Raw genomic sequence first — 57,215 nt, 5'->3', positions numbered from 1 at the left:
ACACATTCAACTGTATTGAATTTTGATGTAAAAGGCATCGCTTACACTTTTACTGGCGCTCCTCAGGATAATTCAATTTTCGTTACAGCTTCTACAAATCTGAATTTTGATATTTCAGAAACTGCTCCTTCAGGAACAAACTATGAAATGAAATATGCTTTTACAGAAGGTAACGGCCAGATCAAAAACGGTGCGAATACTGTATTGGCTAACCAATGGGAAAGTGTAAGCACTGGTTCATTCAATAGAACTTTTGTCGGAACTGCTGTTGGAACAATAAAAGTATTGTTTACTGTTAGAAACAAAACAACTTTGGTTGAGAAAACTCAGGCTGTTACGGTTGTAGTTACTGCTTCTGACTTTACATTCAATGCTACTGGAACTGCAAACAACCAGATCACTAAAACTCCAGTTAACGTTAATTTCAATGTTAACCAGATTGGCGGTGGAGCTGATACTTACGGAATGACATACACAACTTCAGGAACTGGTACTTTCGTTTACAACGGAACTACTTATACTGCGGGAGAAGTTATTCCTGTAACAAAAGGTTCTTCGAACGGCCAGTACATCGGAACAACCGGCGGTGCGCATGATATCGTGTTCACAGTTACAAACCAGGATGCTAAAACAAAATCAGCTACTGTAAAACTGACTTACATCAACAATGATTTCACATTGTCTAGTTCAGGGGACGGTTCTCTAAATGTAAATGCTTCTAAAGCTTTCAATCTGTTCTTGTCTCAGCAGACTGCAGACAATACTATTTCTTACGAAGTGAAATATACCATTGGTGCAGGTTCTGTAGGAAATGGAACTATAACAAAATCAGGAACACCAATAACCTTAGGTACATTCCAACCGATTACTAAAGGAACAAGTGAATTTGTATTTAACGGTACTGCAGAGGGAGCTGTTATAATCAATGCTGAAGTAAAGGACAGCAATGGAATTTCTCATACTACTGTATTAAACTTTAATGTAAAAGGAATTTCTTATACATTTTCAGGTGCATCACAGGATAATAGTATGTTTGTAACTGGTTCAACTAATATAAACTTTGATATTTCAGAAACTGCTCCATCAGGAACAAACTATGAAATGAAATATGAATTTACAGAAGGTAACGGCCAGATTAAAAATGGTGCTAATCTTTCATTAGCTAATCAATGGGAAAGTGTAAGCACTGGTTCATTCAACAGATCATTTGTGGGTACTGCAGTTGGTACGGTTAAAGTATTGTTTACGGTACGTAACAAAACATCATTAGTGGAAAAAACTCAATTAATTACAATTGTAGTAAATCCATCTGATTATACGTTCACTGCTACTGGAACTAATAATAACCAAATCACAAGAACACCAGTAAATATTAACTTTAATGTAAATCAGACTGGTGGTGGAAATGATACTTATAACATGACATTTACAACTTCAGGAACTGGTACTTTCGTTTACAACGGAACTACTTATACACCAGGAGAAGTTATTCCTGTGACAAAAGGATCATTTAATGGTCAATATATTGGAACAACCGGCGGTGCGCATGATATTATTTTCACAGTTACAAATCAAGATGCAAAATCTAAGAATTCAACGGTTAAGTTAAATTATACGATAAATGATTTTACATTATCAAGTTCAGGGGATGGAACTTTAAATATAAACGCTGCCAAGACGTTTAATTTATTCTTATCTCAACAAACTACAGATAATTCGATTTCTTACGAGGTTAAGTATACTATCGGTTCAGGTTCTGTTGGAAATGGAACAATTACGAAAGGTGGGATTGCAGTACCTTACGGAACATTCCAAACAATTTCAAAAGGAACAAGTGAATTTGTATTTAACGGTACAGCAGAGGGTAATGTAATTATAATCGCTGAAGTAAAAGACAGCAATGGTATTACACATTCTACGAATCTTAACTTTAATGTAAGAGCCATTTCTTATAATTTTACTGGAGCTTCACAAGCAAATACTATTAATTTAGGAGCTAATACTCCATTAACTTTTGATATTACAGAAACAGCTACATCTGGTACTGATTATGAAATTAAGTATGAATTACAGCAAGGTAATGCTGAAATTAGAAATGGTGCAAGACCAATGACTGTAAACCAGTGGGAAGGAGTAAATGTTGGTTCATTCAACAGAACTTTTGTAGGTACTACTGCAGGAACAATAAAAGTATTATTCACTGTTAGAAACAAGGTTACTTTAGTTGAGAAAACGCAAGTAATACAAGTTGTTGTATCTCCTTCTGATTATACATTTACAGCTACAGGAACAAGTAACAATGAAATTACTAAAACACCTGTTAACGTTAATTTTAATGTAAACCAAATTGGAGGTGGAGCTGATAGTTATACTATGACATTCACAACTTCAGGAACAGGAACTTTTGAATATGATAATGTTACATATACTGCTGGTCAGGTAATTCCATTCCATGTTGGTTCTTCTAATGGTAAATATGTTGGAACAACCGGCGGTGCGCATGATATCATGTTCACGGTTGTAAATCAAGATGCAAAAACTAAAAATGCAACTGTTAAATTAACTTATGTAAACAATGATTTTGCTTTATCTACATCAGGCGACGGGTCATTAAATATCAGTGAGAGTAAAGATTTTAATGTTTTCTTATCTCAAAATTCTCCTGATAATTCAATCGGATATCAAGTTAAATACACTATTGCATCAGGTTCTGTAGGTAATGGTACTATTTCTCAAGGAGGTACAGCAGTACCATTTGGTACATACCAGGCTATTTCAAAAGGTACTAGTAATTTAGTGTTTAATGGTACTGCAGCAGGAAAAGTAAATGTTGTAGTTGAAGTAAAAGACAGTAACGGAATAGTTCATACTTCTCAATTAACATTTGAGGTTAAAGCAATTTCTTATACTTTCTCTGGAGCAACACAGTACAGTTCAATCTATGTGAATGGTTCAAATCCAATTACATTTGATATTACAGAAACTGCTCCTTCAGGTACTGATTATGAAATAAAATATGCTTTAGCTCAAGGAGATGCTGAGATTAAAAATGGTGCTTTAACCATGACTGCAAATCAGTGGCAAAGTGTTAACGTTGGATCATTCAATAGAACTTTTGTGGGAACTACAGTAGGTACAGTTAAAGTTTTATTTACGGTTAGAAATAAAACAACTTTAGTTGAGAAAACTGAAACAATTACTGTCGTGGTAAATCCATCAGAATTTACATTTAATGCTAATAGAGCAAACAATGATCAGGTGGTTAATACATCAGTTAATGTAAATTTCAACCTTACACAGACTGGAGGTTCAAGCGATACATATAACATGACTTTCACTACCAGTAGTACGGGTACATTTACATACAATGGAGTAGAATATACTGCTGGCCAAGTAATTCCTTTTGTTGAAGGTGCATCAACTGGTTCTTATAAAGGAACAAAAGCAGGAAAACATGATTTAGAATTTACAGTTACAAATCAAATTAATTCTAGTAAAAAGTCAGTTGTTTCGGTTACATTCATTAATAATGATTTCACATTATCTACAACTGGAGATGGTTCGTTATTTGTAAATCAAACAAAAGATCTTTCTGTATTCTTAAGTCAGTTAATTCCTGACAATTCTATTTCTTATGAAGTAAAATATTCATTCGATTCAGGAACTGTTGGAAATGGTACAATTACAAATGGTGGTAATCCAGTTTCTTTAGGCTCTTATCAGCCTATCGGTCTAAATTCAACACCAATTGTATTTAAGGCTACAACTTTTGGTAGAGTTTATTTATTAGTAGAAGTAAAAAACAGTAATGGTTTAATGAAATCAAGTACAATTATGCTTGATGTAAAAAATGCAGATTTCCTATTTAGTGGAGGTGCACAAAGTAACATTACAACAGTTGGTACAGCTCTTCCTTTATCTTTAGAATTATCTGAAGTTGTTCCTTCAGGAACAGATTACGAGATTATGTATAATTTCGTTCAAGGAACTGGAACACTAAGAAGTGGTGGTACTAATTTAACAGCACTTACTTACTATCCTGTTGCAGTTGGTAATTTTTCAAGAGATTTAGTACCAACATCTCAAGGAAATATAGTAGTTGTTCTTACTGTCCGTAATAAAGTAACGTTACAGACTAAAACTTTAACAATTAATATTGAATCATACCAAAAACCTGTCCTTACTAATATTAGAACGGCAATGAGAACTGGTGGTGCTTACAATTGTGGTGGTGGTTCTTGCGATCGTGATTATGACTATATGTTGTCATTCTCTTCACAATTAAATTCAGGAGCAACAATTGCAGATATTAAACTTACCGTAGCTGATAGTAATCACAGTAATACATTAAGAACTTATGTTATTACTAATTTCGTTCACAACTTCTCAGGTTATATACAAATAAAACACCAGGGTTGGGAATTGTCAGAATACTGGGAGCATAATAATAAACCATATACTTTAGTTGTAACAGACAGTAATGGTTATAGTAATACTTACACAGGAAATTGGACAAATAGTGAATCAGATTTCCAATAATAATTTAATTTTAACAAATAAAAAAGAGGTGTTTAATACACCTCTTTTTTTATACTTAAAAATTAGAAAACAATTAGATCAATAAAGATTTTAAAAAGCTAAAGATTTATCATTACGAATTAGGCATTATATAAGAAAAAAAAAGATACCTTTTTAGGGGTATCTCTTTCTCATTAATAATCGTGGAACAAATTATTTAGTTGCAGTCATGCCGTATACTACATTTTGTTTTAAATCAGCATCATAAGATTGATATTGATAAGTTTTAGTACCATTGAAATCAAAAAATTCAATATTAGTAAGTTCTCCTGCATTTTGTCCATCAAGCAGCAATGTTATTGTTTTTTTGTCTTTGTCAAGTTTGTATGTAAAAACAATTGGAGTTTCTGAACTTGAACATTGAGTCCCTTGTAAAACAAAAGAATAGTTTTTTTCCGTGATCTCTATTAAATTATCCAGTGTACAAATTTTATAACCTTCTTTTTTAAGGTCATTGTTTTTTACTCCATCGCCATTTAAATCAACAGCTTCCTGTACACTTACAGAAGTGTATGCATAAGTGCCTTTTAAATTAGATTCAGTTACTCCAGTATCAGGGTTGTTATCATCATCTTTTGAGCAAGAAGCTAAAACTATTAAAGAAAGTGTTACACCAAGTATTCTTACAATTTTTTTCATTTTGTTTAATTTTATTTATTAATATTATTTATTTGGGGTTAAGTTTATATATTCGCGGAATTTTGCGCAAATATAAGTTTTTTTTTATTTTTTCGACAGTTAATATTTTTAACACATTTCAAAAGTAATTAAAATTTTTAATATATTTGTCAAAATTTAATATAAATATTTAACCTATGAAAAATTTAAAATTACTTATTTGTTTTGTCCTAGTTATCAGCTTTGTTTCTTGTAAAAAAGAAGTTTCTGAAAAAGACAATCTTAAAACAATTAAATCAGCAGTTGCAAAAAAGAACATTGAAAAAGAAAATTTCGAAAAAGAAGTTCTTCCATTGGTTCAAGAGCTTTATGAAAAAGACAGTGTAAAATACAGCATGATTAATCATATAGCTAAAAAAGCACAAAAAGAGAAAAACAAAGACATTTTCAGAATGAACGTTGCTAACTTAAAAGATGAACTTGCCTACTATAAAAAGGAAATGGAAGCAGAAAAAAAATAATCTCTAAATTAAACCTCTCAATTCGGGAGGTTTTTTTAATTAAAATAAAGATAATTGTACTGGTCTTCTTCCTAAAATAGTTTCAATAAATTCTAAAGCTAAATAGATAACTTTATCACTTCCATTCCAACTTTTATCTTCATGAAACTTAATTATTCTATGGCAAGCTCCAACTATAGCTAATTCTTTAGTATCATGGATTTCTCCCCAAACACTAATTCCGTCAACATTTCCTCCAGTATTTGATTGAGCCCAAATTCCATTAGTCCATTTTCCGTTTTTTCCTTTTGCTACTTCAATAAAGTTTTTTTCTTTCCAACCATTTTTGTGTACATAGATTAAAATTTCTTCCTTTTCAAAAAATACTGGTCGTTCCATCCATCCACTTTCATTATAAGTTTTTGTTTCAAATCCAAACAATAAATTTTGATTAAAACATCTGTAATTACTAATTATTTTACGAAGATCATCTCCAAAAGATTCAAAGTAATTAATAGTTTTAGTATCATCATTTTCTAAAGCAGAAATATATTTTGAATATGCTTCCTGCTCAGCTCTAGCAATAAATGTTTCTTTAATTTCTTTTAATTTTTCATCTTTTGAAAGATTTTTATATTCTCTTTTTGCCATTTCCTTTGCTTTTTTGTTCTATTCAAAGATACGGCTAAATCACTTAATTATCGATTATTATACTCCGTTAAGATTAAAAAAACAGAACGGTTTTTATTCCCTTTGGTTAATTTATAGGTGCTACATAAATGACAGATAAAATTTAATCCATTCGATTTTTTATAGTTTTTTTCTATAAAAAATCTTTTTTAAAAACATAAGAAAGCAAAAAAATAACCTGGATAAATTATGATTCGGGAATTACTAAAATCTTGTTTTTGTAGTCTTTTTTGAGAGTCTTTACAATATCATTTATAAAATATGTTCTTGAATAAAGTTTATCCTCTTTAATTCTAAAACAAATATAATTTTCAACCCATTCGCAAACTAAATAAGGTGCTAAAATAGAGGTTTTCAATCCGCTCTTTATGGAAATTTTTTTGCCCGCTCCTTTGTTGGTTCTTATGCTAATTTTATTATCTCTTTCAGGAATATTAGGATTTTTAAATTTCAGAAGCTCAATGCCTTCAAAAATAGCATCACTAAAACGGTATTTTAACTGGCCCTTAACAACATTAGTATAAACGACTTGATCAATATATTTTTTATTATCGTCAGAAATGCTAAAAGTAAATTTAACAGCTGGGTAAATTATTTCATCTTGTTCTTCTTCCATAATCCAGTAAAATATTATCTTTCAAAGATACAAAAAAACAACCATTTAACGATTATTATACTCTGTTAATCTAAGCTTTTTGACTAATTAATTTTGAAATTTTTTTCGTTAAAATAATACTCTCATTATGTAAATTCATCCATTGATCAAACTCAGCTTTAGATAAATATTTTAGCTGCGTACTTTTTAAATTATTTCTTTTAAAAATTAATCTCATTTCTTCCTGAAGGGAAGCAGCTTTTCTAAATAATATTTCAAGATCATTCTCCAATGTGCAGAAATTTTTTTGGATTAATATATTTACCATTTTTTAAAATTTCATAATGCAAATGATAACCAGTTGAACCTCCAGTATTTCCTAAATAACCTATTATCTGACCTTTTAAAACAGTTTCTCCAGTTTTAACAATAAATAGGTTCAAATGAAAATAACGTGTCTTAAATCCATACTTATGACTTAATTCCACAGAATGTCCGGCTTTACCATTAAAGAATTTACTTTTAATAACTTTTCCGTTGGCAGAAGCATAGACAGGTGTATTTTCTTTTGCAACAATATCAACACCATTATGAGCTTTTAAATCTCCTTCTAAAGGATGAAGACGTTTAGAACTAAAGCCAGATGAAAGTCCAGGTTTAACTTTTGGATTAATGGGATTTATATTTGGATAATATTTAAATATCTCTGGAAAATCGTTCTCAAAAATTTCAATTTTTTTCAGATCTGAAGGAGTTGATGATAAATTTATATATTGTTCAATTTTCTCAGAAGCGGAAACTTCTTTTTTTTGGGAAATACAATCATTTGAAAAACCAAATAATACCAGAAATGGCAGTACTTTATTCAAATTTCCCGAAATAAATACTTTTTTTAAAAAATGCATATTTATTAATTTTTTAAAATTGAAAACCTAAGGGAAGTACAAAAATTCTTATTTCCCTTTGGTTCATTTTAGAATCCAATTTTGCGAAGCAAATAAAAGGTCTTAAAAAAATCATTTTTCTTGATTTTTTTATATCCTTATTAATATTTTTAATTTATTTTTTAGTTTTTATATAGTTTTTAGCCGACGACATAAAAAGAGAACATGAAAAACTTAATGCCTTATAAAATAAGGCTTTACGGCTTATATTTTCCCGAAAAAAATACTTTTTTTACACTTTCATTTCCCCTATTAGGTACTTTTTCTTCCCCTACTAGGTACTTCTCTTCCCCTACTAGGTACTTTTTCTTCCCCTAATAGGTACTTTTCACTGAAATCAGCAGTATTTTTGCTACTACACGTCGATTTAAGTTTCAATTTTTTTGAAGATTTTTGGTAATTTTCTTATTTTGCTAGGCTTAAGCTCACTAAATTTCCCAAAAAAAATACTACTTTCTTCCCCTAATAGGTACTTTTTTTCCCGAAAAAAATACTTTTTGTGTATTTATTTCTAAAATGCTTCCCGAAAAAAATACTTTTCAAGTCGAAACACATTCTAGTAGCGCTATTTGTTCGATTAAAAAATAATAAAAATTTATAATTACCAACTAAAAGCATTGTTTATCAAAAGATTAAAAAATTATTCTTCCCAAAATAAATACTTCTTTCTTCCCGAAATAAATACTTTTTTTTAGGCTGTTGTTGCCAATTGTTTTTTATGCTTATGTTCAATGTATCCATATAAAATTTCTTGTAATTTCTTTAGATATGTGTCACTCTTTAAGTTTTGTAATTCTTTCTTTCGAGAAATAGCTGCGGTTACTGTATCATAGCTATACTTTTTATAAATCCCTGTCAATTGACCAACTTGAATATCATTTAAAGAATGCTTTGACTTTTTATATCTTACGGCTTTATCAATGCGATAATCGATGTCAGATTTAAGCTCAGGAGCAATTTTTGCAGTTTCGTAAGCAACAATTGTAATCTTGTTCCCTTCAACCGGCCAGCTGTAATTGAAAGAGAGTTCAGAATTAGCATCCAATGAAGTTTTTACAGGGTCTAAAATCTTTTCTTTAATTTTCGACCAGTACTTATAATTTGTATTGAATCTTTCATTTATGGTATCCATACGCATTTCACAGCTCCCTGCATCCTGTTTAGATCTCCTAAGAGTAGTAAGAAAAAGATAAAACAAATAAGCGTGTAAGGAAGAAATATTAAAAATAGAATTTGTGGCTATACGATTATATCCTTTACTAATATCAATAAAAATCCTATACCAATATTGATGCATATAGAATTTAGCTCCTTTATCTCCATCATTAAAAACAAGATTACTTATAACAGAACTATGAAGTTCAACTTCTTTTCCTTTAATGATAAGTTTTTCTTCAGTTACAAATTTTAGAAGAAATTTTAATCCTTCTTTTGCGTAGTCATAATTTTTGGAACCTTGCGGTATTAAATCTTTTAGCTTTAAGAAAAACTGAACCTGATCATGAGAAGCTTTATCAGTTGCATACCAATCTTCATCGAATAGATCAAGCTGTTGAGTAGAAAACACCTGGTCTTTTTTAACTATCGAAATTAAAACTAAAATAACTCTTAGGGCGTGAATTGTTAATGGATTATTATCATCGTTCCTCGCCTTTTCAAGAAATGAATATAATCTTTGGGGGAATTGAGCCGAATCGGGTAAATTAGTAGCCAGTTCAGTAGTGTACTGAACCTTTGGCAATAAACTGCTTTTTATATTTTCCATTCTTTATTTTTTGATTTTAGAATTAATCTGAGTAATAGTTTTACTAAGGTTTTCTTCAGCATCTTTTATTGGTGCAACAATATATCTTTTACCATTCTTTCCATTTACAATTAATATCTCATTCTCTGCAACTTCGAGATAATCTTTAAGTTTATCACGGAAAGTTGTAACATTAACATTTACTGGTTCTGATTTAACTGTTTTTGTAGACATTGTATTTATTTTTAATTGATTAGCTTTACAAATATACAAAAAAACGTACGTAAAACGTACGTAATAAATAAAACCCTTACTAATTATCATAATAAGGGTTTACTACCAAAAAATAAAAAAAAACGAAAAAAACCAACTATTTATTACTTAACATTCATCATGAATGCAAACATTAGTTTAACTACAATGATGAAAAATTTAAAACCAAATTTTAAAATCCCTAATATTATTTTTAATGCTACATTCATGATGTTTAATTTTTAATTATACAATGACTTTTTGCTTAATGTTTAATTTGAATTCTTTTGAATCAAATATTTCGTTGTTGAGAAACTTTCTCAATTTTTCTTTTTCAAAAGGTTTAAATGAAATCTGATTTTTAACCACTCTGGCTGATAACTTCTTTCGGTATTTATCTTCTAACTCAATCTTATTTTCGTTTAAGATTTCGTACATACCATTTATAATTACTTTTGCTTTTTTGGCTGCTATAAAAAAACAGCCTAAGAACAATAAAACCGCAAAAAACTTAAGAACCTCGAATATTACTACTTGTTTTTCCATTAAAATAATTTTTTTCAAATATATTAAAATTTTTAACTATGATGCAAATTATATTAATATTTTTAATTATTTATTATAAAGTTCTTTGTAGTTTTTAATCTCAGAGTTTTCAATGAAAGTTTTCAGGAAACATGCGTAAATTCTAGCTTTTTCATTATAAAATACAAATGCTTCAACAAAAATTCCATGCTTTTTTAGAAGAATTAAGAAACTAGGTAAAGGTTTAATTTTCGAAAAAAAATATCCGTCCCTGTCTAATACGAGAATCAATAATTTTTCTTCAATTGTCATTTCATTAAATTGATCGTCCTCAAATAATGATTCAAATCCCTTTAACATACTTGAAGGTGTGATATTTACAATTGATACTTCTTCTTGATAATTAGGAAAGTTTAAATTTTTCATAGTTTTATACTTTTATTTTCTTATATAAAGATAAGGTTAATGTTTATATTTAACGATTATTATACTCCGTTATTGAGTAAAAAAAACTTCAGTTTTTATTCCCTTTGGTTCAGGAATTTTTTTAATTCAGATTCTTTCTTTTTAGAGAATATCCATCCTGCTTGTTTAACATCATTATAGGTAAGATAGGTGTTGAACTTTCCTCCTAGTTCTTTTAGTTTTTCTTTAATCTCTTTAGTATTGCCAAATACTGCAATGGCTTTATCACTATAATCAACCAAGTAAACATCAGGAGTAAATTCTACATCTTTATCAAAAACAAATTCAAATGAATCTGTAAAGCTTCCAGAATAATTATTCTTCATTTGTATAGAAATACCATTTATATCAAATGGGAAAGACGTATTTCTAAAAGTTCTATAAAATATGTCTCCCGTTTCACTTTTATAATTGTTGCTATTCGTTCCAATTAATTCACTTAACTTTTCTTTACATTTAGCAACAGTCTCACTTGCTTTTCTTGAATAAAAGACATATTTGAAATCTCCAAATATTTTGTTGAAATTTGAAGGGTTGTAATCTCGATAGTCTCCTGTTTGATCTGTTTCATAACCTTCAAATTTTTCAGCAATTTCCTCTACTTTGGTTTCAGAAGGTCCATCAATCCAAGAAATATTGTAGGTGCTATAATTTGTTTTTTTAATTGAAAATTTAACCTTAGGGAAGTTCTTTTTTAATTCAGCAATCAAATTGTTCTTAGTGATTTTATGATCTCCCTGAGGATTAATAATTAAATATGGATATAATCCTGGCAAACTATCTAATTCCAGTTTGTCTGAGGTTGCTTTTTCACTTTCTAAGTGATTTTGAATGTTTACAGAAATTTCAGCTTTCATAATATATTCTTCCAATACCGAATCATCGAAGATTTCAAAATTATCATCAAAATAATTTCCAATTCCAAATTTTTTAGAATGAGGTCTAGAATATTCATCTACTGTAAAGAAGCCACTATTAAAATCTGAAATATAAACACATTTGTACTGACCAAACTCATTTTTTGGAGAAATGACTGCACCAATACTTTCACTCATTGCATAGCCATAACAATAAATCTTACAACCGATTGGCAATTCAGGAACTTCCTGAACTTCTTCAATGTTAGCTGATTTTCCAAATAATCTAAATACTTTTGTATTATTAGTAATAATATTTTTCATGTTAGTTCTTATAAATATTGTTAGTTAAATAATGATAATTGCTGAGATTCTAATATTTGAACCGGCTTAATAGTGAATGCTTCTCCACTTATAACCATTTTCCCTTTTTTGGTTATTATTTCAATACCTGTATATCCTCTTTCAATAGTTCCCTCGATAATTGCTTTGACATGTTCATCGTAGGTATAAACACTATCTTTATATATATCCTTTGGAACAACTTTATAAGCTGTAACCCATTTAACACCATCAGCACCAGAAGAACAGCTTGCAATAATTACAATTTTATAATTTTGGAAATCCATAATTTTACAAGCTCTATTTTCAGGAATTAAACTGCATGAATTATTATTTCTAAATTTTTCTAATAGTGTTGCTGAAGCAAATTGTAAATTATTCATCCTTTTGATTTTTCTACTATTCAAAGATACAGCTTATTTACAAAAACAACGATTATTATACTCCGTTAATGCTAAAAAAAAACATTCGTTTTTATTCCCTTTGGTTTATTCTAACACTCGTACGTAATTCATATTTAAAATTAAAATTTACCTCTTGAAGAGGAAAGAAATTCTCCGAAGTCGAATTTTTGAACCAAAGGGAAAAAAAACTAAAACTTAACTTTCATATCATTTCTATACTCCCACGGAGCTTTACAATTTTTATCCGACCACAAGCCAATTTTTTTTGATCTGGCAGAAAGCTCTAACTTTCTTAAATCATCAGATTTAGAAAACTTTTTATAGTGCCAACCAAAACCATTTTTAATAATTTCAGCAGAAAGATATTTATTGTCATAATAAACCTTGGCAATACTTCTTCCATAACGGTCAGTTCCTGTTACTTTATAATTTACTATTTTTAATGCAACCTGTTCTGCAGTAAATGATTTTGCTTTCTTTCCGAAATCCTGACTTGATTCAGGACAGTCAACTTCTGCTAACCTAAGAGTTATTTGATTTTTATTGGTATCAAGAACTACGATGGTATCTCCATCTTTAATTTTAATCACTTTTCCAGATTGGGCAAAAAGGGTAAATGAAATAAGAAAGAACGAAACAAATGAAACTAATTTTTTTTTCATAAAAATTGATTTAATATTAAAGTGTAAATATATAAATATTTTTAACTATTTTATATTAGTGTTAATATTTTTAACTATAAAGTTTAATTTTAGACTATACTCTATTTTTGGATTATATAAATTATCTTTGAATAACGATTTTTAAAGCTTTAGTATATATCAAAAACACCTATCCTAAAAATGAACTATTAAAATTATGAAAGCACGTTACATTAGGGTTTCAACATTATCGCAAAATATAGAACGGCAATTGGCCAAACAATATAATAATGAATTACTTTACATAGATAAAATAAGCGGTGCGGTTCCATTTTCTTTGCGCCCTGAAGGACTAAAACTTTTAGCAGATATACCAGGGAAAAATATCACATACATTAGTATCTCGAGCATAGACCGATTAGGTCGAAATACCTTAGATATTTTAGAAACCATAAATAAACTTCATACATTTAATATTTGTCTTAAAGTAGACAATTTAGGTTTGGAAAGCCTATTGGGTGGCAAAGAATCTCCAACATTTAAACTAATTGTTAGTGTACTGGCTAATGTCAGCGAGATGGAAAGGGAAACAATGTTAGAAAGACAGAAAGAAGGGATAGCTATAGCAAAAGCAAAAGGGATATATAAAGGAAGAGAGAAAAATACAAATGAAACTCCTGAAAAATTTCTTGCAAAATATCCAGGAGTAATAAATTACATTAATAAAAAAACTAATCATACAATAGAGGATATTGCCAAACTATCAGATTGTTCGAAAAATACAGTTTTAAAAATAAAGAAAACTCTAGAAAGCTTGCAAAAAAAATAACATGAATTTATTGGCTAATTTAAAATTAAACAAGCATATTGTTAAAATCTCTTATAAAAAAAGAATGCGCAAACCATCAAAAATAAGTTATAAAACCTACTTCAACGAAAAGCTGAAACAAGTTCCATTAGGCAACATCATGACACATCCTTTGTATGTACAGCTAACTTTTGAAAGAAAAACTCTTTTTTTTAAAAGCAACTTTTTTGATTTGTTTTCAAAACCAAAATATATAAAAACTGTTCCGGGACTTATAGAAAATCCTTCTCTTGAAAAGATTATTACCTTAGAAATGGAAATAATTGAGTTTATAGAAAAGAAGCATCCCTATAATTTTTCACTAGAACTATTCAAACAAGAATATGCATTTTACAGCCAGGACATCTGTGATATTATGGAAGAGGAATTTCGTAATTATCTTTATACCTTTTTTCAAGGTAAATGTATGTATGTACTTGCAGTAGCAATTCGCGAAGGAAGTAGGCATCATATCAATTATTACATTATTAGAGAAATGAAAAAAGCTTTTACAAAATCTTTCTATGATGAACTCATTGATAATTCATTATACTCCGGATTACCCTATTTTGCAATATATGATTTTATGCAACATACTAAAAAGTGGCCAATGTTTTATCTTAGTGTTTTTGAATGGGAAACTGGTAATACTAAGGCGGAATTCTTTGAGTATTTGAAAAAAAACTATCCAAAACATGATGTGGGAATGATAAAAGCTGGAGTAGAAAAATGGCTCAGCCAATATTCTTAATATTGATAATATTATTACCTTTTTAACTATCAACTCGAAGCTTTTTAAAGCTTCATTTTTGTATAACTTTCTCCCATATCAATAACATTGATTAAGCCAGAGCGTTGATTCAAGAGTACAAAACTCATTCCAGTTGAATTACAAATTTTTAGATATTTTGATAAAAAATACCCACTAAAATCTTCAAGAAAAACAACATCCTGTTTGCCTTTATCTAAAAAACTAGATGTCGCACAAATCCAAACTTTGTCTTTATATTTTTCAAATGTTGCTTCATGACAAGAATGCATTATAACTTTGTCGCCTTTTTTAAAAGTTTCTGTTTTATTATCGTTGATATATTTATCTGTTGTCATAATTATTTATACGGTTTTTGTTCAATTTTCCCACGAACTTTTTTATCTCCTGCCACTACAACTTTTTGAATTGATAGGCTTTCAGAAATTACATTAGCAACCCTCTCTAAATCTTTTTGTGTCGGTTTAAATAATGTCGGTCTTTTCATCTTTTAATTATTTAGTCTATTATAAAATTTAATAAAGCTTGTACTATTTTTTAAAAAAAATTACATCAGGAAACCAATGTTTTAAAATCGTCTGATTAGGTTCTCCTTGATTAAATAATCCTTGCAACTGTTCATTTGTTATGGTATAAACTTCCTTTATTTCTTCCTCTTCAAAAGTGGTAATCTCGCTCTTATATTGTGTTTGTCCAATTCTAATTAAAAATTTTTTTAATTCTATTTCTACATCTTCTTTGTTTAGAAATTTTTGTGCTGCGGTTTCTAAATAAAAAGCTTCTAAACCTTTACACATTATATTTTGAAACATAGAATTTTCTCTTGTTAAAGCAATTTTAAATCTAACCACTGGAAATTTTGACAATTCTAAAAAATTACCATCTTTATTTTTTCCAACAATTACAAAATAATCATTACCAATATTGTCTGAAAATTTTGCCGTTTTAAATTTAAGTGTTTTAAAATACTTCCATCTTTTATTTGATAAATAACTTATAAGAATTACAGATAAAATTAGTCCGATTATAAATAAAGAAAGAAATATTACTAATAGATTGGTATTCATATTTTATTATTTTTTATAGTTTTCACGTTATTTTGCATTTCTGCAGCTTGTTCCTGGTTCTCGTTTTCACGTTATTTTGTATTCCTGAAGAAAAGATCCGGAATAGCTTTTCACGTTATTAATTATTTATTAGTAAGCTGTAAAAAGCCACTTTCGCCTAATACTCTTTTAGGTGTTGTTAGTGTCAGTGTATGTAACATGATAAATAAATTATTGGTTTTCTAGAAAAGTTTCATTTGAGTAAATTTATATTCTACATTTTATTTACTTAATGGAATATTATTTTTAGTACAAAAATCTACTAAAAAATTAAAGCTTGTTTGTCCTAAATTTTTAAATTTTCTCAATTCAGATTTTCTATAGTCCCGAAGTTCTTCAAGTGAATTTATGTCATTATTTTTTAAAACATTAAATATTCTAGTAGGTAGCTCAAAAATTAATTTTTCATCTAAAGGTTCTGCTACTGTGATTATTGTATCATTTAAATAAATAGGCTCTAAAAAAAGATCAACAAACGGTTCATTTAATAAATCTCCATTCATATTATGAACCCTTATAATCTTATCAATTACTTTAAATAATCTTGTTTGGTAATCATTAGCAAGTTCTGTTTGCCAATCTTCTTGTGTACTATCAAACAAAACCTTTTCATTCAAATTGATTTGAATATTTGTTTTAAAAGATATAGAGCTAGCATACCACGATGTGTCTAATTCTTTATTTTGGGATTTTATGTTTAAATAATAATGTATCATACTTTTAGTTTTTATCATCTAACAAAATGTCTTTTCACATAATGGAGATTTAGTCAAATTTGTATGTTCCTAAGAACCTTTCTCTCATTTTTCTTTTATTACAAGTCTCCCCCATTAATAACTCAAATTCTAGAGTATTTTGATCTACCCAAATCCTTTCATAAACAATAAAAATCATCTCCGTTTTTTTTAGTACATCAATAAAGGAATTTCCTATGTCACTATTTGAATAAAACAAATTAGGTGTAATAAAGTCAAATAACTTGATGTCTTTTCCAAATTCAAATTGCAAATAAATTTCATTTCTAAATAAATCAGCAATAGGTGTTTTATTTAGAACACCTTGTTCATTGTAAGTATCGCAATTATAGTTTTCACTATCAAAGTCAGGTTCTGGTGGGGTATTTAAGACAGACAAAAGAGATGTTTCTAATCCTGAGCCTTCATTCAAAATAAATCCACTTGAATAAACACGAATATTAATTTTTTTAAATAGAATATCATTCTTAAAGTTCTCAATGTTTTTTTCCATAACTCCATCGTTCAATAAAATATATTTAACTATACCGGTTTGATATTTAATCTCGAAAAATTGAAATAACTTTTTCCATTATTTTCAAAATTTTTAAGTTTCTCTACATTAGAAATTTCAAACAAAAATGTTCCATACTCTAGTTTAATCTTCTCTAGTATATCCATAGTTCCATTGTCGTTTTCAACAATGCTTTCCTGTAATATTTTTTCAAAATCTATCAATGATCCAATTAAGGAAACTCCTTTTGTTTGAATTGTATATGTAAAATTCTCAACGAGTTTAAATTCCTTGTCTTTTTCTATATAAAATATAGATTCATAATTAATTATCTCCATTTTATACTTGATTTATTTAGATTAAGCAAAGTCATAATAACTTATCTTTGGAGGATTTTCTTCAAAATCTTTTGTTGCATTTCTTAAGTCGTAATTTAACTGAAGATTTAAAAAATGTTTTGCGCTACCCCCAAATACTCTTTCAAGCTTTAAAGCCATATTTGGCGTTATAGAAGCTTTTCCGTTAATAATATTGGACATATTTGAACGAGTAGTTAGAAGCAGTTCGGCAATTTTGCTTACCGTTAAGTTTCTACCTTCGACAAGCTCCATTTTTAAAATAGAACCTGGGTGAACGTTTCTCATCTTAATTTCCATAATACGTGTGTCTGTTGTGATTGTAAGTAAATATTTTATAAGTTATATATATAATGTATAAAAATCATAATTATTCTTATACAGCAAATGATCTAACATTCAGGCATTTTATAATATGAATGCCTAAATGTCAAATCAATGTTTAATTCTATATTCAAATGAACCTTTTTATTTGTGATTATTTTTAATTTTTTAATTTCAATGAGTATCTAAATAATCTAAATCATACGCATTGCCTCTTTCAAATTTAAATGTTATTCTATAATTCCCAGAAATATCAAGGCTCCATACTCCTTTTTGTTTTCCTTTTAATTCGTGAGGTCTAAGGCTGGAATAAAAACCTAAATCTCTTGGCACTTCATCTAAACCATCTATTATGGTTAAAACTTCTTCTACTCTAGTCAGATGTGCATTGTTAATTTTACTGCTGTCATTATCTCTCCAAAGCTTTTTTAACGCCTTGCTTTTAAAAGTTTTAATCATGGTTGGTTAGTATTTATTTGAACGGGTCTATCTGTATTGTGTAAAGATACACAATACATATATTAAAAACAAATATTTTTATAAAAAAAACCTCTTTAAAAAGAGGTTTTGATTTTTAATTGTTTTTATCTAGTTGTCTTCTAGTTTCATCCAGACTAATACCCTGAATCTGATCTGTAAAATTATCCTCAAGCAAATCTTGAAGGTTTTCGCATTCTTCAAATACATTAGGAAAATCGAATGCATCATTATCGCCTTTTGATTCTTTAAAATCAAGCAAGATAACTTCTTCTTTAGTTCGAGCTAAAACTTCTACTTCGCTAAATGTATCAGGATATCCATTTAAAATTTGTGCAAGCTTATTTGCATCATCTTCAGACAATGTTGTTAATCCCCCTTCTTCATCAGAGTTGATATACAAAAAATACTTTATTCCAGGAATTTCTTCACTTGTAACTTTTACTAATACGGAGTGTGACATATATAAATAAATTTGGTTATATTATCTTACAAAGTTATAAATATATACAAATTACGGTCGGTTTCTCATGTTAATTAAAAGTATAAAAGGAAACTAAAAGTTAATGCTTTAGTTTGCTAAAATTAGAATGGCCAACGTTCAAGTTTATCACGCTCTGCCTGAACTTTTCTTATTTCTGCCTTGATTTTGTACAGATCAACAAAAAGATAGATAAGAACCACAGTGAAAATAATGCATACTAACTGCCATATCTTAGGCATAATTAAAAATTCGTAAATCTGTTTTTCGATGTATTTTTTAATTCTTTTCATTTATCTTTTTGAGTTATTGCAATTCGACTTTATTTTCAAAGGAAGACTGGCCAAATCTATCTTTAAAATTATATAATTCATTTACAGCATCCTCTAGAGTATCAAAAGAAGAACAAATAGATTTAAATTCTTTATGGCTGTATGAGAAAAGAGGGCCTAAACTGTATGACTTAGCGTTAAGATATTCCTGAAACTCTAAAAAATCAGCTCCATTATTTTCGGAAATAACTATTTTAAAATGGAAGTTCCCAATATTATCAGTGATTTTGGCAATTTTAAGCTGACAATTTTCAAATATTTCATTAGTTTTTTGTGCCTGAAATTCATTTCGGACTAGCACTAAAATTATAAGAAAGATAAAAGTACCAAATAAAAAAGGTGCAGTTTCAAAATTATATATGCTTTCTAGATATTTGTAAAAAGTAATTTTCATTTTATAATATTTTAAGGTTAATGATTAAATTAAAAATGGCTTATTTTCAATATTTTTCACATCTGCGACATAGACGCTTGCCCCCATTCCATTGTTGTACACAACATGCTTTACTTTATAATATTTTTTATTTTCATACACACCTATCATTAAATAGCTTCCTACGACTGGGATGATAATTGATTCATAAAAATCGATTATTACACGAGGATTATCAATGTGTCTAACTGCAACAGAAGTTATCATAATCTCTTCTACTACATAGGTTTGCAATAGGTCATAAAAATATGATCTGAGAGTAATAAATCTTACGAAACTATCCCATTTGTGATAGAGCTTCCATTTTAATTTGTTGATTTTTGTTTCATTGAAAAGATTTTTCATTTTTTTAAGTTTAAGTAGTTTATATTTTATCCTCCGCAGTAGCCTGACTTACAGTTTTCAGCTCCAGTTCCGAAATTAAAATCGAGCTGTAGTCCAAGTTTTTTAATATCAAGTATGCTTATATCCTTTTTGAATGTGCTCCCCTGAATATCTTCGGCAACTCCTGCCCAACTCATTACAGCAGGATTCTTATCAAAGTTTTTTCTCAGCTGTTGTTCATTTTTCCAAAAGCACATCTGACAGTTGCTGTCATCAGCAAAAACCACATCATTATGATCTTTCCAATATTGAACTACATGCGGATGCATTATTTTATCTTCTTCAAGAGGAAATGACAATTTTCTCCATTCTATTTCTTGGTGGTTCTGCCTGCACTGACCATAAAGATTACATGATACAGGAAATTTAAAAGACGTGCCAATATCTTCAAGCCTGTCAGGTTCATCATATCGGATTCCAAGTCTCATTTCTATGTCCGTACCATAATTCAGGTAGCATTCTTCAAAAATTGGTTCAAGCTTCATTTTTGTTGTACAGAAGCTTTTAATCTGATTTGGTATGAAACCCATTTTATTGATTAGAACATCATAAGAAATACCACGTACCCAAGTTATATTTCTGCCAATTTTCTGTTCTAAATCCATCATGGTCTGAATAATTATCGGGTCTTCAGCTGTAGCCCTAAATTCTCCGTATTCAGGAATAAATTTTTCAAGCTTATCATTGGCATACTGAAGAAGTTTTTTATTGTATCTAAGCCATCCTGCTGCATTGTGATTGTCAATGCAAACCATAGCGAACATATCTACATCAGCTTTATAGTTAGATGCCAAATAAGAGCTTGTTTTTCCTCCCGATAAACTGTTAATGGTTGTCATAGTTTTTATTTAAATAAAGCGAGCTGTATTGATTTCTTCTCTGCTCCATTCCTGATTAATAGATTCTAATAAATCATGTTCCTGAATTTTTATTTCACGTTCTAAAGAATCAAGCTTTCTTAATAATTCCTTTTTTTCTCTCTGGAGCTTTTCAGCATTTAGAGCCATGTTTTCAATCTCCCTTCCGATTCCCCCTTTTAATTTTCTGCACCAGTGAGTTTCCATAAGCAGTATTTTAAATTTTCACAGAAAAAATCATAAAGTTTATTAAACTCGATATCGTCTTCAACATAATCGAAATAAAGAACTACTAAGGAATCTTCTATTCCCAACGGTTCATTTTCATCATAATCAGGAAAATCCATGAAATTATTTTGAGCTTCATCATTTCCTAATTTAATCAGTGATTCTGGAGTAAAATCATGTTTACTGTTCATTATAAATTCTGCCACTTCATTAGAGTGTGTATCAACAAATGCTTTATAATGTTCGTATTGCTCAGATGTGAAAGTTGCCATATATTTTAGTTAAAGATTAAGGACTGCTGTCCCATTAATTTTTTTTCGACTTTATAGAAAGAGTAATATTCGTTTCTTAGTTTATCCCTTATCATATTTCGTTCTTTAACGGAAACATGATTTTCTTCAGCTGTATAATTGTCTTCAAGTATTTTTTCAATGTCTCCATTCCAACGCTTATCATCTATAAAATAACCATACTTTGTAAAGCTTCTGTTCCCAATATTAAAATCCGTCATTTCTTCTAATGTCTGATTTCTGACATATACAATATGTATTTTCTGCTGAACGTATTTATCATTTGAATTTAAAGAGCCGTTCTCGTAATAGACAGCCAGTTCTTTTTTGCGGACTATCTTTTTAGTTAATTTTGCAAAACCATAAAATACCCTAAACTGCTTTTTTTCTGCTTTCAGATAATCCATTTTTTCTTTAAGTTCTTCAGGAGAAAGCACGTATTTTTCAATTTTAGATTTTGACATGTTCCTTATTTTTATTACTTAAAGATACCGCTTAAACGCCTGTATTTAAAGGGTATTAAACATTAAATCGCTTATTTTAAAGTTCATTTTTATTCCCTTTGGTTCATTAGAGTTTCTCCATGTAAAGCGTTAAGGATAGTAGCAATTGTCTGAAATCTTTTTGCTGCTTTTTCTGCTGCAAAAAATTGAGTGCGGATAGCCTGGCCAACGGAACGCCCAAAAAAGAAAGATAACACAGCTCGCAAAAAAAAACCTCCCCAAAAAAAGGAGAGGAATCAAAATTTTCCAAAGTCAAATTTTCAAAAACCAAAGGGAAAAAAAACTAAATCGCATAAACTTTATCAGCTTACAATTTCGGCTTATTGCCTTTTGCTTTATTCTGATCTTCATCATCACGTTCATTATTATTTTTCTTATTCTCAAATTCAATCAAATGCTCAAGTTTGACAACTTCTTTTCTTAAATTTTTAATTTCTTCTGAATTATCAATCTTATTCAAAAGCACATCATTAATTTCTTTCTGATTAACTAAGAGACCTTCCAATTTTTTATTTTCATTACCTAAAAGCACTTCTATACGGCTTAAGCAATTTTTAGCATAATTTGAAACTTCTATATCATCTTTCACAAACGTATTAGACTTCCATCCAATTTTAAATTTATTCGCGGTCTGAAGAAAGACACTATAATTTTCTTTATCTATAGGCACATCTTTATGTTTAGGGGAAACAATCAGACCAAAGCCATTTGAAAAATTAACGAACGGGTTCTCGTAATCTTTAGTCTTAAATTTAACGTCAAGCTGATATCTAAGAACGGCAGCTAAATCTTTATCAGAAGAATATTCTTTTCCGTTAATTAAATTAATTTTCAGATCTTTTTTATGTTCAAAATCGCTTTTCAATTTAACAATCAGCCTTTCGCATTTTTGGATATCATCTTTAATAAAACTAAGCTGATTGGTTTTCTGCCTAAAGTTCAAATCATAAGAATTCTGTTTATCTACCAAAGCATTCAATTTCTTTTCAGCCTGAAGCTTCTGGGTTAAATACTGGTTAGACGAACAAGCGGCCATATATTCAGAGAAATTCATACTGCCATTAACATCAATCAATCCTTCATCAATCACACGAGTGGAGAGCGAAGAATTTTTGATCTGCAGGATAAAATTATGTTTGATCTGCAGAAGATTAAATGTATAGGAATCTAATGATTCCTTTGTAGCATAATAATTGACATTAAGCACATTATCATAATTTGGAAGCAGTAAATTACCAGGGCGCTCAGCTCTACCATTTCTTTGAACCATATCGGTGGGACGCCACGGAAAATCTAAATGGTGCAGCGCACAAATTTTCTGCTGAACATTAACCCCAATCCCCATTTTTGAAGTAGAACCAAGAAGCACACGGATTTCTCCAGAATTAACTTTTGAGAAAAGCGTCATTCTTTTTTTATCCCAGTCATGAATAAATGCTATTTCTTTTTCAGGAATGCCTTTGGCAACTAAAATAGATTTAATATAAGCATACAGATTATAATTAACCGAACCAGGAACGCCCTGATCGCAAAAAATTAACTGCGTTCCTTTATCTTTATCATACTGCTTGTAGTAATCTACCACAGCATTTGACATAGTATGAATCTTATCTTTAGGATGATCGGGAAAATCAGGGTCAATTAATTTTAAAGACAGCGCCGATTTACGTCCAAGATTTGTACATATTAAACCTACTGCTTTCTGAATATCTTTATCAGCAGCTGAAAGCGCTGACTTGCCTGTTAAATAATCAGGATTTTTAGTTTCTCCAAATTTTTTAATGTTTTGAAAATACTCAAGCTGTTCCTTATAAGGCTCAATTGCAATAAGATGTGTTTTTGCCTGAGGGCGCTCAATTTTGAAAGTATTGAAATCAGCGTAATTTGTGATATCGTTATACATTTTTGCAAGCTCAGGAACTTTTACAAAATACCTGAACCTCTCTTTCTGCTTAATCATTCCCGTAACGCTCTCTTCGTACTCATTTGTCTTACGGGCAAAAACTCTTGCCCACTGGTCAAAATTGTTCATCCCCTTTTCTTTCAGCATTTCAGGCCTTAAATATTTGAAAAGCAGATACAGCTCGGTAATACTATTACTGATTGTTGTTCCGCTTGCAAAAGTTATTCCTTTATCGCCTTTATGGATACCCTGAATATGTCGAACGTAAGACAATAAATTTGTTGTTTTTTGAACTTCATTCTGATTTCCCAATCCTGCAACTCTAGAATGCCTAGTTGTAAAGCTTAGGTTTTTGAACTCTTGGCTTTCATCTATTGTCATTGAATTAAAGCCTAAATCATCAAAGATCAAAGTACCTTTTTCCTTTCTATTGTTTATAACGTCATTAGCATATTTAAATTTAGCTTCTGCATCAACAAGCCTTTTATTCAATGCATTAGTTTCTCCTCGAGTTAAAAGTTTTGAAGAATCACTGTCATTAACCGTGTTTTTAATCTCATTGATAGTTTCTTCAAGAATTTCTCTTTGAGTGTACGGGGCAATAGGGAATTTCATTAAACAGGAATGAGCTGTAATAACAGCATCCCAATTATTATTGGCTATTTTATAAAATGTTTCCTGTTTTTTTTCAGGACTTAAATCAGATGGTTCAACCAGTAAAAATTTACCTTTTGGGTATGTGCTTTTGTAGGTTTCGTAAATAGCAACATAATTTGCATTTAAACCGGCAATCAATTCTTTGCTTGTCAGACCAAACTGAATTTTTTTCATTGTAGTCATGGCCATTGTAAGTGATTTGCCAAAACCAACCTCATGATCTACAATTCCTCCTAACTGGTTAACATTCTGCCATACTGCATTTTTTTGATGTTCATACGGACTAACCATAGTAATATCATCAAAATTTAAAAGTGAAACATTAAAATTCTCTTTTACAATTGCATTATTGAGCAGATGATATTTATTCTCTAAAATTTCACATAATTCCTTCTTCTGGAGAAGCCAGTTGCTGAAAGCTCCATTTAATTTCTCAACAGCCACAATAACCGCATTAATTGTGTCTTTATCTGCTATTTTTATTTTCTGATCTCCACGGGTAATCTCTTTTTTATATTCAGGTATATTGTGAATCATTGCAAATTCAAAAATTTTAAGATAGCCAACCCTATTTGAATTGGTTTCTACTGAATAATTTGCATTTGCAAAACTGCTGTAAGAACCTGATATTTTAAATTTATCAATTGCAGGAATATGATTTACCGAAAATTCAGGACAATTAAAATGTTCTTTTGCAAACAATTCATAAATAGAATTATCTACCCACGGTTCTCCCATACCAGGATTTATTTCTGCTATATTTAATTTAAAAGGAATCGCTTTAATTAAAGTTTCCCTTGCCTTATCAATAATATTTTTATCAAACAGATCTGAAAAATTATTATCTGTATTTAGTAAGCCGGTGTTTTGGTAAATGCTTAATTTTCCTTCGACATAACCGCTGACGAATTTTGAAGGAACAACTAATTCATAACCATCAATTTTATCATAGCCTCTTATAATGGGATTAATATATAGAAGCTCTTTATTTAAAGCTTCTTTTGCCCACTCGTTAAATTCTTTCTGATAAACCGAAGAAATAAATTCATTGTCCAGTCTTCCGTATTTTTGAAAACTTAATGCAATAGAATCTTCTATTGTCTGAAGTTTAGGAGTGTCAATTTTTAAACTTCCGAAATCTTTTGAAAATATTTCACTTTTATTCCATAGTCCGTTCTCAAAAATTTCCAATCCTTTCAGAAGATCGGCATCTGTTTCTGAAGCTAGCAGTTTTACATTGGCTAGTGTATTAATATTGTCCCCAAGAAAAACAAATAGATCATACTGCTCATTTAAACTCTGCTGAAGAATCTGCGCTTTAGGAATATTGTTTTCTCGCAGTTCAAATCTGAGTTTTTTATACGTATCTCTAAGCTCAATTAATACAGATAATTTTTGATGGTCTTTTGGCGCTACACTAAAAGCTGTATAATCTAGGAGATTAATTGATTGATTGCTTACGGAAACCTTTTGAAAATTATTATCCAGAAAGATAATATTCCCTGGTTCTGCAAACGGATAAGATTTTAATATTTTATCATGAATTTCAGATACGTTCGGCCCATCTGCTTTTACTTCTGTTTCAAGTTCGATATCCAATAATCTTTCAATAGCGAAATTTTTAAAATCAGATTCTAAAATGGCGCTCAGCTTTTCATGATTATTCTCTTGGCTAATTTCCTGAACAGATAAAATCTGCTTGCCTAAAACACCGGTTGTTGTGTAAAGATTACCAAGAATATTTTCAGGATTGTTAAGCAGAAATTGATTAATATAAAATACGTTGTTATCAGGAAGATAATGAGTAGTTTCTACATACTGGGCCTCTCTGTCGGTAATATTTTTTTTGGGTGTGAGAGGTTTTTGAAAAATCAGCAGATCAGCAACTACTTTAGTTTTGCTTTCCTTAAAAGTCTGGTCTGAAAATCTAACGCATGAAATCAGATTCATTTCATTAACCATTTTCTCCCTCAATTCCTTACCATCAAAATTGTTGTTCATGGCAGAGGTTGTAATTAAGGCTATAATTCCGCCCGGCTTTAAGTTTTCGATACTTTTTACGAAAAAATAATTGTGGATTTTTCCATTTACAATCTCTCTGTTCTCTTTGGTTAAGTGCTGGTCATAAACAGAAAAATTACCGAAAGGCACATTTCCTATAATCAGATCATATAAATAAACCGGCTTAAAATCTTCATAACCTGAATTTTGAATATGGACATTGGGATAAGAGAAATTATTTTGAAGAATCTTAGATGAAAAACTGTCAATCTCAACTGCATCAATACTTGAAGCTGAACTTAAAAAAGGTTTAATAAATTTTCCTGAACCTGCAGACGGTTCCAGGATTTTAAAAGATTCCAAATTTTTTAGTACCCAATAATTCTGAATTGATCGGCTGACAGCATCCACAATATAATTTGGGGTGTAATAAGAAGTCAGCATTGAATTAGACAATGAATTTCTTTCTTGGGAATTGAGCTTGCATAAAGCTCTGTAAAGTTCTCTTTTAAGAGGTGTTAAGCTGTCAGGAGATATGGATTTATCTATATACTGCAGAACTTCATATAAAGTGTCTTTAAACTTAGATAAACCCTCTGTGCTGATTGTTTGTTTTGCTTTTTCCGATGAATTATTATCGGCTATGTAGTTGATTGCATCAACGAAATCTTGTAAATCTTTAATTATCATTTGTCCTTAGTTTGGCAAATCGAACAAATGACTATTCTTTATTTTGTGTTTTATAAAATTTCTTCAGTATCAATGAAATTATGAATGTCTAAATCAAACTGTTTAGAATACTCAATTTTTTCATTTTCTGAAAGTTCATCTTCTAATACTTTAAATACTTCTTCATAAGCTAATTCTTTACAGCCGTGAGCAGGATACTTCATTTTTTTATGCTCTAATTCTCTTTGGAGGAAATATACAATTTTAGGCTCTAAGTATGGCTCTAAAAGGCTTGCTTCAGACAACGATACATACACTCTAGGGTACATTTCTTTCAAATGGCTGACAAATACTCTGTAATACTCTGTATCTATTAAATTAATGTCATATTGATCATTAAATTCAAGAGCTTTCTTTTTAAAATTTTCTTCCATAACTTTTAACTTTTTCTATTTTGGGTTGTTCCTTTTTTTTTTCTGGATTAAATCCTTTTTTTCTCTGCAGTTCCTCGTTCCAGTCATTGGACTGGCTAGATGGTTTATGTGGAATATAAAATCTTTCTATTTTCAGATCACTTAAAAACTCTCTGAAATTTACATTCAGCAAATCTAATGATTTAGGAAACTTGATATTAATATCCCCTTCATTCTCTTTTACAATCACGTATTTACCAAATCTCTGATCGGATGGATAATGGCTGTCAATGTAATCTGCCTGTTTTTCAAACAGCGTTTTAATTTTATCGATATTCAGATCTTCTTTTTTTGTGAATGTGAAATCGTAAAATGTATCATTCGAAGAAAATGTAACCGGCGTAAAAAATTTATTTATCAGTGATGCAGTAAATAACACATCATAATTCTTGCCAGATTTTTTTGATTCTAATTTATCAGAATCGTTATCTGTTAAAGAAACGAAAAAACAATCTTTGGATAAAGGCAGACTTGAAATTTCATTCAATATATTATTCATTTTACTCTCATAAAGATTTCCTGAAAATGAAATGAAACAGTAATTTTTTGATTTATCAAATTTAGGATTTGCATGCAGAAGTTCAATATAACTTGCAATATCTATAACGGACTCAGCATAAAAAACACCGTCAATTTTATCCATGCCTTTTGTATTTGTAAAAAAAGCGTGTTCATGATCGCCGGCTAAATTTTTTAAACCTGAATTTCTAATTTCCAAACCTTTCAGATCATTAAAAGAGGTTAAAGCAAATGCTGTATTTGTTATAAGATGTCCGTTTGGCAATCTAAAATAAGTATTAAATAACTTATCTTCAAAAAGCGGATGTTTTAAAATGGCAGCACTTATTTTTCTCTCGTTTATAAGAAAAGAATAATCTTCAATAGGTTTATGATTCCATTCTTTTCCCTGGAGAGAATGAAGTGTCTCCTTTTTCTTCAGAAACTTATCTTTATCAAGAACTTCACTGCTTTTCTCTTTATTGATATAATTTCCAAAAAACTCATTCAGCTTAACCAGTGATTGATAAAAAGCCTCATTGCTTTTATCAACTGAAAGGCTTCCTGTTAATCTGTTTCCAACAAAACTTAATATATCTCCCTTGTCTCGGTCATTCCCTATATTAGAAAATGTGTTTTTTTTGGAATTTATCAAAATTGTGTCTGAAATAGTATCGTTTTTTAATACAACCCATTCAACACTCGATTTAACTTTATCAATTTTATAGCCATTATTCAAAGCATAATCAAGCAAATTAATTTGGGCAATTATTTCTTCTTTTTTCTTAAATGTTGTGGCCATAAAACAGATTTTAAATATTACTTATATTTAGAAACAACTTTTGTAAACTTATTTATTACATCTTTCATTTCTTCATTAATTTCTATTAATTCATTTTTATCAATATCAAGATAGATATGCTGTTCGTCCTTTTTAAAATGATCATCATTATCAAAATCTAACAGCCATTTATATGAATAACCTAAACCTGTAAGATGATTAATGATGGTTAGAAAATTAATTCCAGTTCCTCCTTTTCCATGCTCTATATTATGCAGTGTTCCTGAAGGCAATGATAGCATTGCTTCGTAGCCTTTTATAGACCATCCATGCAGAAGTCTTAATTCCCTGATTCTTTCTCCTACTTTTAAAAAATGCTCCTGCTGTTGCTGTTGATTATTTTCAGCGTTTGTATCTTTGTTTACTTTGCTCACTATTACTATATTTTAATTTGATAAAACAAATATTTTTTCTTCCTGAATATATTTTTCTATAATTTCCTCCGAACTGGTTGTGTCTTCCACAGCCGTTGTGAATTTAACGTTCTGTTTTGTCCAGTCTAAATATTGAGGCTTCTCAATAAAAATGTCAAATGGAGCAGGAAAAACTTTAATTAATATCTGCTCTAAAAAAAACAATGAAGCATAGTTTTTAGGTGTTTTGATAAATAAATTCCCTTCTTTGTCTTGCGTAGGTATAATTAGATCATTTTGCAAGCTTGTTTTGGATTCATCTCCTAAAGTTCTTAAAATATGTTCCACTTTTGCTGTGTTATTCTTCTTTATTAATTTCAATAATTTTTGCAAATGTTCTTCTTCCTTTTGTATATCAATTTTTAAAATTAATGATTCATTGTTTTCTTTCACGAACTCAATTTCTGCATTTATCATCTGGAGGATTATTTTAATTTCATTGACAAAATTTAAAATTGTCACATTACCTGCCAAATATAAATTACTTCTTTGTCTTGTGAGAACACTTTTTAAATGTTCGTAGGTTGTTTCGTCTTGTTTGAATACTGAAACGTAAAACCTATTTTCTTTTAAATGCGAAAAATGCGCCAAGGCATCTTTCGGATTATTTACAACTGTAACTTTTGTTTTAAGATTGGTTTTTCTAATATTTTTATCTAGCAGATAATTGTTGGAAAACCATAAACCAGTTTCAATTGAACCAGGTGCAAAAAAATGGATATCTGCTTCCACTCTTTTATTTTTTTCAACTTTATTTTCAAAATATAAACCGCATTCCTTGCCAGATTCATTATATATAGGAAAGGCAGTATTAATAATGTCTAACTGCTGTTCATTTAAAATAAGTCCTCTGGAATTGCAAATCGTTCCCTTAAAAATAGGATGATCGTAAACTGCTTTAGATATTTTAAATGTCTCAAGATATTTAGCATCATACAATTCCTCGCATTTATAAAAAGAAGTAAATGTATTCTGTTTTAAATTTTTTAAATCCTCTGCAGTAGTGCCTAAATCTATTTTATTTTCATTTTCTCCATTTGTATTTATATAGAGAACTAATTTTCTTACTGCTTCTATAAAGTGATCTTTATTCGGGGCAAACGTTTCATAATCACTTTCAAGTTCAAATCTATTTTTCACAAAATCAATAATATTGCCAGAATCACTGAATAAGGAACTATAATAAATATCAACACCGTTATTAAATCCAACAAAGACAATATCATCTTCTAGAATCAAATTGTCCTGTTTAGTATAACATTTAAAGCCTTTCACGTTTTTATTGGGCAATAATTTGTATCCGTTGGCAATCAGATACTCGTGAAAATTAAGGTTTTTTAAAATTTTTGGAATAACATCTTCCAAGCTAGCAAATGCCATCATATAGGTTTCTTTTTTAGAAAATATACGCAAGATAGTCACAAAATTTTAAATTCATTAAAATCCTTAATATAAGTTAATTGTTATTCTTTCTTTTTCAAATCGTTAATGTTTGGTATTGAGGAAAGAAAGTCTTTTAATCTTTTCTGCTGATATTCCATATCATCCTTTTCATCATCAGAATCTTCATCCTCTAATGTTATATTTTCCTCGAAATTATCAAAGTTATAATTTTCAATCTCAGTATTATTTTCTTCTATATCATGATTAAAAACGAGCTCTTCTTCATTGGGAATGTCTTGAAATGGAAGATTGTTATTTTGTTCAAGGCTGTGTCTAACATTGTCATGTTCGGCAGCAATCGCATCTTGTCTTTCGTCTTCAATTCTAATCATTTCCTCCGCAACTAAATCATTTATTTCTGATTGTATACGGCGAACATTCTGTTTAAGCATTTCTTCGTCTAAATCTGGATAGACCATTGGAAACTTAACATTGCTCATATCATCTTTTGGCGGATTAACATCTCCTCTAAAGGCTTTTAATTCTATTTTTTGTTTAAAATTATCGGACACTACTCCGCAGAATTCGCCTTGAGATAATTGAGATATATCTTCGGGAGGGACAATATAGTCTCTTTGAGTATTAAAACTTGTAGATGTGTTATCCTGATTGATTGAAATTGACTGAGTGGTGTAATTGATTTTTCCAATTGCCTCAGACATTTTTTTAGCTGTATCGATCGCAACCTTACCCGTCACAATGTTATCAATTGTATTAAAAATGGAATCAGCTGTTTCTTTTCCGTATTCTAAAATTAATTGTGTATAATCCTGGGCCGATAATACAGTACAAACTTTATTACTACGAGCTGTAGCTATCAATGTATTTAAACCATGAATATATGTTGTTGGAAATTCATCAACGTGGAAAGCGCAAGGAACTCTTCCATGATCATTAACTAATTTTGCACTTTGACTGAGATATAATCCAAGCGCCGGCGCATTTGTTTTCTGGGTTTCAGGATTATTGGCAATATTAAGAATTGTAACTTCTTCAGGAAGATTTACTTTTAAATTCACTCCAGTATCATCAGGATCAGTCATGACCCAGAACATCTCGTCCGTTGCACATTTTCCTAAAGGTATTCTTGCAGATGCAGTCTGACCGCTAAGCTGTTCGAATGATTCCTTTTTAAGAGCATCTGTAAAAGCTGATGTAAAATATCTTAAATCAGGATAGCTGTCTAAGATTGTAAGCAATTTTTCATCTGGTTTCTGTATAAGTTCAATTAAGTGCGGAAAAGAACAATAAATTCCATTTTTATATTCTCTTAAAAACCATAAGGCAGCAACAGTTATGGACATTGCTGACATTTGAAAGAAATCCTGTTTCTGAGCGCTTTTTTTATCTAAATTAAAGAAAATGGTATATACAGCATCAATAGCTTCCTGTTTGCTCTTTAATAGTCTTCTGTGAATTGGATTGCATCTGTCGGAATATCTTGGGTCTGATATGTTAATACATGCAAACCTGCCTTTATTTCCATAATTTTCATATGACGATTTATATTTTAGATAGTAGAAATATGCAAAATTGGTAAGTGTTGGAAATTTATAGTCATAGTTTATAAAAGCAAAACCTTTCAAAATCCATTGTCTGATAAATTCTTCATTAAATGAATACGATTTACCAGAACCAGGCTTACCTAATATTAAAGTGGCTCTTTCGGGAGATACAAAATTTATATAACCATCTTCAAAGACTGGTTCCATTACAATTTGATCTTTAATCTTTTTCTGTTTGTAAGCTTTCACAAATGTAAATGGAATATTTACACTCATGTCATTTGTAATAAGTTCAGTATTCTGAGGAAAAATTTTATTGACTTTATTGTATCTGTCTTTCATAAGAGCATTATCAAATAATCTGTGAAGTGCATGATAACTTTTGATCAATAGAGCATAAGAACCTAGTACGAGAATAGAATATAGAAATACATTTTTATACATGAAAACTATAAGAGAAGTACTTAGAAATAAAACGGTTGTAATAACTCCAAAAAAGATAGCATCATTTTTATTTATTTCAACATTCTTTTTTCCATTGTCGAACATTACAAAAAAGATGCTCATTAAAATTACTCCGAGTTTTGGATAAAAAGGACTTTTTAAAAATCCCATTTTAAGGAAAAACTTTATAATGGTATCAAACAATCCATGATGAAGACCAACTTCGTGAAAAAATTTATAATTGAAATAATAAATATCCAGTAAAAGAAATATCATTGCCAATAACATTCCTAACCCTTTATATTTTTCAAATTGATTTTTATCGTCCATAAATTCATTGCTAGTTAAATATTAATAAAAAACCTCCCATAAGGGAGGCTTTAAACACAAAATAAAGAATAGCCATTTGCCTTTGCTATTAACTTTTTAAAAACACTATCAAACGATTGCCCAACGTTTCCCTGATAGTGTTTTTTTTGGTTTTAGAGTAAACCTACTAAACTCTCAAACCTGTATTTTTTTGAACCTTATTATTGTTAAAGTCTTTCAACAGATTAAATTCTTTAGCTTTTTCAAGTGATAGAATCTGGAGAGTACCTTTGTTTTTTTCTTGTGTGGACAGCATAATGAAGTAGCTTCTGCCCTGAATTTCTCCTGTTATGCCCTTACCGTTATTTAAGTCTTCTTTTTGCTGTATTGTAGGTTTAAAACCATAAATATTATCAATTGATAAATTACTTTCAGTAGATAGTGGTTCATTATTTGGAGCTTCAAGTTTTACTGTTTCTTTTTGTAACTCTTTATTGTTATCAGCATATATTCTAGATACATCATTTAGCAAAATATTAAGGTAATTAACTTCATCAACCTTAATTAAAGGAAACTTCTCAATATCTACTCCGTGTGAATTTAAAACTTGGGATAAACTTTTTTCCTTATAATTAAAATCAGGTAATTCTTTATTAATATAATTCTCAATCGCTTGCTCAAATAATGTTTCATGATTAAACATATCTTCTGAATAATCGTTAAAATCTGGTCTAGCAGGACAATCCAAAAGCAAATAGTCTAAAACTATATTTCTTACATTTTCTGGAAATTCCTGTAAATACATAGTAAATTCTAAAATTTCTTTCCCCTTACTATGATTGAAATTCCACATTGATTCTCCTGCCTGTTCATAATATTTATTCAATTTATCAGCTATGTTTTCAAATTGATCTTTGTCAAATGCAATAGAAGAAATCTTTTTTATTTCGTTTTGATTTAATTCAATTTCATTTTGAGGAATATAAAGAACATCGGATTTGTAAATATTTTTTACACTTTCAAATACCTCATTATTTTGATCTACATCGTGATACTTCGAGATTAAATAATTATCCTTATCTAAAGAAAATGTTGTGCTCCAGTTACTGCTTGCAGAATACTCAAAATCATTAAGTAATATCATTTTCTTTTCATATTCATTTAATGGTACTTCAGAAACAATATCAGGAACAGAATTTAATTGTTCTTTGGAAAAAATCGGAAAATCAGCACTTGGCATATCGGTAAATTCATTTCCGTTAATATGTTGAGAATATTGTTTTTTCTGTTCCTCAGTAGCAGGAATACATTTTACTTTTTCTTCTAAAGGAGTTTCCATAGGTAAATTTAGATTTGGGTTTTATACTGTAATTCTCTTTTATTTATTTTTCTTATTAATTGTGTTTCATAAATGCGCTGATAATTATTTTCTTTATCAGTAAACTTCCTTTTACCATTTTCGCACCAGTCAACTGGAGATGTATTAAGAAATTCATTTATGTATTTTTTATAACCAATAGATTGTCGAATTATAAAATCGTGTAATTCATTAATCATAGACTTATTTAGATAAAAAAAACACTATCCTGCGTATTGCCCCACGCATTGTGGATAGTGCTTTTAAATGGAATGAAAAGAAACCTACTAACTAACTCTCACTCCTTTTGTTTTACTGTTTTTTTTTTCTTCTTCAATTTCAGGAATTAACTTAAGCTCCTTAGCTTTAGCTTCGCTATAGCTTTTAATTCCATCTGCATCTTTTACGGCAGCTGAAGGCTGAATTAAATAATTTTTTCCTTTTATTTCTAACACAGTTCCTTGTCCAGATTTTAATTCCTGAATTTGTTTTTCGTTTGGTACAACTCCAAAAATTTTTCCAACATAAATTTGGTTTTCACGAGCTGTTACTACTTTGTTTAAGTCTTTATCTAGTGACACCCATAATTTAAACTCTTTTCCTTCAGCTGTTTTAAAACCTTCTACCAATCCAAGTTCTCCAGTTTTTTGAAGTTGATCTTTTTGAGCCTGATCTAAAACTTTACCGTATATAGGTCTGTCTAGATTAAGTTCCTTAAATTTTACATCAGCCGATAAATAAGGAAGTTTGTTTTCTGTCATTCTCTTCATCTGCAATCTTCCTTCTACAGGTTTTAAATTTCCGTCGATATTTTTCTCGATGGAAATAACATCTGTTTTATTGCCTAACATTAAAGCCATAAAATAATTTTTATTATCAGGAAGTTTAACCTTTATATCGTTCTTATTACTTAATGCAGCTTTTACTTCTTCATAAGAATATTTCAGGTAAACCATTTTATCTTTCTTATCAATAATAAATAGCGGTTCTAGTTTTTCTCCTTTTGGAACGGTAAGAGTTTTTAGATCATTTTGGCCAGAATTGTAAAGTTTCAATTCATAGTTTCCTTCTTTTGTAATTTTTTCAATTTTACCCTGATAGTATACATTGTCTTTCATAAAGGCAACTGGGTCATTAACTTTTAAAGGGCGATCGATTACTGCTCCTTTTACTTCGATGTCATTTACGTCTTGATCTTTCATAATATTAAAATTTATTTAGTGATTGTTTTATCATTTTCTGCAATCCATATGAGATAACCCAGAACAAGACTTCCGTAAATTATCAGAAGTAAAAAAATACCATAAAAGGTTCTTCTAGTTTCTCTTTCTATTTCTCTATCCATTTCCGCTTTTAAAATTTTAATATTCTCCATTTTATTGATTTTTTGAGATACCTAATGTTTTAGATGTTTTCTTAGCTGGATTTTCTTTTAGAAGGAGATTAGTTTTACCTAAAAAGAAACTGTAATCGGCTACATAACTTTTCAATTCTTTTTTAGTCGTTTTCTGGATGGGGGTAATTTTTCCTTTGTTTGATAAAATCGAATTTGTAACATTTAATGTTACATCATGTCCTTGCGATAACAGTTCCTTTTGTTCAGTGCTTAAATTAAAATCTATTTGAGAATCCAAAATTTCTTCGAAGAGTTCTTTTTTTACGTGAAGTGATGTTTTAAGTTTTTTGTCGTAAAAAAAGATGTGATTGTTTTTTGTATATGGATTATGCTTTACGGTATTTGAATCAAATACAATTGTAAAATTCTTAATGCCATTTTTTTCATGAGCTCCAAATCTATAGCTGATTTCTTTACCGTTATGATGAAATTTGAAATCTTCTGAAAAGAAACCGATTTTAAGATTTTGATTCTTTCTTAAGTTTTCTTGAATTTCCTTTTTTATTTCATCCGGCAGTCTATTATAGATTGTTGTTGTCATATTTGAGAAATTAATTTTTTTCAAATATATTAATATTTTTAATATATTTTATATTGTGTTAATATTTTTAATATAATTAACAAAAAAAATAACCGCTGAACTTTTGCCCAACGGTTTATTTTAAGAATATAAATATTAGAATTTAACTGACAACCAATATTTTAAATATCAATCATAATTAAATTAAATTTAAAGGAGTAAACTGTCATGTTTTTTAATAAATGACTTCATTTCATCAGAAACAGGTGGTTCAACATAAAAATTACCATAGAGTTCCTTAAACATTTTCCATTTATTAGCTAAATGATTTTTTCTTCGTTGTATTGGACAAATCCAAATCCAGTCTAAACCCCATTCTAATTCATTTTTTCTAAAACAGCAAGCCCCAATAATAGAATCGTTCTCATTAATGAAAAGATATCCATGAATGTTTTCATCATTATGTCCCTCCCTACTTTGATATTGGACAAAGTCATAACGAAATTCCTTTTTAAAGGCATAAGCTCTTTCATACATTTCAAAATGTTGCCATTTTGGTGAATCTGCAGTAACTAGGATATAATCCTTATTTATTTTATCCAATTCCTTTATTCTTTCTAAAGGCTGTGGATTTAACCAATTCATCGCTCTTTTATGTACTCTTCTATGTGAAGCACTGGAAGATGGATCTCCTTTCTGCCAAGTATAGTCACATTCCTCACAAGTCGTAGGATAAGTAAAAGTTTTTTTTCTAAACTTAGGTGCAACAATTTCAAAATATACAGGTTTGTTCTCTTCATCAAATTCAACATTAATTTTAAACCCTAATTCTGTTTTTAGTTTTTTAGGATTTAAAAAGAATCCGTGATAATTTTCAATTGACAAAAAAATTGTTTCATTTTTTAATCGGGTTTTATTATACCAAAATATTTCCAGTTCACTTTTTGATAGGTATTTTTTTTGCTTTAAAGCAGGTAACAATTTTTCAACTAAAAAAATTGGATTAGTACTAAAACCAATTTTTTCTAATTGGATTAAAAGAAAAACAAAATTCTTTATACTTATTGAATTATATCCCATAACACTAGAATCAGTAGCTTTTGGTTTGTCATATATAGTTTCAAAGTCTATTTCAAATCCTTTATATATTTCATCCATAGATTTTCTTTCCAAAAAAATTGAATAAACTCCCCTATCTAAGTGATAAAAAATATCCTCAATCTCATATTCTAAAACCCAACCTCTTTCTAAAAATTTTAAATAAAGCTTTTCAGTGACGAACTGATTGGTTCTTTTTGGTGTTTCATTAAGCCCATTCCAAATGATTTCTAATGTATTGCTTTCAAAAGTATATTTCATAAATAATAATTATTTCTTTAAAAATTCAAAACTAACTTTAAACATTGAATCTAAGGTTAATTTTGCATCAAAGTGGGAGCCAGTTCTTGAAGTAAATCCTTTTATCAAATTTGTTTTTCCTTCTTTTATCAATTTAGTTAAATCAATGATACTAATTTTCTTTTGTGCAATCTCTTTGAAAATTATAAAATCACAATTTACAATATTATTACATTTTAAAGTTTTACTATAATCCTCTACTTTTCCAGTTTTACATTTTGGACAATCTCCAATGATACTTTTACTAAAATCAAATATTAGTTTTTTTGAATCCTTATCAATTGTCAAACTAGCATCAAACTGTTTATTTTCTTTATTTATAAAACCTTTTATTAAAGAAGACTTATTATTTTTTACTAACTCAATTACATGTGAAGTACTAATAGTTTGATTACTAATTTTTTTCCATATTATTGGAAAATTACATTCCGCATGTATATTGTTACATGAAAACTGATTTCCTTTTTCAACTATTTGACCATTACTGCAAAATGGACAAGCAATTATTGTTTTATCAAATGATTCAATTTTTAAAGATTTAATTGAATCTATTAAATCTCCGATGTAGCATTTTATTTCAGAGTTGAATAAATCAAAAGAATAATTGCCTTTTTCAATCTGCATTAGCTTACTCTCCCATTCCCCTGTAAGTTCAGCTTTAGAAATTTTAAGGTCTTTAACTTGAATATATAAATTAAGACCTAAATCGGTAGGAATAATATTTTTTTTCTCCCTGGCTATAAAGTTTCTCCTTAATAAAAGCTCGATAATTGAAGCTCGAGTTGCAGGTGTTCCAAGACCGCCGTCTTTCATTGCCTGAGAAAGCTCAGAATCTTCGACAAGTTTACCGGCTGTTTCCATTATATGTAATAAACTGCTTTCATTGAATAGTGGTAATGGTTTGGTAAAACTTTTTTTAATTTCTTTCTTTATTACAGATAATTTTTCTCCTATCTTTAAAGTTGGCAGCTTTTCTTCATTCTCAAGTTCATCATCAGAAATTTTTTCTGAGATTGATCTCCAACCTGATTCAATAATAATAGAACCGCTGGCTGAAAATTTTCCTTTTTCCGAATCAATTATTACTGTTGAATTTTCTTTTATGCATACTGGCATAAATGCTTCTAAAAATCTATTTACAACCAACATATAAATTGATTTTTCATCATCATTAAGATTTGAAAAATTCACATTCTTTTCGGTTGGTATTATAGCATGATGGTCTGTTACTTTACTGTTATCAATTGGTCTGGAAGATATTTTATTTTGAAGCAAAAAGTTAATAGAATCTTTTTTATCGTGGAATTTTAAAATATCATTTAAAAGACCAGGAATAATTGATATCATATCATCACTTAAATATTTAGATGCTGTTCTTGGATATGACAAAATTTTATGTTCCTCGTAAAGTTTTTGAGCAGTTGATAATGTCTTTTGTGCTGAAAACCCATATCTTTTATTGGCTTCCATTTGAAGGGAAGTTAAATCAAATAATTGAGGTGGGTTTTCTTTCACTTCTTTTTTGCTTACATCTGTAACAAATAAAATAGCACCAATAGCATCATTGACTAATTTAGCTTCATCTTCATTCGGAAAATTATTTTCAAATCTAGCTTTGAATTCTAGCTTATTTAATGGAAATAGTAGAATTTCAGGTGTATAGTAGGGAACTGGTTTAAAATTAATATTCTGAAGATATCTTTCACAGATTAATGCTAGTGTAGGTGTTTGAACTCTGCCAAGTGATAATAATCCTGAACCTGCTTTTGCTGTCATACCAATAGTAGCATTTATACCAACTATATAATCAGCTTCATTTCTTGCTTTTGCTGAATAATATAAATTATCAAAATCAGATCCTTTTTTAAGCTTGCTAAAACCATCTTTAATAGCTTGATCAGTTAGGGAACTAATCCATAATCTTTCAAACTTAGTTTTTGATTTGGATAAATTATAGATATAACGGAAAATTAATTCTCCTTCCCTACCCGCATCTGTAGCACAGATTATTTTAGAGGATTTATCAAAAAGATTTTTAATAACCTGAAATTGTTTATTTGCATCTTTAGAAACTTTAAGTTCAAAATCATTCGGTATGAAAGGTAAAGTGTTTAAACTCCACTCTGAATCATAACCTAATTCTTTTAAGCTTTTAATTTCAACTAAATGACCAAATGCCCAAGTCACTGCGTAATTATTACCTTCAAGGTATCCATCTTTTTTGTTGGTAGCACCCAAATATTTAGCAATATCTTTAGCTACAGAAGGTTTTTCTGCTAAAACTGTTATCATATTAATATATTTAAAAATCAATCAAATATATTAATATTTTTTACTAATATTTTTTTTAATAAATATTTTTAACTAATTAAGATGCGTTTAAAGTCCTCTTTTTCTTCTTCTTTTTGGTTTAACCGGTGTATCATCTCTATTTGGCCCAACATTATTATTACCAAACATTTCAGATAAAGAGTCAAAAAAACTGAAAGTTTCTTTCAGATTATCTTCTATAGGATTTTGTGAAAAATCTTCAGGTGTTACATCGATCAATTCGGAGATTTTTGAAGAAATTTCCGTTTGATTTAAATTTTTTAAATCATCATGAATTAATTCTAAAAAATCTTTTGTCTTTAATTTGATTTCAGTAGCTGAATAAACATGGCTTGTTTTAATGTCCTTAAAAAGTAGTCCGTAAATTGTTCCAGGATTATCTCCAGTTTGTGACCGTTTGACAACTATTTCAATTCCTTTCTTTTTCATTTTCAAAGTAAACTCACTTAAATTCTCTTTAAAGATTTTATCTGGAGCTTCTTCGGCCTTGCTTATACGTTGTTTCTCCTGAAGTGGGTTTATGATGCTGTAAATTTTACCCATAATTCCTTTTTGGATAATTTCTTTCTGCTTTACATTGCTTTCTATCTGCATCATAATTGCATGATATGAAAATGAGCTGTCCAAATCGAAACCATTAATACCTTTTGATTTAGCTGTATAGTTCTCATCAGTTAAATTTTCTAAAGGAAGGAGATCAAAAAAATGACCTTTAATATTATCTTCTGCATCAGAAGAAATTAATCTTTTAACTTGATAATTACTTAATAGATATTCAAACTGCTTTTCAGAAGTAGGCTTTTGCTCCATAACTTCTATAAGCGCCCTTTTCATAATTGCTGTTAGGCTGTGTTTACCAAATTCTAAATGCTCGTGTATAGCAGAATATATATCGATTTTATCAAGAACTCCCTTTTTTTCAACTGCTTTTGTAATTTCATATTTTTCTTCTAAATCTCTTGTCAGTTTTTGACTTCTATAATAAATATGTGAGTCATTAATCTTCTTACCATCTGCATTAATTTGTGAAGATACAATATGAATATGCGGATGTTCACGATCAAAATGGCGATAAATCGCATACGGCTGATCTTTGTAACCCATCTCATTTAAGTAATCTTTTGCAATTTCAACTATCTTTTCATTAGATAAAATATCATCTTTATGGAAGTTTAAACTAATATGTATATTAGGTTTTGATACGCTTTTATTCTTATTATTGAAAGAAGAAATAGTTGAAACTATATTGGATAATTTATCATTATTTATGGAATTTACAGCAAGTAACAAACCTTCTTTTTCTCCTTTTTTATTTGGAATAGTCTTATTATGGTTGTAAGAAACCATGCCATGAGTGTTTATTCCAGTACTAATTTTAGCTATCATTCCTTACTTCCTCTTCGATTTTAGCATAGATATTTTTAATATCAAGAATATTATCTTGTAATGATTTAATATCATTTTTAGTTAATGAATCTAATTTTCTTTGATTAAGTGACTTTATCAATTGGTTAAAATTATTACCGATTCTCCTAACTTGTTCAATAATTATTGATCTCTGCAAAACAGATTCGGTATCAAATGAAACAACACGATATTGATTATTAATTAATATTTCACGTATCATTTCACTCATATTTTGATAATCAGATTCTATCAACTTCTTCTCCAGAATTTCATATTCTTCTTTACTGAAATACAAAACTTTTGATTTATCTCTTTTGATTTCTAATTCTGGTCTTCCTCCTTTTTTTCTATTTTCCATAGATAAAATATAAATCTTTAAAAATACGACTTCGGAGTATTTTAGTTCCCGACAGGGCGAGATGGTTTACCATATGAGAAATTGAAAATCGTAGATTTTTAGTTTTGACATATGTGTAAACACACCTCGCTAAATTACTTCGTAATTTCAAAGATAGACATTTTAATTTAAATTAATTGATTTCCATTTAATATTCCGTTTAGGTACATATAGAATCATTTAATGAATTATAAAAATATACTATTATACTTTTATACTTATTGAAGTCTATAATATATACCACAAAAAAATTTGTATAAAGTTATAATAGTATAAAATTATACTTTTAAATTTTTAATTTAAATCCCGACAATAATTAGAATTATACTTTTATATTTATACACTATTATACTTTTATACTTATGTTTTAATTTACCAACTCTTCAGAATTTATACTATTATACTTTTATACTTTTATGCTTTTATACTTTCTAAGCTCTTTGCTGTAATACTATTATATTATTATACTTATATACTGTTATACTTTTATATTTTTATATTATTATACTTATATATTAATTAATTAATTTATTTTTATATTAATATATTTGTTTATTATTTTATTAATATATATATTTGTTTTTTAATTTATAAATTAGTTAATATTTAAATACATTAATAATTTAATTAATATATAAATTGATTATTTAATTTATTTCTAAATAAAAAAAAACATTAATAATTTAATTAATAAGTAAAAAAATAAATAAATTTCTAATTTTATAAATTAATAAATCATGGGAAAAATAATTGGGTTATTGAACCAAAAGGGGGGAGTAGGAAAATCAACATTGGCAATGCATCTGGCAATGGCATTATATCACAATTTGAATTTCAAAAAAGATTCTAATTTTGTTGCGTTGTATGATTCGGATAATCCACAATATTCAATTGACGCAATCCGAAATGAAGAAGCTAATTTATTAAAACTCGCTTTAGAAGATGGAAACAATTTTTATTCCTCAAAGGTTCAAAATATTTATAAAAATGATTTTGCACCTATTAATATTTATAAAGGAGACATTCAAGATGTAACATCAAAAATTGATCTTCTAAAAAGCAATTACGAATATACAATCATTGATGTTGTAGGTACAGTAAATACAGATGGTTATAATGAAGATTTTATAAAAATATTTGATTACATTATTGTACCAACTAGTACTGAATTTGACGTTGTAAGAAGTACAATTTCATTTGTCGCTAGTGTAATTGCTCCAATATCTGCTAACAGCGATATGAATTATGGAATTGTATTAAATAATGTTGATAGTGTTGCATCGGGAACTTACAACATGCTAATAAATGATCTAAAAGCTAATGGTTTTAATGTATTGGACAATGTTATCAATAGAAGAAAAAAATACGTTAGTCTTTATTTAAGAGAAGGTAATAAAGGTCTTCTTTCAACTTTGTATCCAAATTATGATAAACCAATAATTGGATTAATGGAAGAAATTTTAAAAAAAATTAAACAATAATAAAAATGAAAAAGAATAATAATAATTTCATATCTGCAATTGCAACTGGAGCGAGTTTAAATGATTTGTCTAAGACTGAACCTCAGGGAAAGGAAAAAGCGCAAACAGAACCTGTAGAATTAAACAATGACATTCAAGAAGAAGAAGTAGAGGAGGAAGTTCAAAATATTTCTGACCCAATTAAAGACGAGGTTAAAAATGTGCCGAACGCAAAACCAGATCAAACTAGAAAATCAAAATCTAAAAACAATAAAGAGTTTATCGAAAATATTATTGCATTATACAATGAAAAAAATCCAGTTAAAAATAAAGAAAAAACATCTTTAATTGTAACTCCACAGCTTCAGTATAAATTAAAAATGTTAGCGTTATCATCTAAAGTTAACCTTAATGATTTAACCAATGCAATCTTTACTTCATTTCTAGAGGAAAACAAAGAAGATATTGAAGCGCTTATGAAAAAAATGATTTAAAAACATGGATAAGTTTTCAAATATAAATCCAGTATATGTAATAAGCGGTGTTGCAATAATACTGCTATATTATCTTGTCTTAATACTCTATGAGAGAAAATTAAAAAAAAGACATATTATTAAAAATTTTAACGAGGATAGCGAGTGTGTTAAAAATATTCATATATTAGCCGATAATTTTGAAAGCGCTCCGACCTACAATAAAGTTAAAGCTAAGCCTATCATAAAATCTAATGAAAGTAGTGATTGGCAGAAAACATTAGAGGATATTAATGATCTCGAAAGAGAGTTACACTCTAGTAAAAGCCTAGATCAATTTCTATTAGATAATGATATAGACACGGAAAAGTAAAGAAAAGACGCTTTCAGAATATATAGAAGTAAATAATTTAAACTTTAATATATTATGAAAAAAGCGTTAACCCCAATTTTATTATTAATGGCCTCTATTGGTTTTGCTCAAAAATCAGGAGGTCTGGCAAGTGGATTGTCAGCAGCAACAGGCGAACTTCAAAGCATTGTTGAACCAATTACTACATTTTTATACGTTATAGCTGCCATAATCGGAGTATTTGGAGCTATTCGTGTATATTCTAAACATCAAAACGGAGACCAAGATACAAACAAAGCAATGGGCCAATGGGGTTTTGCATTTGTATTCTTGATTGCGGCTGGTTTTATAATCAAAGCAACGTTCTCAGTATAGAATGAAATTTCAACCAAGAAAAAGAGTAGGTTCTCCCGCATCATTTAGAGGGGTGCGGGGAACATATCTTACAACAATGCTAATGTTTGTCGGTGGAGGATTATTTCTAATTCTAATCTTTTTAATATTTCCCTTTCCAATGTTAGTTCGATTAATACTCACTGTTTTAGTGCTGTGTTTTTTGTTGTACAAGTACAATGATCTAAAGAATCTTTCAAAAGGAGATTTAAACAAATCCCTTAAGAAAAGCTGTAGAAAAACTTTTGTTATAAAGCCCAAAAAATTATGAAACAAGTTAACCTAGATAGTATTCGTCCAATATGGACGATAGATGATGATAACACCATATTATCAAAGATTGGTTCGTATTCGAGAATATTCGAATTAAAATTACCTGCTATATTCACAATGTCTACAAAAGAATATGACAGATGCTTAAATGATTTTAATTCAATATTTAGTGTTCTTCCTGATTATACCATAATTCATAAAATTGATATTTACTACAAAAAGAAATTCGATAGTAGTAAAATCCAAAATAAAAATGGTGACTTTTTAAAAACTGCTTACAAAACAAAATTTAACGAAGCTCCATTGTTGGAACATAAAACTTATCTTATCATAAGCCAGTCTTCTCCAACCATAAAAAAAAATAATTCTTTAACATCATTAGTTTTCAAAAATAATTTTGTTCCTAAGGAATTAAAATCTAGTGAAGTAAAAAATGAATTTGATGTAGCTGTAGAACGTATCAAATCAATCTTTAAGGAATCTCAATCTTTTGATTTAAGGGCATTAGACAAAAATGAAATTGAAACCCTGTGTAATCAATATGAAAACTTAAATTTTGGAGATTTAAAATATTCTTCCGAAATATTTCAAGATGCGAATAGAACTAAAATTGGCGCAAATTTTATAAGTTCATTGGCAGTTAATTCATTAGAATGTCTTCCAAACGAATATGAAAATACTTATGTAGACACAAGGTTCTCAACTGATAAGTCAAGTGTAAAATTCTCTATATATCATCCAATTGGTTTAGGATTTAAAGAAAATCATATTGTAAATCAGGTATGGATAAAAGAGAGCAAAGAAGATGTAAAAAATGAACTGAAAAATATCGATAACTATAATAAAACGTTCATAGCACAAGACACTTCAAATCCACTAAATCTTGAAGATTCAGAGAATTATGCAAAACTATTAGAAGAAGGTTATTTCCCTGTATCTTATCATAGTAACGTTTTATTATGGGATGCAGATCAGTCAAATCTTGATCATCTACAAAATAAGTTAATTGCAAATTTTAATACTATAAATTTTAGACCAAATGTTGCTTGGAATGAAATACTGCCACTTTTTTGGAGCTGTTATCCAGGAAACATTGCAGACTTAGGTTATTATGATCAAACTTTCAAATTATTGTGCATTCAGGCTTCAGCATTATCAATTTTTGAAACAACAAACATAGATGATATTTCTGAGTTTGGAATGCATTTATCTGATAGATATAATGGAACTCCATTATATGTTGACATTTCAGATCTTCCTATGAAAAAAGGAGATACTACCAATAGAAACAAAATGATAATTGGGCCTTCTGGTTCAGGAAAATCATTTACAACAAACCATATGGTTAACAGTTATCTTGATTTCAATACTCACATGGTAATAGTAGATGTTGGGGATTCATATGAGAGATTATGCAAATTAAGAGGTGGAACTTATTTAACCTTTACTACTGAAAAACCAATATCATTCAATCCTTTTTATGTAGAGCGGGGGGACATCGAAGAAGAAACCGACATTAATGGGAATGTTAAAAAAACTGCCACAAGGAATAAAATAAATATTGAGAAAAAAGAAAGTTTAATTAAACTAATATTTACGCTCTGGAAAAAAAATGCAGGAGATGAAACTAAAGATGAAGATGCAATTATTCGTGAAGCTTTAAACGAATATTATGACCACATAGATAAGACTGACGAGTTTATGGATTTTAATTCATATTACCGTTTTATGGTCGAAGATTATTTCCCAAAAATTTCAAAAACAAAACAATCTAGTTTAATTAATGCAAACTCTTTTGAAAATGTTTTAAGAATGTTTTATACAGGTGGAGAATATGATTATTTGCTTAATTCCAAAGAAAATATCGATCTACTTAATCAAAAACTAATCATATTCGAATTAGACAACATTAAAGATCATACCATATTATTTCCAATCGTAACCTTGATGATTATGGACACTTTCATTACTAAAATGAGATTGTTAAAAGGAACAAGAAAAGTTTTATTGTTAGAAGAAGCTTGGAAAGCCATAACAAAAGAAGGTATGGCTGAATTTCTAAAATATCTATTCAAAACAGTTCGTAAGCATTTTGGCGAAGCTTGGTTAGTTACTCAGGAACTTGATGACATCATTGGAAATAAAATTGTTAAGGATACGGTTTTGAAAAACTGTGGTGCTAAAATTCTACTAGATATGCGTGAATATGCAAATGACTTTGATGCTATTCAGGCTTCATTGTCTCTATCAGATAAAGCAAAAGAACAAATTCTATCATTAAACAGAAACAATCTTCCAAACGGAAAATATAAAGAGGTTTTCATTGGACTTGGTACTGAAGGAACAATTTACGGAATTAATGTTTCAAAAGAAGAATATGCAACTTATACAACCGAAAAATTCGAAAAAGAAAAAATAGAATTATTAGCAGACCGATACGGGGATTTAGAAACCGGCATTAAAATGTTTGCTGATAAAATGTAAAACCATAAATAATTTAAAAATGATGAAAAAAATAATTTTAACTGCACTATTAAGTATGGCCATTTATAGTGTTAAAGCTCAAAACAGCCAAGAACTAGAAGCTATCAAAGCTCTGGATACACTAACTGAACCAACCAAATCTGCACCAGTTAAAAATGAATCTGAAATTGGAAATGCAATTAACATTATTAAAAAGATAACAATACTTAATAGCCAGTATAGTACACTACTGAATAACTATGAAAAAAACGATCAGAATGACAAATTAAGCCAGGAAACTTTGTACTTAAAATTTCTATTATCTGAAATTTCATCCATTTATTCTAAAGGTGTCTTTTTCCTAAAAAAAGATAACATGATATCTCAAAGTGAAAAAGACAGCTATGAAAAAATATACAATACTACAATTACTGAAAGCTTAGAAGATTTTGATTTTGTTCTCCGAATAATAAGAAATGAGAACATTCAAATGAGCAATAAAAAAATAATTGCAGTAGTAGAAGATATCAAATCTAAACAGTTTCAGCGTAGGGATACAATGAGTTTTTATAATGAAAAAATATCCTCAGATTCAGATTATAAAAAGTTAAATCAAAATGTAAAACAACCTAATAAACATTAGAAATCATGAAAAAAATTACTCTAATAATTGTAATGATCTGTTTGGCATCAATGAAAGGATTTGCTCAAATTCCTGTTACAGATGCTGCAGCAGGAGGACAATTGACAGCACTTAATACATCTGCCGTAAAAGCAGCGGGCGATAGAGCATCAGCATTAGCCAAAGCTGTTGCAACATTACAGCAGTTAACTGCTTTAAAAAAACAGTATGATAAAACTGTAGAAATGGTTGAAGATATTTCAGACTATGTAAAACAAAGTAATCAGGTTATCAATATGAAAAATTATCTGACTGATATAACATCTGAATATTCAAGAGGTATTACTTACATCTACTCAGACAAAAATATTAGTGCAAAAGATCGAGCAGTATTTCAATCAGTTTATACAAAAATGGTTGGTCAGTCTTTAGATGATTTCGAATATGGAACAAAAATCATCACGGACGGTAACTTAAAAATGAATGATGCTGAAAGACTAACCATTTTGAGTGAAGTTGAAGCAAAAATGAGTAAAAACAAAAATATGATAAGATATTTTAATAGCTCAATCAAAAGGGCAGTTGCTCAGAAAACAAAAGGCAAGAATCAAGAACAGTTCATTAAGGAAAATAAAAATAGTTTTAATAAGATAAGAGATTAATCATGGATGGAACATACATAAACGGTTATTTAAATGAAATAATGGAAGACTACTTGAAAAGTATGGATTCCTTTCTTTTAGTAGCTAAAATCATTGCTTTAATTGGTTTAATCGTCTCAGCTTATTTTTCATTTTTTCAGATGATGGATGGTTCCAATAATAATGAAGCATTAAGCAAATTTCTAAAAAAATTTTTATTGACATTTTTAGGGATTTTTTATTACACAACTTTTATTACAGTTATAAATGTACCTCTTAATGCAATAACTGAAGCTGCAAGAGCGGTTGCAATTCAAGATATGACTGATCAATATAATGTAAGCAGAGTGCAAACTAAAGAATGGATGGGAATGGAAGAAGAAGACCCAGAGATTAAAGCAAGTGTTGCACGTTTATTAGCTGAAGCAAATGCAGAAAGAGGGGGGACACCTAAAAAAAATGAGGAACAAAGTTTAACCGATACAATTCTTTCAACTCTGACCGAAGCAGGGAATGTTATAACAAATGCATTTACAGAAATGCTGACAGATGCTTTATTATTGATTTCTGAATTAGCATTAATAATCTTAAACATAATTAGGGGATTTTATCTTATCGTTTTATCTCTGTTCGGAATATTTGTCTTGGCTATATCCACATTTCCAAGTTTAGAAGGTTCTTTTTCCCAATGGTTAATGAAGTATATAAATGTTTATTTATGGTTGCCTATTGGTTTCATTTTTCAGGGGATTTTAGCAAAAATTGAATTGATGAATCAATTACGTCCATTAGATGAATATGAAGCAGGAGTAAGCACATTTAGTATTCTAATCAGTCTTTGTACTATAATAGGTTTTCTTACTATTCCCTCAATCAGTTCGTGGATGGTAAATGCGTCAACAAGCAGTATATCAGGTAAAATGGAACAAAAAGGTCAAAAAGCAGGAAAAGAAATCGCTAAAGCAAGTAAAGCTATAATGGGAGTTTAACACTTAAATAATTCAAAATGAAAATCTTACAAAATGTCGATACTTCTTTAAAAAGTATGAGAATAATTTTACTTGCTGTTATCGTTTTTTCGTTCTTATTTTGCAGCTTTATTTACACGAAATCAATGGCTCAGGTTGATGAAAGTAGGAATAAAGTCTACCTACTAAGTAACGGTGATGCATTGGAGCTAGTACGTAGTCGAAGCGGAAAAGATAATATTACAGCTGAGATTAAAAATCACATTACAATGTTCCATCAATTTTTTTATGACTTAGACCCCGATCCTGTTGACATCAAAACAAGAATTGGGAAAGCTCTTTATTTAATTGACGATTCTGGAAAACAGATTCATTTTAAAAGAGAAGAAGCTCTTTACTATCATCAGCTTATAGATGGCAGTATTTCTACAAGGGTTTATATTGATTCAATCGGATTATCCTTAGATCAGAATAATAAATATCAGTGCAGAATTTACGCATGGCAAAAATTTACTAGAAGTTCTGGAGTAACTGAAAAAAGAATCGATGCAGAATGCAGTATTAGAAATGTCGCAAGAACAGACAATAATCCCCACGGTTTTCTAATAGAACAATATAGATTAATAAATAATAACTCAAACAAAAATGAACAGTCTAAATAACCCCGAAAATGTTGTTTCAAACCAGCCATTTTTTGAAACAATTTTTACTAAACACAAAAAGCTTTTATATGCTCTTCCAGTTATAGTGGTTTTAATAATTGTTGGATTGTACATGACAAGTGGTAATACAGAAGAACAGAAGTTATCTGAAGAACCTACAGCTGATGTATCATTACCTGGAGCGAAAACAAAAGAATTATCTAATGACAAATTAGACGTCATGAGTGATTTTTCAGAATTAACCGATGAAAAGCAAAAACAGCAGAATAAATCTGAACAGTTCAATGTAGAAAATATAAATACGAATGAATCTGTTCCGGCGCAAACATATCAAAATGAAAATGATAAACAAGTAGTTGAAAAAGTAAATAAAATGCTTGTAGAAATGAATAAAGAACAAAAAAAACAAAAAAGAACTTCATCCACTTCTACATCTGAAAGCTATTCAAATTCAAAATATACTTCAACGAAACCTGAAATTGATTATGAAGAGAAAAGTAACACTGAATCCAGTTTTAATAATTTTTTCAATTCAAAAAATAATAGTTCAGTTGCTAATAATGGAAAAGCTCCACAACAGGCAGAACAGCTAATATATGCATCAATAAAAGGAGATCATCTAAGATTAAGAAATAACAGTAGAGTAACACTAATTCTTCCAAAAGAAACTGTTATTGATGGAAAAGTTTTCAAAAAAAACACTCTTATATATGCTCAAGCAACTTTCAATCAAAACAGGGTTAATTTAAGTATTAACAATATTAATCAGGTTCCGCTAAAAATCAAAGCTTATGATGCAGAAGACGGAAATTTAGGATTACAAGTCCAAAGAAGTTTAGTTGCTGAAACTGGTTCAGAAGTTGCGCAGGATGGAGCTGACGAAATTGATGTCAATGGAGTACCCTTAGGAAATACAATTAAAAGCTTGTTTAAACGTAAACAGCAAGAACCAAAAATAGATTTGCTAAACAATCAAAGGTTAATATTAAAACTAGGTCAATAAATGAAAAAAATAATCTTAATTCTAACAATTCTACTTTTCCAAATAGATGCAGTCTATTCGCAAAATGTAGCTCCAAATGCTCCGCAAGAATTAATCATTTATTGTACAAGCAATAAAAATACAAACTTATTCTTCAGCAGTGCTATTAAAAGTGGGATAGTAGGAAATTCAAACTTCACTTTTGGATATTCATCTAATGGAGATAGCAAAATAGGAATTTTAAAAGCAACACCAGGCGCAGAAAGTAATTTATTAGTTATTACATCAAATGGAAATATTTATTCATTCATCGTAAGATATAAACCCGAAATATCAATGCTGAATTACTTCGTAAAGGATAATATGGCTATTGGAAATGAAACTGGCTCTGTAGCTTTTGAAGACGGAACAGGAGAACCGTTAACCCAAGGGAAAAAAAAACAATCTAAAGCCGAGCCTGAACTTGAAGAAAAAAATAAAAATGTAGAAGCTATAACTGTAAATAATTATGAATCTACTACTGTTGCTGAATCTTCTAACAATACAAACAACATACAAAGCAATTCTAATAAAGAAGTTGAAAAACCAATTTTTTATAATCGTATTTATGGTTCAAAGAATAAAGTAACAGTTAGGTTAAAAAACATTAGTTACATAGATAATGAACTCTATTTTACATTAATTCTAGACAATGATTCAACTTTAGATTACGATATTAATTATTTGAATTTTTATATCATATCTCGCAATAAAAATCGAAATACCGTATCTCAAACTATTCCTTACGAAGCTTTATATATTCATAACAATCCAACAAAAATTATGGCAAAGGATAAAGCTGAAGTAGTGTTTGTCTATAAAAAATTTACAATAAATGAAAATAAAATTTTACTGGTTGAACTAACCGAAGACAACGGAGAGAGAACCGTAAAATTAGAAATACCAAATACATTTATCAATAACCCAAATTAAGATTACCAATGAGAAAAATTACTTTTTTAATAACCAGTTTATTAATGATTTCCATGTCATTAAAAGCGCAAAGTTATGCAAATGCTTTTACAGGGAATTTAGGTATCGTTCAAGATGGAATAGGAGGTTTGTTTAGTTACAATTATTTCCTAGACCGTCATGATTTTATAGATGCTGGAGTTTTACTTACAGCAGCTAATTTCAAATATGTTGATGGAATAAAAATTCCATATAACGATTTTACTCTAAATCTAGGATACTCCAAAAACGTATTTTGGAATTATAAGAACACATTTAATGTGAATATAGGCGCAGGAGGTGTATTTGGATATGAAACCGTAAATAAAGGAGATAAAGAACTTAAAAACGGTGCAATCATAAGAAGTGAACCTGGATTTATTTATGGTGCATATATCGGAATAGATTTAGATTATGCAATTACAGATCAATATTCAATCACTTTAAGAGCCAATGAATATTACCATGCTAATTCTGATTTGGGCGAATTTATGCCTTTTCTAGGGTTAGGTTTTAGATATTATGCTAATTAACACTTGCCACAAATGAAACAATTCTACAAATATATTACCTACTTTTTTGTCTTTGCAATCGTACTTTTAATGGGTTGTACCAAAGACATAGATATCGAAGATGAATTTAGTTTTGAATTCGAAATTACAGCGCTTAACGAAGGATTTGTTTATGAAACTGCACCTTTCGATATTGTTATAAAACCTCAAAGGGTAGTTGCAGGAACTACTTATGAAATAAGTTATGTCCTTGAAAAAGAGGAATCACATTTTGAAACAAAATCTCCAACTACTGTAATCGAACCTTCAGAAAAGTTCAAGCTTGGAGAAACTTTAGAACATAAATTTAATTTCTTACCTACTAGTGTGGGAGATCATGTAGTTATCGTAACTATAAAAGATAATCATGGAGCTGTAAAAAGTAAGACATTTAATTATAAATCTAAATATGCCCCTTTTACATTCCTATTAACCCCAAATTTAAATACATATACAATTAACGCTAAAGGAGCAATGACTTCAACTCTTATAAGAAAAGAGGAAGACAAATTTACTTTTAGCTATACAGTTACTAACGGTACTGGAATTATTTATGATGGGGATACAGCAATTACACCAGGAGAAGAATATATCCTTAAAAATGGTGTAAAACAACTCCATTACATGCCAAGTACTTTAGGTTTGCATATGATAACTGCAAGTGTTACTGCAGATGATAAGGCACAAGTTGTAAGACAAGTTGAAGTTCTGGTAGATAATGTTTCATTCACATTAAGCGCAACGGCAGCAACTACTTCTTTAAATGCAAATCAAGAATTAGTAATAGCAATTGACTTAGCAGAACAGACTAAAACAACTGGAGTGAAATATGAAATTTCACATGCATATGACCCTAAAGGAATTGCAGGAACTATAAAAAATCCTTCAGGTGTTGCTGTGCAAGCAGGAACTACTGCGCCAATTGAAGTTGGAACACACCAATATAGATTTAAACCTGCGGGAATAGGTGTTTCAACAATAACATTTAAAATTAAAGATAGTAATGGACAAGTAAAAGAAGCAACTGTAATTATAACTGTACAGAATGTACCTTTCTCTTTTACTGCAATTCCTGCTGAAAAAACTATTTTATTAAATAAAAATGCTGTTATTAACTTTAACTTAGTAACAAATTCAAATGATACTAGCGGGTTAACCTATAAGCTTGTTTATAGTCCTATCGAAGGGGATGGAACATTAACATCTTCAGATGGAACAGCGTTAAAATCAGGTACTCCATTTAATGTTGACAAAGGAACTTTCTACTTTAACTATTTACCTAAAACTTTAGGAAGTCATAAATTAAATTTTGTTGTAACGGATAACAACGGAGAGCAGAGAACAGCTTCAGTAGAAATGAATACTACTCATACAGCTGTTACATTCAATGTTTCAAGCGTTACACAAACTTATGTTAATCAGCCTATATCAATAAATTATACAATAACACCGCAAAGTTCGAACGATCTTGATTATAAGATGAACTATTATTTAAGCGGTGGAGAAGGACAGCTTAAAAACGGGCAAACTGAAATTGTATCTGGAAATTTCTTTGATGTATCAAGAGGTTCATTCCAATATCGTTTTACACCGACTGTTGCAGGAAATTATGTATTCACATTTGAATTAAAAGACAGCAATGGACAGATTGTAAAAAAAGATCTAACTGTTGTTGTATTAAATAATAAATTTACTTTTACTCCAACGCCTAGTCAAAGTGTTTTTGTAAATGAAGAAAATACATTTTCTTATGCACTTGTTCCAACTGGAGATTATTCAGGTACTACTTACAATGTATCTTATTCAATTGAATCGGGTCAATTGGGTTCTTTCTTGAAAGATAATCAGCCAATACAGCAAGGTATTCCAGTTACAGTTACTCCAACTGCTTTTAAATTAGTATATAAACCAACTTCTGTTGGAGAACATAAAATACATTATGTTGTTACTGACAGCAATGGTTTAAAAGAAGAAATAACTCAAATTGTACAGGTAGTTGCTTCAAATTATAAATTCAGTATTCAGCAAAGCAATACAAAGATTTATAAAAATAATCAGGATGCTATTATTTTGAGTTTATCGCAAGATCAAATTAATCCCAGAATTAAATATGTATTAAATTATACTATTACTGGAGTTGGACAGCTTTTAGAAAATGGTGTTCCAGTTGTAAACGGAAATGAAATAACACCAGGAAACAAAAATTACAGTTTTATTTCAGATCAAAGCGGAAATAGCAAAATTGAATTCAGCATTAAAGACAGTAATGATGTATCTCACTCTCAAACTATAAACTATTCGGTAGTAAATCCAGATTTTACACTATCAACTACGGGAGATGGTACATTAAATCTTGGGAAAAATAAAGCTATAAATTATTTTATTTCTCAAGTTGTAACTGATAATACTGCTTCATATCAAGTAAGATTCTTACTGGAAAATGGCGGTACAGGCTCTGGAGTTGTTATCAGAGATGGAGTTGAAATTCCTTTTGGAAGCTTCACAGATGCTAAATTAGGAGTAACAAACATGCAGTTCAAAGGAACTCAAGTTGGGCCTGTTAATGTAAAAGTTGAAGTTAAAGATAATTATGGAATAATTCATACTTCTACTATTGCTTTCAGCGTTGTGGAAATTGGATATACTTTCTCAGGAGCTTCTCAAAGCAACGAGATTTTTATCACTGCTTCAACAAATCTAAATTTTGATATTACCGAAACGGCTTCTTCTGAAACTGAATATGAATTTAAGTACGCAATAACTAAAGGAGAAGGGATTATTAAAAACGGTACAAAAGAACTTCTTTCTAATCAATGGGAATCAGTAAATATTGGTTCATTTAATAGAACATTTGTTGGGACAAAAGAGGGGGAAAGTATTATTGAATTTACAGTTCGTAATAAAACTACTTCAATAACTAAAATTCAAACTATTAAAATTAATGTAATTCCATCGGAATACACTTTTAGTGCATCTGCTACAAGTAACAATGAATTAGCAAAAGTTCCAGTAAATGTTAACTTCAATTTAAATCAAGTTGGAGGAGGTACTGATTCTTATCAAATGGTATTCAATACATCAGGAACAGGAACTTTTACATATAACAACATTACTTATACACAAGGTCAATTAATACCATTTATCAGCGGTCCATCTAGTGGAAAATATATTGGTACATCTAGTGGAAATCATAATGTTTCATTCACTGTTACTAATCAAAACAACAAAACAAAATCTGCACAAGTAAATATTACTTATAAAAATAACGATTTTTCATTGTCAACATCTGGAGATGGTTCTTTAAATGTTAACCAGGAGAAAAATTTTAACGTGTTTTTATCGCAAAATGCTAACGATAATGACATTTCTTATCAGGTAAAATATACTATTGGTTCAGGTTCTGTAGGAAACGGATACTTGACTAAAGGCGGTTCTCCTGTAAATCTAAATTCATACGAGGAAATCAATAAAGGAACTACTCAATTAACTTTTCATGGAACTGAAGTAGGTGCCATATCGGTTTTAGTTGATGTAAAAGACAGTAACGGTATAGTGCATTCGGCTACAGTAAGTTTTAATGTAAGGGGTATCTCGTTCGATTTTACTGGCGCTCCACAGCAAAATAGTATTTTCGTTACTTCAACAACTAATTTGAATTTCGACGTTACTGAAAGCGCAGCTTCAGGAACTGGCTACGAAATGAAATATGCATTTACTGAAGGAAACGGTCAAATAATGAATGGAGCAAATCCAGTAATGGCTAACCAATGGGAAACAGTTAGTACGGGTTCATTCAACAGAACTTTCGTAGGAACAACAGAGGGTGCAATTAAAATGTTATTTACAGTAAGAAATAAAACTTCTTTAACTGAAAAAACTCAAGTAGTTACTGTAAATGTTACACCATCTGATTATTCATTTAATGCAACTGGTACAACAAACAACCAGATCACTAAAACTCCAGTTAACGTTAATTTCAATGTTAACCAGATTGGCGGTGGAGCTGATACTTACGGAATGACATACACAACTTCAGGAACTGGTACTTTCGTTTACAACGGAACTACTTATACTGCGGGAGAAGTTATCCCTGTAACAAAAGGTTCTACTAACGGACAGTACATTGGAACAACCGGCGGTGCGCATGATATCGTGTTCACGGTTACTAATCAAAATGCTAAGGCTAGAACTGCAACTGTAAAACTGACTTACATCAACAATGATTTCACATTGTCTAGCTCAGGGGACGGTTCTCTAAATGTAAATGCTTCTAAAGCTTTCAATCTGTTCTTGTCTCAGCAGACTGCAGACAATACTATCTCATACGAAGTGAAATACACTATCGGTGCAGGCTCAGTTGGAACTGGAACTATTACTCAGGGCGGTGTGGCTGTGCCTTACGGAACAGCAACTCCAATTGCTAACGGAACTACTCAATTAGTATTTAACGGTACTGCAGAGGGAGCTGTTATCATCAATGCTGAAGTAAAAGGAAGCAACGGCATAACACATTCAACTGTATTGAATTTTGATGTAAAAGGCATCGCTTACACTTTTACTGGCGCTCCTCAGGATAATTCAATTTTCGTTACAGCTTCTACAAATCTGAATTTTGATATTTCAGAAACTGCTC

At 29.5% G+C, this 57,215-nt stretch carries 60 protein-coding genes; 17 read left to right on the top strand and 43 right to left on the bottom strand.

The window, feature by feature from the left end; translation table 11 throughout:
- The coding region (locus K6T82_RS24030; protein WP_223711564.1) for a beta strand repeat-containing protein at nt 1-4,539 on the top strand (4,539 nt) is incomplete at its 5' end.
- 192 nt (nt 4,540-4,731) lie between these two features.
- On the opposite strand, the gene K6T82_RS24025 is transcribed toward K6T82_RS24030, so the two are convergent.
- Nucleotides 4,732-5,217: a hypothetical protein gene (locus tag K6T82_RS24025; RefSeq protein ID WP_223711563.1), complete on the bottom strand. Its 486-nt coding sequence runs from the start codon at nt 5,215-5,217 to the stop codon at nt 4,732-4,734.
- A gap of 176 nt (nt 5,218-5,393) precedes the next feature.
- On the opposite strand from K6T82_RS24025, the gene K6T82_RS24020 reads away from it, so the two are divergent.
- Nucleotides 5,394-5,717: a hypothetical protein gene (locus K6T82_RS24020; protein WP_223711562.1), complete on the top strand. Its 324-nt coding sequence runs from the start codon at nt 5,394-5,396 to the stop codon at nt 5,715-5,717.
- A 39-nt stretch (nt 5,718-5,756) separates the two neighbouring features.
- Here the strand turns inward: K6T82_RS24020 and K6T82_RS24015 are convergent, their stop codons facing one another.
- The 11 genes from K6T82_RS24015 to K6T82_RS23965 form a co-directional block, all read right to left on the bottom strand.
- On the bottom strand, nt 5,757-6,347 hold the full coding sequence (locus K6T82_RS24015; RefSeq protein ID WP_223711560.1) for a hypothetical protein: 591 nt from the start codon (nt 6,345-6,347) through the stop codon (nt 5,757-5,759).
- A 226-nt stretch (nt 6,348-6,573) separates the two neighbouring features.
- Nucleotides 6,574-7,002, bottom strand: coding sequence for a hypothetical protein (locus K6T82_RS24010; RefSeq protein ID WP_223711558.1), 429 nt, complete (start codon nt 7,000-7,002; stop codon nt 6,574-6,576).
- A gap of 70 nt (nt 7,003-7,072) precedes the next feature.
- The gene (locus tag K6T82_RS24005; protein ID WP_223711556.1) at nt 7,073-7,273 is read right to left on the bottom strand and encodes a hypothetical protein; all 201 of its coding nucleotides are present in this window, start codon (nt 7,271-7,273) and stop codon (nt 7,073-7,075) included.
- Entirely contained in the window at nt 7,263-7,886 is a 624-nt protein-coding gene (locus tag K6T82_RS24000; RefSeq protein WP_223711553.1) for a M23 family metallopeptidase, read from the bottom strand. The genes K6T82_RS24005 and K6T82_RS24000 overlap by 11 nt, the downstream gene beginning before the upstream one ends.
- 730 nt (nt 7,887-8,616) lie before the next feature.
- Nucleotides 8,617-9,690, bottom strand: a complete 1,074-nt coding sequence (locus tag K6T82_RS23995; RefSeq protein ID WP_223711550.1) for a RepB family plasmid replication initiator protein — start codon at nt 9,688-9,690, stop codon at nt 8,617-8,619.
- Between the two features lie 3 nt (nt 9,691-9,693).
- Nucleotides 9,694-9,903 (bottom strand): hypothetical protein, encoded by a 210-nt coding sequence (locus K6T82_RS23990; protein ID WP_223711548.1) that lies wholly within the window; start codon nt 9,901-9,903, stop codon nt 9,694-9,696.
- 264 nt (nt 9,904-10,167) lie between these two features.
- Nucleotides 10,168-10,467: a hypothetical protein gene (locus K6T82_RS23985; protein ID WP_223711546.1), complete on the bottom strand. Its 300-nt coding sequence runs from the start codon at nt 10,465-10,467 to the stop codon at nt 10,168-10,170.
- Nucleotides 10,468-10,533: 66 nt separating this feature from the next.
- Complete coding sequence (locus K6T82_RS23980) at nt 10,534-10,872, bottom strand: hypothetical protein (protein ID WP_223711544.1); 339 nt, start codon at nt 10,870-10,872, stop codon at nt 10,534-10,536.
- A 95-nt stretch (nt 10,873-10,967) separates the two neighbouring features.
- Nucleotides 10,968-12,092: an LPD29 domain-containing protein gene (locus K6T82_RS23975; protein ID WP_223711542.1), complete on the bottom strand. Its 1,125-nt coding sequence runs from the start codon at nt 12,090-12,092 to the stop codon at nt 10,968-10,970.
- 20 nt (nt 12,093-12,112) lie between these two features.
- Nucleotides 12,113-12,493 carry a hypothetical protein gene (locus K6T82_RS23970; RefSeq protein ID WP_223711540.1) on the bottom strand — a complete coding sequence of 127 codons (381 nt, stop codon included), beginning with the start codon at nt 12,491-12,493 and terminating at the stop codon, nt 12,113-12,115.
- A gap of 209 nt (nt 12,494-12,702) precedes the next feature.
- Complete coding sequence (locus K6T82_RS23965) at nt 12,703-13,176, bottom strand: thermonuclease family protein (protein WP_223711538.1); 474 nt, start codon at nt 13,174-13,176, stop codon at nt 12,703-12,705.
- Between the two features lie 196 nt (nt 13,177-13,372).
- Here K6T82_RS23965 and K6T82_RS23960 point away from each other — a divergent pair, with 196 nt between their 5' ends.
- Nucleotides 13,373-13,984, top strand: a complete 612-nt coding sequence (locus tag K6T82_RS23960) for a recombinase family protein (RefSeq protein ID WP_223711537.1) — start codon at nt 13,373-13,375, stop codon at nt 13,982-13,984.
- Nucleotide 13,985: 1 nt separating this feature from the next.
- The gene (locus K6T82_RS23955; RefSeq protein WP_223711536.1) at nt 13,986-14,753 is read left to right on the top strand and encodes a hypothetical protein; all 768 of its coding nucleotides are present in this window, start codon (nt 13,986-13,988) and stop codon (nt 14,751-14,753) included.
- 44 nt (nt 14,754-14,797) lie between these two features.
- On the opposite strand, the gene K6T82_RS23950 is transcribed toward K6T82_RS23955, so the two are convergent.
- The 31 genes from K6T82_RS23950 to K6T82_RS23800 all read right to left on the bottom strand — a co-directional run bounded on the left by K6T82_RS23950 (nt 14,798) and on the right by K6T82_RS23800 (nt 41,713).
- Nucleotides 14,798-15,109 (bottom strand): hypothetical protein, encoded by a 312-nt coding sequence (locus K6T82_RS23950; protein WP_223711535.1) that lies wholly within the window; start codon nt 15,107-15,109, stop codon nt 14,798-14,800.
- 2 nt (nt 15,110-15,111) lie between these two features.
- The gene (locus tag K6T82_RS23945) at nt 15,112-15,258 is read right to left on the bottom strand and encodes a hypothetical protein (RefSeq protein ID WP_223711534.1); all 147 of its coding nucleotides are present in this window, start codon (nt 15,256-15,258) and stop codon (nt 15,112-15,114) included.
- A gap of 43 nt (nt 15,259-15,301) precedes the next feature.
- Complete coding sequence (locus K6T82_RS23940; RefSeq protein ID WP_223711533.1) at nt 15,302-15,838, bottom strand: hypothetical protein; 537 nt, start codon at nt 15,836-15,838, stop codon at nt 15,302-15,304.
- A gap of 260 nt (nt 15,839-16,098) precedes the next feature.
- Complete coding sequence (locus K6T82_RS23935; RefSeq protein WP_223711532.1) at nt 16,099-16,593, bottom strand: DNA-directed RNA polymerase subunit alpha C-terminal domain-containing protein; 495 nt, start codon at nt 16,591-16,593, stop codon at nt 16,099-16,101.
- A 49-nt stretch (nt 16,594-16,642) separates the two neighbouring features.
- On the bottom strand, nt 16,643-17,125 hold the full coding sequence (locus K6T82_RS23930; RefSeq protein ID WP_223711531.1) for a hypothetical protein: 483 nt from the start codon (nt 17,123-17,125) through the stop codon (nt 16,643-16,645).
- A 29-nt stretch (nt 17,126-17,154) separates the two neighbouring features.
- A complete protein-coding gene (locus K6T82_RS23925) occupies nt 17,155-17,463 on the bottom strand; it encodes a hypothetical protein (protein WP_223711529.1) in 309 nt (102 codons plus the stop codon).
- A 21-nt stretch (nt 17,464-17,484) separates the two neighbouring features.
- On the bottom strand, nt 17,485-17,781 hold the full coding sequence (locus K6T82_RS23920; protein WP_223711527.1) for a HigA family addiction module antitoxin: 297 nt from the start codon (nt 17,779-17,781) through the stop codon (nt 17,485-17,487).
- A gap of 198 nt (nt 17,782-17,979) precedes the next feature.
- Nucleotides 17,980-18,264, bottom strand: a complete 285-nt coding sequence (locus K6T82_RS23915) for a type II toxin-antitoxin system RelE/ParE family toxin (protein WP_223711525.1) — start codon at nt 18,262-18,264, stop codon at nt 17,980-17,982.
- A gap of 115 nt (nt 18,265-18,379) precedes the next feature.
- Nucleotides 18,380-18,745, bottom strand: a complete 366-nt coding sequence (locus tag K6T82_RS23910) for a hypothetical protein (RefSeq protein ID WP_223711523.1) — start codon at nt 18,743-18,745, stop codon at nt 18,380-18,382.
- Between the two features lie 122 nt (nt 18,746-18,867).
- Nucleotides 18,868-19,056, bottom strand: a complete 189-nt coding sequence (locus K6T82_RS23905) for a hypothetical protein (RefSeq protein ID WP_223711521.1) — start codon at nt 19,054-19,056, stop codon at nt 18,868-18,870.
- Between the two features lie 13 nt (nt 19,057-19,069).
- Nucleotides 19,070-19,489: a hypothetical protein gene (locus K6T82_RS23900; protein WP_223711519.1), complete on the bottom strand. Its 420-nt coding sequence runs from the start codon at nt 19,487-19,489 to the stop codon at nt 19,070-19,072.
- Nucleotides 19,490-19,513: 24 nt separating this feature from the next.
- On the bottom strand, nt 19,514-19,873 hold the full coding sequence (locus K6T82_RS23895) for a hypothetical protein (protein ID WP_223711517.1): 360 nt from the start codon (nt 19,871-19,873) through the stop codon (nt 19,514-19,516).
- Between the two features lie 26 nt (nt 19,874-19,899).
- On the bottom strand, nt 19,900-20,751 hold the full coding sequence (locus K6T82_RS23890) for a hypothetical protein (RefSeq protein WP_223711515.1): 852 nt from the start codon (nt 20,749-20,751) through the stop codon (nt 19,900-19,902).
- Nucleotides 20,752-20,760: 9 nt separating this feature from the next.
- Nucleotides 20,761-20,976, bottom strand: a complete 216-nt coding sequence (locus tag K6T82_RS23885) for a hypothetical protein (RefSeq protein ID WP_223711513.1) — start codon at nt 20,974-20,976, stop codon at nt 20,761-20,763.
- The gene (locus K6T82_RS23880; RefSeq protein ID WP_223711510.1) at nt 20,949-21,269 is read right to left on the bottom strand and encodes a hypothetical protein; all 321 of its coding nucleotides are present in this window, start codon (nt 21,267-21,269) and stop codon (nt 20,949-20,951) included. The genes K6T82_RS23885 and K6T82_RS23880 overlap by 28 nt, the downstream gene beginning before the upstream one ends.
- Before the next feature lie 5 nt (nt 21,270-21,274).
- Entirely contained in the window at nt 21,275-21,751 is a 477-nt protein-coding gene (locus K6T82_RS23875; RefSeq protein ID WP_223711508.1) for a hypothetical protein, read from the bottom strand.
- A 346-nt stretch (nt 21,752-22,097) separates the two neighbouring features.
- Nucleotides 22,098-27,041, bottom strand: coding sequence for a helicase-related protein (locus tag K6T82_RS23870; RefSeq protein ID WP_223711506.1), 4,944 nt, complete (start codon nt 27,039-27,041; stop codon nt 22,098-22,100).
- A gap of 50 nt (nt 27,042-27,091) precedes the next feature.
- Complete coding sequence (locus K6T82_RS23865; protein ID WP_223711504.1) at nt 27,092-27,454, bottom strand: hypothetical protein; 363 nt, start codon at nt 27,452-27,454, stop codon at nt 27,092-27,094.
- Nucleotides 27,438-28,793 (bottom strand): hypothetical protein, encoded by a 1,356-nt coding sequence (locus K6T82_RS23860; RefSeq protein WP_223711502.1) that lies wholly within the window; start codon nt 28,791-28,793, stop codon nt 27,438-27,440. Before K6T82_RS23860 ends, K6T82_RS23865 begins: the two co-directional genes overlap by 17 nt.
- A gap of 17 nt (nt 28,794-28,810) precedes the next feature.
- On the bottom strand, nt 28,811-29,206 hold the full coding sequence (locus tag K6T82_RS23855; RefSeq protein WP_223711500.1) for a helix-turn-helix domain-containing protein: 396 nt from the start codon (nt 29,204-29,206) through the stop codon (nt 28,811-28,813).
- 12 nt (nt 29,207-29,218) lie between these two features.
- Nucleotides 29,219-30,628, bottom strand: coding sequence for a hypothetical protein (locus tag K6T82_RS23850; RefSeq protein ID WP_223711498.1), 1,410 nt, complete (start codon nt 30,626-30,628; stop codon nt 29,219-29,221).
- Nucleotides 30,629-30,708: 80 nt separating this feature from the next.
- Nucleotides 30,709-32,967 carry a TraM recognition domain-containing protein gene (locus tag K6T82_RS23845; protein ID WP_223711496.1) on the bottom strand — a complete coding sequence of 753 codons (2,259 nt, stop codon included), beginning with the start codon at nt 32,965-32,967 and terminating at the stop codon, nt 30,709-30,711.
- A 166-nt stretch (nt 32,968-33,133) separates the two neighbouring features.
- Nucleotides 33,134-34,285, bottom strand: a complete 1,152-nt coding sequence (locus K6T82_RS23840; RefSeq protein ID WP_223711494.1) for a hypothetical protein — start codon at nt 34,283-34,285, stop codon at nt 33,134-33,136.
- A gap of 8 nt (nt 34,286-34,293) precedes the next feature.
- Nucleotides 34,294-34,503: a hypothetical protein gene (locus K6T82_RS23835; RefSeq protein ID WP_223711492.1), complete on the bottom strand. Its 210-nt coding sequence runs from the start codon at nt 34,501-34,503 to the stop codon at nt 34,294-34,296.
- Nucleotides 34,504-34,590: 87 nt separating this feature from the next.
- Nucleotides 34,591-35,505 carry a DUF3945 domain-containing protein gene (locus K6T82_RS23830; protein WP_223711490.1) on the bottom strand — a complete coding sequence of 305 codons (915 nt, stop codon included), beginning with the start codon at nt 35,503-35,505 and terminating at the stop codon, nt 34,591-34,593.
- A gap of 11 nt (nt 35,506-35,516) precedes the next feature.
- Complete coding sequence (locus K6T82_RS23825) at nt 35,517-35,678, bottom strand: hypothetical protein (protein WP_223711488.1); 162 nt, start codon at nt 35,676-35,678, stop codon at nt 35,517-35,519.
- A 1-nt stretch (nt 35,679) separates the two neighbouring features.
- Nucleotides 35,680-36,264 (bottom strand): hypothetical protein, encoded by a 585-nt coding sequence (locus tag K6T82_RS23820; RefSeq protein ID WP_223711486.1) that lies wholly within the window; start codon nt 36,262-36,264, stop codon nt 35,680-35,682.
- A 165-nt stretch (nt 36,265-36,429) separates the two neighbouring features.
- A complete protein-coding gene (locus K6T82_RS23815) occupies nt 36,430-37,578 on the bottom strand; it encodes a hypothetical protein (protein ID WP_223711484.1) in 1,149 nt (382 codons plus the stop codon).
- A gap of 9 nt (nt 37,579-37,587) precedes the next feature.
- Nucleotides 37,588-39,909, bottom strand: a complete 2,322-nt coding sequence (locus K6T82_RS23810; RefSeq protein ID WP_223711482.1) for a type IA DNA topoisomerase — start codon at nt 39,907-39,909, stop codon at nt 37,588-37,590.
- An 87-nt stretch (nt 39,910-39,996) separates the two neighbouring features.
- A complete protein-coding gene (locus K6T82_RS23805; RefSeq protein WP_223711480.1) occupies nt 39,997-41,334 on the bottom strand; it encodes a relaxase/mobilization nuclease domain-containing protein in 1,338 nt (445 codons plus the stop codon).
- On the bottom strand, nt 41,324-41,713 hold the full coding sequence (locus K6T82_RS23800; RefSeq protein WP_223711478.1) for a plasmid mobilization protein: 390 nt from the start codon (nt 41,711-41,713) through the stop codon (nt 41,324-41,326). Before K6T82_RS23800 ends, K6T82_RS23805 begins: the two co-directional genes overlap by 11 nt.
- Nucleotides 41,714-42,489: 776 nt before the next feature.
- Between K6T82_RS23800 and K6T82_RS23795 the strand changes: the two genes are divergently transcribed.
- From K6T82_RS23795 to K6T82_RS23735, 13 genes are all read left to right on the top strand, one after another.
- Entirely contained in the window at nt 42,490-43,233 is a 744-nt protein-coding gene (locus K6T82_RS23795; RefSeq protein WP_223711476.1) for a ParA family protein, read from the top strand.
- Between the two features lie 5 nt (nt 43,234-43,238).
- Nucleotides 43,239-43,706: a hypothetical protein gene (locus K6T82_RS23790; RefSeq protein ID WP_223711474.1), complete on the top strand. Its 468-nt coding sequence runs from the start codon at nt 43,239-43,241 to the stop codon at nt 43,704-43,706.
- A gap of 4 nt (nt 43,707-43,710) precedes the next feature.
- Entirely contained in the window at nt 43,711-44,058 is a 348-nt protein-coding gene (locus tag K6T82_RS23785; RefSeq protein ID WP_223711472.1) for a hypothetical protein, read from the top strand.
- A 54-nt stretch (nt 44,059-44,112) separates the two neighbouring features.
- Nucleotides 44,113-44,412, top strand: coding sequence for a DUF4134 family protein (locus K6T82_RS23780; RefSeq protein ID WP_223711470.1), 300 nt, complete (start codon nt 44,113-44,115; stop codon nt 44,410-44,412).
- 285 nt (nt 44,413-44,697) lie between these two features.
- Nucleotides 44,698-47,187, top strand: coding sequence for a TraG family conjugative transposon ATPase (locus K6T82_RS23775; protein WP_223711467.1), 2,490 nt, complete (start codon nt 44,698-44,700; stop codon nt 47,185-47,187).
- A gap of 19 nt (nt 47,188-47,206) precedes the next feature.
- Nucleotides 47,207-47,809: a hypothetical protein gene (locus tag K6T82_RS23770; RefSeq protein ID WP_223711465.1), complete on the top strand. Its 603-nt coding sequence runs from the start codon at nt 47,207-47,209 to the stop codon at nt 47,807-47,809.
- Between the two features lie 5 nt (nt 47,810-47,814).
- Nucleotides 47,815-48,450, top strand: coding sequence for a hypothetical protein (locus K6T82_RS23765; protein WP_223711463.1), 636 nt, complete (start codon nt 47,815-47,817; stop codon nt 48,448-48,450).
- Between the two features lie 2 nt (nt 48,451-48,452).
- Nucleotides 48,453-49,418, top strand: a complete 966-nt coding sequence (locus K6T82_RS23760) for a TraJ family protein (RefSeq protein ID WP_223711461.1) — start codon at nt 48,453-48,455, stop codon at nt 49,416-49,418.
- 17 nt (nt 49,419-49,435) lie between these two features.
- Complete coding sequence (gene traK / locus K6T82_RS23755) at nt 49,436-50,059, top strand: conjugative transposon protein TraK (RefSeq protein WP_223711459.1); 624 nt, start codon at nt 49,436-49,438, stop codon at nt 50,057-50,059.
- Nucleotides 50,043-51,062 carry a conjugative transposon protein TraM gene (gene traM / locus K6T82_RS23750; protein WP_223711457.1) on the top strand — a complete coding sequence of 340 codons (1,020 nt, stop codon included), beginning with the start codon at nt 50,043-50,045 and terminating at the stop codon, nt 51,060-51,062. Before traK ends, traM begins: the two co-directional genes overlap by 17 nt.
- Nucleotides 51,063-52,013 (top strand): DUF4138 domain-containing protein, encoded by a 951-nt coding sequence (locus tag K6T82_RS23745; protein WP_223711455.1) that lies wholly within the window; start codon nt 51,063-51,065, stop codon nt 52,011-52,013. It abuts the gene before it with no gap.
- 8 nt (nt 52,014-52,021) lie between these two features.
- Nucleotides 52,022-52,564 carry a conjugal transfer protein TraO gene (locus K6T82_RS23740; protein WP_223711453.1) on the top strand — a complete coding sequence of 181 codons (543 nt, stop codon included), beginning with the start codon at nt 52,022-52,024 and terminating at the stop codon, nt 52,562-52,564.
- 12 nt (nt 52,565-52,576) lie between these two features.
- The coding region (locus tag K6T82_RS23735) for a TraQ conjugal transfer family protein (RefSeq protein ID WP_223711451.1) at nt 52,577-57,215 on the top strand (4,639 nt) is incomplete at its 3' end.

The organism is Flavobacterium potami (assembly GCF_020026915.1).
Lineage (GTDB): Bacteria > Bacteroidota > Bacteroidia > Flavobacteriales > Flavobacteriaceae > Flavobacterium > Flavobacterium potami.
Note: the sequence above shows the minus strand (reverse complement) of the source record. Positions and strands in the feature narration are given on the sequence as shown.

Bases quoted from the DNA above. Each gene is read 5' to 3' on its own strand.
- K6T82_RS23890 (WP_223711515.1), bottom strand. From the start codon at position 20,751: ATGACAACCATTAACAGTTTATCGGGAGGAAAAACAAGCTCTTATTTG.
- K6T82_RS24025 (WP_223711563.1), bottom strand. From the start codon at position 5,217: ATGAAAAAAATTGTAAGAATACTTGGTGTAACACTTTCTTTAATAGTT.
- K6T82_RS23960 (WP_223711537.1), top strand. From the start codon at position 13,373: ATGAAAGCACGTTACATTAGGGTTTCAACATTATCGCAAAATATAGAA.
- K6T82_RS23940 (WP_223711533.1), bottom strand. From the start codon at position 15,838: ATGAATACCAATCTATTAGTAATATTTCTTTCTTTATTTATAATCGGA.
- K6T82_RS23930 (WP_223711531.1), bottom strand. From the start codon at position 17,125: ATGGAAAAAAACATTGAGAACTTTAAGAATGATATTCTATTTAAAAAA.
- K6T82_RS23995 (WP_223711550.1), bottom strand. From the start codon at position 9,690: ATGGAAAATATAAAAAGCAGTTTATTGCCAAAGGTTCAGTACACTACT.
- K6T82_RS23980 (WP_223711544.1), bottom strand. From the start codon at position 10,872: ATGAAAAATTTAAACTTTCCTAATTATCAAGAAGAAGTATCAATTGTA.
- K6T82_RS23905 (WP_223711521.1), bottom strand. From the start codon at position 19,056: ATGAAAAGAATTAAAAAATACATCGAAAAACAGATTTACGAATTTTTA.
- K6T82_RS23910 (WP_223711523.1), bottom strand. From the start codon at position 18,745: ATGTCACACTCCGTATTAGTAAAAGTTACAAGTGAAGAAATTCCTGGA.
- K6T82_RS23875 (WP_223711508.1), bottom strand. From the start codon at position 21,751: ATGTCAAAATCTAAAATTGAAAAATACGTGCTTTCTCCTGAAGAACTT.
- K6T82_RS23840 (WP_223711494.1), bottom strand. From the start codon at position 34,285: ATGGAAACTCCTTTAGAAGAAAAAGTAAAATGTATTCCTGCTACTGAG.
- K6T82_RS23770 (WP_223711465.1), top strand. From the start codon at position 47,207: ATGATGAAAAAAATAATTTTAACTGCACTATTAAGTATGGCCATTTAT.
- K6T82_RS23985 (WP_223711546.1), bottom strand. From the start codon at position 10,467: ATGGAAAAACAAGTAGTAATATTCGAGGTTCTTAAGTTTTTTGCGGTT.
- K6T82_RS23785 (WP_223711472.1), top strand. From the start codon at position 43,711: ATGGATAAGTTTTCAAATATAAATCCAGTATATGTAATAAGCGGTGTT.
- K6T82_RS23775 (WP_223711467.1), top strand. From the start codon at position 44,698: ATGAAACAAGTTAACCTAGATAGTATTCGTCCAATATGGACGATAGAT.
- traM (WP_223711457.1), top strand. From the start codon at position 50,043: ATGAACAGTCTAAATAACCCCGAAAATGTTGTTTCAAACCAGCCATTT.
- K6T82_RS23845 (WP_223711496.1), bottom strand. From the start codon at position 32,967: ATGGACGATAAAAATCAATTTGAAAAATATAAAGGGTTAGGAATGTTA.
- traK (WP_223711459.1), top strand. From the start codon at position 49,436: ATGAAAATCTTACAAAATGTCGATACTTCTTTAAAAAGTATGAGAATA.
- K6T82_RS24015 (WP_223711560.1), bottom strand. From the start codon at position 6,347: ATGGCAAAAAGAGAATATAAAAATCTTTCAAAAGATGAAAAATTAAAA.
- K6T82_RS23925 (WP_223711529.1), bottom strand. From the start codon at position 17,463: ATGGAGATAATTAATTATGAATCTATATTTTATATAGAAAAAGACAAG.
- K6T82_RS23860 (WP_223711502.1), bottom strand. From the start codon at position 28,793: ATGGCCACAACATTTAAGAAAAAAGAAGAAATAATTGCCCAAATTAAT.
- K6T82_RS23950 (WP_223711535.1), bottom strand. From the start codon at position 15,109: ATGACAACAGATAAATATATCAACGATAATAAAACAGAAACTTTTAAA.
- K6T82_RS23835 (WP_223711492.1), bottom strand. From the start codon at position 34,503: ATGATTAATGAATTACACGATTTTATAATTCGACAATCTATTGGTTAT.
- K6T82_RS23790 (WP_223711474.1), top strand. From the start codon at position 43,239: ATGAAAAAGAATAATAATAATTTCATATCTGCAATTGCAACTGGAGCG.
- K6T82_RS23915 (WP_223711525.1), bottom strand. From the start codon at position 18,264: ATGATTAAAACTTTTAAAAGCAAGGCGTTAAAAAAGCTTTGGAGAGAT.
- K6T82_RS24000 (WP_223711553.1), bottom strand. From the start codon at position 7,886: ATGCATTTTTTAAAAAAAGTATTTATTTCGGGAAATTTGAATAAAGTA.
- K6T82_RS23865 (WP_223711504.1), bottom strand. From the start codon at position 27,454: ATGGAAGAAAATTTTAAAAAGAAAGCTCTTGAATTTAATGATCAATAT.
- K6T82_RS23935 (WP_223711532.1), bottom strand. From the start codon at position 16,593: ATGATACATTATTATTTAAACATAAAATCCCAAAATAAAGAATTAGAC.
- K6T82_RS23830 (WP_223711490.1), bottom strand. From the start codon at position 35,505: ATGAAAGATCAAGACGTAAATGACATCGAAGTAAAAGGAGCAGTAATC.
- K6T82_RS23870 (WP_223711506.1), bottom strand. From the start codon at position 27,041: ATGATAATTAAAGATTTACAAGATTTCGTTGATGCAATCAACTACATA.
- K6T82_RS23850 (WP_223711498.1), bottom strand. From the start codon at position 30,628: ATGATGGCATTTGCTAGCTTGGAAGATGTTATTCCAAAAATTTTAAAA.
- K6T82_RS24020 (WP_223711562.1), top strand. From the start codon at position 5,394: ATGAAAAATTTAAAATTACTTATTTGTTTTGTCCTAGTTATCAGCTTT.
- K6T82_RS23805 (WP_223711480.1), bottom strand. From the start codon at position 41,334: ATGATAGCTAAAATTAGTACTGGAATAAACACTCATGGCATGGTTTCT.
- K6T82_RS23945 (WP_223711534.1), bottom strand. From the start codon at position 15,258: ATGAAAAGACCGACATTATTTAAACCGACACAAAAAGATTTAGAGAGG.
- K6T82_RS23970 (WP_223711540.1), bottom strand. From the start codon at position 12,493: ATGAATAATTTACAATTTGCTTCAGCAACACTATTAGAAAAATTTAGA.
- K6T82_RS23920 (WP_223711527.1), bottom strand. From the start codon at position 17,781: ATGGAAATTAAGATGAGAAACGTTCACCCAGGTTCTATTTTAAAAATG.
- K6T82_RS23800 (WP_223711478.1), bottom strand. From the start codon at position 41,713: ATGGAAAATAGAAAAAAAGGAGGAAGACCAGAATTAGAAATCAAAAGA.
- K6T82_RS23815 (WP_223711484.1), bottom strand. From the start codon at position 37,578: ATGAAATATACTTTTGAAAGCAATACATTAGAAATCATTTGGAATGGG.
- K6T82_RS23765 (WP_223711463.1), top strand. From the start codon at position 47,815: ATGAAAAAAATTACTCTAATAATTGTAATGATCTGTTTGGCATCAATG.
- K6T82_RS23810 (WP_223711482.1), bottom strand. From the start codon at position 39,909: ATGATAACAGTTTTAGCAGAAAAACCTTCTGTAGCTAAAGATATTGCT.
- K6T82_RS23780 (WP_223711470.1), top strand. From the start codon at position 44,113: ATGAAAAAAGCGTTAACCCCAATTTTATTATTAATGGCCTCTATTGGT.
- K6T82_RS23825 (WP_223711488.1), bottom strand. From the start codon at position 35,678: ATGGAGAATATTAAAATTTTAAAAGCGGAAATGGATAGAGAAATAGAA.
- K6T82_RS23975 (WP_223711542.1), bottom strand. From the start codon at position 12,092: ATGAAAAATATTATTACTAATAATACAAAAGTATTTAGATTATTTGGA.
- K6T82_RS23760 (WP_223711461.1), top strand. From the start codon at position 48,453: ATGGATGGAACATACATAAACGGTTATTTAAATGAAATAATGGAAGAC.
- K6T82_RS23965 (WP_223711538.1), bottom strand. From the start codon at position 13,176: ATGAAAAAAAAATTAGTTTCATTTGTTTCGTTCTTTCTTATTTCATTT.
- K6T82_RS23885 (WP_223711513.1), bottom strand. From the start codon at position 20,976: ATGGAAACTCACTGGTGCAGAAAATTAAAAGGGGGAATCGGAAGGGAG.
- K6T82_RS23740 (WP_223711453.1), top strand. From the start codon at position 52,022: ATGAGAAAAATTACTTTTTTAATAACCAGTTTATTAATGATTTCCATG.
- K6T82_RS23900 (WP_223711519.1), bottom strand. From the start codon at position 19,489: ATGAAAATTACTTTTTACAAATATCTAGAAAGCATATATAATTTTGAA.
- K6T82_RS24010 (WP_223711558.1), bottom strand. From the start codon at position 7,002: ATGGAAGAAGAACAAGATGAAATAATTTACCCAGCTGTTAAATTTACT.
- K6T82_RS23880 (WP_223711510.1), bottom strand. From the start codon at position 21,269: ATGGCAACTTTCACATCTGAGCAATACGAACATTATAAAGCATTTGTT.
- K6T82_RS23895 (WP_223711517.1), bottom strand. From the start codon at position 19,873: ATGAAAAATCTTTTCAATGAAACAAAAATCAACAAATTAAAATGGAAG.
- K6T82_RS23795 (WP_223711476.1), top strand. From the start codon at position 42,490: ATGGGAAAAATAATTGGGTTATTGAACCAAAAGGGGGGAGTAGGAAAA.
- K6T82_RS23955 (WP_223711536.1), top strand. From the start codon at position 13,986: ATGAATTTATTGGCTAATTTAAAATTAAACAAGCATATTGTTAAAATC.
- K6T82_RS23745 (WP_223711455.1), top strand. From the start codon at position 51,063: ATGAAAAAAATAATCTTAATTCTAACAATTCTACTTTTCCAAATAGAT.
- K6T82_RS23990 (WP_223711548.1), bottom strand. From the start codon at position 9,903: ATGTCTACAAAAACAGTTAAATCAGAACCAGTAAATGTTAATGTTACA.